The sequence below is a fragment of the Photorhabdus akhurstii genome, assembly GCF_018448925.1.
GTDB classification, from domain to species: Bacteria; Pseudomonadota; Gammaproteobacteria; order Enterobacterales; family Enterobacteriaceae; genus Photorhabdus; species Photorhabdus akhurstii.
In genome coordinates this window covers 1-57,671 of the sequence record NZ_RCWE01000013.1, presented here as the reverse complement: position 1 = coordinate 57,671, position 57,671 = coordinate 1, and the positions used below count along the sequence as shown (strand labels likewise).

General features: G+C 41.9%; 50 protein-coding genes and 2 rRNA genes (1 of these 52 running past the window's edge). 16 read left to right on the top strand and 36 right to left on the bottom strand.

The annotated features are described in order from the left end of the window. The 7 genes from EAE93_RS14855 to crtB all read left to right on the top strand — a co-directional run. Positions 1-146 carry the final stretch of a hypothetical protein gene (locus tag EAE93_RS14855; protein ID WP_036811608.1) on the top strand. Its footprint begins 184 nt before the window's first position, so 146 of the gene's 330 nt are visible here — the last part of the coding sequence; the start codon falls outside the window, past its left edge; it ends in the stop codon at positions 144-146. A 351-nt stretch (positions 147-497) separates the two neighbouring features. Beyond that, entirely contained in the window at positions 498-2,039 is a 1,542-nt protein-coding gene (locus tag EAE93_RS14850) for a carotenoid oxygenase family protein (protein WP_214039992.1), read from the top strand. A 93-nt stretch (positions 2,040-2,132) separates the two neighbouring features. Beyond that, positions 2,133-3,035 carry a polyprenyl synthetase family protein gene (locus tag EAE93_RS14845; protein ID WP_040153855.1) on the top strand — a complete coding sequence of 301 codons (903 nt, stop codon included), beginning with the start codon at positions 2,133-2,135 and terminating at the stop codon, positions 3,033-3,035. A gap of 22 nt (positions 3,036-3,057) precedes the next feature. Beyond that, positions 3,058-4,089: a type 2 isopentenyl-diphosphate Delta-isomerase gene (gene fni, locus EAE93_RS14840; RefSeq protein WP_214039991.1), complete on the top strand. Its 1,032-nt coding sequence runs from the start codon at positions 3,058-3,060 to the stop codon at positions 4,087-4,089. Between the two features lie 113 nt (positions 4,090-4,202). Continuing rightward, positions 4,203-5,378 (top strand): lycopene beta-cyclase CrtY, encoded by a 1,176-nt coding sequence (crtY, locus tag EAE93_RS14835; protein WP_214039990.1) that lies wholly within the window; start codon positions 4,203-4,205, stop codon positions 5,376-5,378. Further along, positions 5,371-6,852, top strand: coding sequence for a phytoene desaturase (locus EAE93_RS14830; RefSeq protein ID WP_214039989.1), 1,482 nt, complete (start codon positions 5,371-5,373; stop codon positions 6,850-6,852). Before crtY ends, EAE93_RS14830 begins: the two co-directional genes overlap by 8 nt. Beyond that, the gene (gene crtB, locus EAE93_RS14825; RefSeq protein ID WP_110085916.1) at positions 6,849-7,775 is read left to right on the top strand and encodes a 15-cis-phytoene synthase CrtB; all 927 of its coding nucleotides are present in this window, start codon (positions 6,849-6,851) and stop codon (positions 7,773-7,775) included. The genes EAE93_RS14830 and crtB overlap by 4 nt, the downstream gene beginning before the upstream one ends. A gap of 240 nt (positions 7,776-8,015) precedes the next feature. On the opposite strand, the gene EAE93_RS14820 is transcribed toward crtB, so the two are convergent. Further along, positions 8,016-8,549, bottom strand: coding sequence for a single-stranded DNA-binding protein (locus EAE93_RS14820; RefSeq protein ID WP_036811562.1), 534 nt, complete (start codon positions 8,547-8,549; stop codon positions 8,016-8,018). Positions 8,550-8,785: 236 nt separating this feature from the next. Between EAE93_RS14820 and uvrA the strand changes: the two genes are divergently transcribed. Continuing rightward, positions 8,786-11,620: an excinuclease ABC subunit UvrA gene (gene uvrA / locus EAE93_RS14815; protein WP_214039988.1), complete on the top strand. Its 2,835-nt coding sequence runs from the start codon at positions 8,786-8,788 to the stop codon at positions 11,618-11,620. Positions 11,621-11,659: 39 nt separating this feature from the next. On the opposite strand, the gene EAE93_RS14810 is transcribed toward uvrA, so the two are convergent. Then, complete coding sequence (locus tag EAE93_RS14810; RefSeq protein ID WP_214039987.1) at positions 11,660-12,622, bottom strand: pseudouridine-5'-phosphate glycosidase; 963 nt, start codon at positions 12,620-12,622, stop codon at positions 11,660-11,662. A gap of 2 nt (positions 12,623-12,624) precedes the next feature. Next, positions 12,625-13,710 (bottom strand): PfkB family carbohydrate kinase, encoded by a 1,086-nt coding sequence (locus tag EAE93_RS14805; RefSeq protein WP_214039986.1) that lies wholly within the window; start codon positions 13,708-13,710, stop codon positions 12,625-12,627. Positions 13,711-14,369: 659 nt separating this feature from the next. Between EAE93_RS14805 and EAE93_RS25590 the strand changes: the two genes are divergently transcribed. Further along, positions 14,370-14,495: a hypothetical protein gene (locus EAE93_RS25590; protein ID WP_391528462.1), complete on the top strand. Its 126-nt coding sequence runs from the start codon at positions 14,370-14,372 to the stop codon at positions 14,493-14,495. Between the two features lie 68 nt (positions 14,496-14,563). Here the strand turns inward: EAE93_RS25590 and EAE93_RS14795 are convergent, their stop codons facing one another. From EAE93_RS14795 to dnaB, 4 genes are all read right to left on the bottom strand, one after another. Continuing rightward, entirely contained in the window at positions 14,564-14,821 is a 258-nt protein-coding gene (locus EAE93_RS14795; protein ID WP_214039985.1) for a cloacin immunity family protein, read from the bottom strand. Positions 14,822-15,010: 189 nt separating this feature from the next. After that, complete coding sequence (locus EAE93_RS14790) at positions 15,011-16,207, bottom strand: amino acid aminotransferase (RefSeq protein WP_214039984.1); 1,197 nt, start codon at positions 16,205-16,207, stop codon at positions 15,011-15,013. 53 nt (positions 16,208-16,260) lie between these two features. Continuing rightward, positions 16,261-17,340, bottom strand: a complete 1,080-nt coding sequence (gene alr / locus EAE93_RS14785) for an alanine racemase (protein ID WP_214039983.1) — start codon at positions 17,338-17,340, stop codon at positions 16,261-16,263. Positions 17,341-17,379: 39 nt separating this feature from the next. After that, on the bottom strand, positions 17,380-18,789 hold the full coding sequence (gene dnaB, locus EAE93_RS14780; protein WP_036778097.1) for a replicative DNA helicase: 1,410 nt from the start codon (positions 18,787-18,789) through the stop codon (positions 17,380-17,382). Positions 18,790-18,961: 172 nt separating this feature from the next. Between dnaB and EAE93_RS14775 the strand changes: the two genes are divergently transcribed. Beyond that, entirely contained in the window at positions 18,962-19,945 is a 984-nt protein-coding gene (locus tag EAE93_RS14775) for a quinone oxidoreductase (RefSeq protein ID WP_214039982.1), read from the top strand. A 150-nt stretch (positions 19,946-20,095) separates the two neighbouring features. On the opposite strand, the gene EAE93_RS14770 is transcribed toward EAE93_RS14775, so the two are convergent. The 5 genes from EAE93_RS14770 to EAE93_RS25315 all read right to left on the bottom strand — a co-directional run bounded on the left by EAE93_RS14770 (position 20,096) and on the right by EAE93_RS25315 (position 22,896). Then, positions 20,096-20,473: an ASCH domain-containing protein gene (locus tag EAE93_RS14770; protein WP_036811552.1), complete on the bottom strand. Its 378-nt coding sequence runs from the start codon at positions 20,471-20,473 to the stop codon at positions 20,096-20,098. Next, entirely contained in the window at positions 20,451-20,840 is a 390-nt protein-coding gene (locus EAE93_RS14765) for a hypothetical protein (protein WP_214039981.1), read from the bottom strand. The genes EAE93_RS14770 and EAE93_RS14765 overlap by 23 nt, the downstream gene beginning before the upstream one ends. A 319-nt stretch (positions 20,841-21,159) precedes the next feature. Then, on the bottom strand, positions 21,160-22,197 hold the full coding sequence (gene dusA, locus EAE93_RS14760) for a tRNA dihydrouridine(20/20a) synthase DusA (RefSeq protein WP_214039980.1): 1,038 nt from the start codon (positions 22,195-22,197) through the stop codon (positions 21,160-21,162). Between the two features lie 286 nt (positions 22,198-22,483). Beyond that, entirely contained in the window at positions 22,484-22,768 is a 285-nt protein-coding gene (locus tag EAE93_RS14755) for a helix-turn-helix domain-containing protein (RefSeq protein WP_065389959.1), read from the bottom strand. Next, positions 22,765-22,896 carry a type II toxin-antitoxin system RelE/ParE family toxin gene (locus EAE93_RS25315; RefSeq protein ID WP_265340063.1) on the bottom strand — a complete coding sequence of 44 codons (132 nt, stop codon included), beginning with the start codon at positions 22,894-22,896 and terminating at the stop codon, positions 22,765-22,767. The genes EAE93_RS14755 and EAE93_RS25315 overlap by 4 nt, the downstream gene beginning before the upstream one ends. A gap of 89 nt (positions 22,897-22,985) precedes the next feature. Here EAE93_RS25315 and EAE93_RS14745 point away from each other — a divergent pair, with 89 nt between their 5' ends. Beyond that, positions 22,986-23,303 carry a helix-turn-helix domain-containing protein gene (locus tag EAE93_RS14745; RefSeq protein ID WP_036811547.1) on the top strand — a complete coding sequence of 106 codons (318 nt, stop codon included), beginning with the start codon at positions 22,986-22,988 and terminating at the stop codon, positions 23,301-23,303. Between the two features lie 147 nt (positions 23,304-23,450). Here the strand turns inward: EAE93_RS14745 and nadS are convergent, their stop codons facing one another. The 4 genes from nadS to EAE93_RS14725 all read right to left on the bottom strand — a co-directional run bounded on the left by nadS (position 23,451) and on the right by EAE93_RS14725 (position 25,905). Continuing rightward, complete coding sequence (nadS, locus tag EAE93_RS14740; protein ID WP_214039979.1) at positions 23,451-23,747, bottom strand: NadS family protein; 297 nt, start codon at positions 23,745-23,747, stop codon at positions 23,451-23,453. A 148-nt stretch (positions 23,748-23,895) separates the two neighbouring features. Further along, positions 23,896-24,474: a VOC family protein gene (locus EAE93_RS14735; protein WP_214039978.1), complete on the bottom strand. Its 579-nt coding sequence runs from the start codon at positions 24,472-24,474 to the stop codon at positions 23,896-23,898. 166 nt (positions 24,475-24,640) lie between these two features. Next, entirely contained in the window at positions 24,641-25,066 is a 426-nt protein-coding gene (locus tag EAE93_RS14730; RefSeq protein ID WP_214039977.1) for a tail fiber assembly protein, read from the bottom strand. Positions 25,067-25,068: 2 nt separating this feature from the next. Then, positions 25,069-25,905 (bottom strand): gp53-like domain-containing protein, encoded by an 837-nt coding sequence (locus tag EAE93_RS14725; RefSeq protein ID WP_214039976.1) that lies wholly within the window; start codon positions 25,903-25,905, stop codon positions 25,069-25,071. A 498-nt stretch (positions 25,906-26,403) separates the two neighbouring features. On the opposite strand from EAE93_RS14725, the gene EAE93_RS14720 reads away from it, so the two are divergent. Then, on the top strand, positions 26,404-27,594 hold the full coding sequence (locus tag EAE93_RS14720) for a lactate oxidase (protein WP_228998671.1): 1,191 nt from the start codon (positions 26,404-26,406) through the stop codon (positions 27,592-27,594). Positions 27,595-27,796: 202 nt separating this feature from the next. Here EAE93_RS14720 and EAE93_RS14715 read toward each other — a convergent pair whose 3' ends face one another. Next, positions 27,797-28,939 carry a DUF1266 domain-containing protein gene (locus tag EAE93_RS14715; RefSeq protein WP_036811537.1) on the bottom strand — a complete coding sequence of 381 codons (1,143 nt, stop codon included), beginning with the start codon at positions 28,937-28,939 and terminating at the stop codon, positions 27,797-27,799. 219 nt (positions 28,940-29,158) lie between these two features. Between EAE93_RS14715 and zur the strand changes: the two genes are divergently transcribed. Then, complete coding sequence (zur, locus tag EAE93_RS14710) at positions 29,159-29,671, top strand: zinc uptake transcriptional repressor Zur (RefSeq protein ID WP_214039975.1); 513 nt, start codon at positions 29,159-29,161, stop codon at positions 29,669-29,671. 155 nt (positions 29,672-29,826) lie between these two features. On the opposite strand, the gene lexA is transcribed toward zur, so the two are convergent. Both lexA and EAE93_RS14700 read right to left on the bottom strand, forming a co-directional pair. Continuing rightward, positions 29,827-30,432: a transcriptional repressor LexA gene (gene lexA / locus EAE93_RS14705; protein WP_036778115.1), complete on the bottom strand. Its 606-nt coding sequence runs from the start codon at positions 30,430-30,432 to the stop codon at positions 29,827-29,829. A 119-nt stretch (positions 30,433-30,551) separates the two neighbouring features. Further along, the gene (locus EAE93_RS14700; RefSeq protein WP_036778117.1) at positions 30,552-30,923 is read right to left on the bottom strand and encodes a diacylglycerol kinase; all 372 of its coding nucleotides are present in this window, start codon (positions 30,921-30,923) and stop codon (positions 30,552-30,554) included. Between the two features lie 129 nt (positions 30,924-31,052). Between EAE93_RS14700 and plsB the strand changes: the two genes are divergently transcribed. Continuing rightward, positions 31,053-33,509 (top strand): glycerol-3-phosphate 1-O-acyltransferase PlsB, encoded by a 2,457-nt coding sequence (gene plsB / locus EAE93_RS14695; protein WP_036778119.1) that lies wholly within the window; start codon positions 31,053-31,055, stop codon positions 33,507-33,509. 49 nt (positions 33,510-33,558) lie between these two features. Here plsB and ubiA read toward each other — a convergent pair whose 3' ends face one another. The 3 genes from ubiA to pgi all read right to left on the bottom strand — a co-directional run bounded on the left by ubiA (position 33,559) and on the right by pgi (position 36,788). Further along, positions 33,559-34,413, bottom strand: coding sequence for a 4-hydroxybenzoate octaprenyltransferase (ubiA, locus tag EAE93_RS14690; RefSeq protein WP_181148293.1), 855 nt, complete (start codon positions 34,411-34,413; stop codon positions 33,559-33,561). Between the two features lie 27 nt (positions 34,414-34,440). Further along, positions 34,441-34,953, bottom strand: a complete 513-nt coding sequence (gene ubiC / locus EAE93_RS14685) for a chorismate lyase (RefSeq protein WP_036778121.1) — start codon at positions 34,951-34,953, stop codon at positions 34,441-34,443. A gap of 188 nt (positions 34,954-35,141) precedes the next feature. Further along, complete coding sequence (pgi, locus tag EAE93_RS14680) at positions 35,142-36,788, bottom strand: glucose-6-phosphate isomerase (protein ID WP_110085922.1); 1,647 nt, start codon at positions 36,786-36,788, stop codon at positions 35,142-35,144. 298 nt (positions 36,789-37,086) lie between these two features. Here pgi and lysC point away from each other — a divergent pair, with 298 nt between their 5' ends. Continuing rightward, positions 37,087-38,466 (top strand): lysine-sensitive aspartokinase 3, encoded by a 1,380-nt coding sequence (gene lysC / locus EAE93_RS14675; RefSeq protein WP_214039974.1) that lies wholly within the window; start codon positions 37,087-37,089, stop codon positions 38,464-38,466. Between the two features lie 318 nt (positions 38,467-38,784). Here the strand turns inward: lysC and EAE93_RS14670 are convergent, their stop codons facing one another. The 7 genes from EAE93_RS14670 to EAE93_RS14640 all read right to left on the bottom strand — a co-directional run bounded on the left by EAE93_RS14670 (position 38,785) and on the right by EAE93_RS14640 (position 47,892). Then, positions 38,785-39,822, bottom strand: coding sequence for a DUF2156 domain-containing protein (locus EAE93_RS14670; protein ID WP_036811518.1), 1,038 nt, complete (start codon positions 39,820-39,822; stop codon positions 38,785-38,787). Next, on the bottom strand, positions 39,806-42,373 hold the full coding sequence (locus EAE93_RS14665) for an aminotransferase class III-fold pyridoxal phosphate-dependent enzyme (RefSeq protein WP_214039973.1): 2,568 nt from the start codon (positions 42,371-42,373) through the stop codon (positions 39,806-39,808). The genes EAE93_RS14670 and EAE93_RS14665 overlap by 17 nt, the downstream gene beginning before the upstream one ends. Positions 42,374-42,462: 89 nt before the next feature. Beyond that, positions 42,463-43,509 (bottom strand): acyl-CoA dehydrogenase, encoded by a 1,047-nt coding sequence (locus tag EAE93_RS14660; protein WP_214039972.1) that lies wholly within the window; start codon positions 43,507-43,509, stop codon positions 42,463-42,465. 50 nt (positions 43,510-43,559) lie between these two features. Continuing rightward, on the bottom strand, positions 43,560-44,456 hold the full coding sequence (locus tag EAE93_RS14655) for a hypothetical protein (protein WP_214039971.1): 897 nt from the start codon (positions 44,454-44,456) through the stop codon (positions 43,560-43,562). A gap of 46 nt (positions 44,457-44,502) precedes the next feature. Further along, positions 44,503-44,886: a membrane protein gene (locus EAE93_RS14650; protein WP_036778138.1), complete on the bottom strand. Its 384-nt coding sequence runs from the start codon at positions 44,884-44,886 to the stop codon at positions 44,503-44,505. Further along, positions 44,879-45,715, bottom strand: coding sequence for an alpha/beta fold hydrolase (locus EAE93_RS14645; protein ID WP_036778140.1), 837 nt, complete (start codon positions 45,713-45,715; stop codon positions 44,879-44,881). Before EAE93_RS14645 ends, EAE93_RS14650 begins: the two co-directional genes overlap by 8 nt. A gap of 677 nt (positions 45,716-46,392) precedes the next feature. Next, positions 46,393-47,892 carry a M28 family metallopeptidase gene (locus tag EAE93_RS14640; protein ID WP_214039970.1) on the bottom strand — a complete coding sequence of 500 codons (1,500 nt, stop codon included), beginning with the start codon at positions 47,890-47,892 and terminating at the stop codon, positions 46,393-46,395. A gap of 620 nt (positions 47,893-48,512) precedes the next feature. On the opposite strand from EAE93_RS14640, the gene iclR reads away from it, so the two are divergent. Continuing rightward, on the top strand, positions 48,513-49,343 hold the full coding sequence (gene iclR, locus EAE93_RS14635) for a glyoxylate bypass operon transcriptional repressor IclR (RefSeq protein WP_036811496.1): 831 nt from the start codon (positions 48,513-48,515) through the stop codon (positions 49,341-49,343). Between the two features lie 265 nt (positions 49,344-49,608). Here iclR and EAE93_RS14630 read toward each other — a convergent pair whose 3' ends face one another. The 7 genes from EAE93_RS14630 to EAE93_RS14600 all read right to left on the bottom strand — a co-directional run. Then, positions 49,609-50,178, bottom strand: coding sequence for a hypothetical protein (locus tag EAE93_RS14630; RefSeq protein WP_036778146.1), 570 nt, complete (start codon positions 50,176-50,178; stop codon positions 49,609-49,611). A 419-nt stretch (positions 50,179-50,597) separates the two neighbouring features. Further along, positions 50,598-52,355: a bifunctional isocitrate dehydrogenase kinase/phosphatase gene (gene aceK / locus EAE93_RS14625; RefSeq protein WP_214039969.1), complete on the bottom strand. Its 1,758-nt coding sequence runs from the start codon at positions 52,353-52,355 to the stop codon at positions 50,598-50,600. A 99-nt stretch (positions 52,356-52,454) separates the two neighbouring features. Further along, entirely contained in the window at positions 52,455-53,762 is a 1,308-nt protein-coding gene (gene aceA, locus EAE93_RS14620) for an isocitrate lyase (RefSeq protein WP_214039968.1), read from the bottom strand. An 88-nt stretch (positions 53,763-53,850) separates the two neighbouring features. Next, the gene (aceB, locus tag EAE93_RS14615; RefSeq protein WP_040154064.1) at positions 53,851-55,449 is read right to left on the bottom strand and encodes a malate synthase A; all 1,599 of its coding nucleotides are present in this window, start codon (positions 55,447-55,449) and stop codon (positions 53,851-53,853) included. Between the two features lie 298 nt (positions 55,450-55,747). Next, positions 55,748-56,677 carry a homoserine O-acetyltransferase MetA gene (gene metA, locus EAE93_RS14610; RefSeq protein WP_036811487.1) on the bottom strand — a complete coding sequence of 310 codons (930 nt, stop codon included), beginning with the start codon at positions 56,675-56,677 and terminating at the stop codon, positions 55,748-55,750. Positions 56,678-57,306: 629 nt separating this feature from the next. Further along, positions 57,307-57,422 (bottom strand): 5S ribosomal RNA (rrf, locus tag EAE93_RS14605). Positions 57,423-57,565: 143 nt separating this feature from the next. Beyond that, positions 57,566-57,671, bottom strand: a 23S ribosomal RNA gene (locus EAE93_RS14600); the annotation flags it as partial.

Below are 57,671 nucleotides of genomic sequence, written 5' to 3'. Positions count from 1 at the left end.
TTTTTATGCATGTATTCGTGGTATGGGGAAATGATAATGAAGCCCGTAAAGCTTTTTTATACAAAAAAGGAAGCCAAGCACTTGCCAGTTACAATATCAGTGGTACGACATTAAGCAATGATCTTGGTTTGATCGATGTCTCGTAATACATATATACCCTGCATTTTTAAACTGCCCCCTTATGTACGGATTGGTGTCCAACATTTGGGGGACAGTTCATGCTTATACTCTCTCACGCTCCGAGCCTGAGAACACGTTTATCTGGCATTGCTCCTAATGTTTCAGTCACCCTTCTACATGTACACCATCACACCAAAGGTGTGTTAGTTAGTAACAGAACTCTTTTTTGTGATTTCAGTTATAAAAATTCATTTGAAAAAAAATAGTACTGTTCATCTTCAGAGCAGTACTGTTACTTTAGTATCGTTGTATCTTTTTATAGAGCTCCAGTATTAAATCATTACCTATTATTCGGTTGTAAATATAGAGGTGAAGGCTTGAGCGATTTTGTATTCTCGAAAAACCATATGAATCCCTTTCAATCTCAGTTGGAGGAACTTGATTCAAAATTAGTTCCTATTGAGGGAAAGGTTCCTTCAGAGTTAAAAGGTACTTTCTTTAGAATTGGTCCCGGTCGCCTGCATAGAGGAGACGAATATTATAATCATCCATTTGATGGGGATGGGATGATATTTAAAGTAACGTTCAGTGATAATGGGATATTCTATAGAAACAGACATGTGTTAACAAAGGAATACTTAGAAGAGGAAGAAGCTCAAAGGTTACTTTATCGCTCCGTTGGAACCGTCCCCAGAAAACTAAAACTCAGGATGAGATTTTTTATTATTAAAAATCCGGCAAATACAAATATTGTGTATCATTCTCATAAACTTCTGGCGTTATGGGAAGGAGGGATGCCACATTTAATTAATCCGGTAACTCTTGAGACAATTTCAAAATATGACTTTTCTGGAAAGTTAAAAGCACGATTTTCTTTCCTTCCCAAACTTAACCTTCGTGAAGTACCATTTACAGCACATCCTAAAAAAATACCAAACGATGATAATTTATATGGATTTGGTGTGACATATGGTATTGGATCTAAGTTGACGCTATACAAAATAAACAGTGCCGGCGACATGACGGTTATACGCAACATTCCGCTTAAGAAAAGGTATTTAATTCATGATTTCATAGTGACAAAAAATTACTTTTTATTTTTTTTAGGTGGGCCGCATATAAATCTTAAGTTGAGGAATGTAATTGGCAATGAAAGCATCCTTGCATCCATGAATTCACGTGAAAGTGAAGATGGCCGGGTTCTTTTAGTTTCAAGAGAATGCCATGATGCGAAATTCTATGATGCAGTTCCTGGATTTATTTTTCATTTCGCAAATGGTTATGAAGATGCCGATGGGAATGTGATTTTCGACACTTCATTTTGGAAGTCATTCCCAGTATTTACACAGAATATATTTAAAAATAATAGTTCAGAACTTTGTCGTTTTACTTTATGCACTGCATCCGGGAATGTTGATAAAGAAATTTTATTCAAGGGGAATACTGATTTCCCAGCCATAAACCCGACAGTCTGTGGTAGACAGCACAGATATGCCTGGTTCGTTTGTTGGGGGGATTCTGAAAGTGAAGGGAGATCAATAATTAAATTTGATTGTTTTGATAAGAGTGTATTAAGCCACAGTTTTGATAATGATTTGCCGGAAGAACCTGTTTTTGTAGCCAAACCGGGTTCTGTTAAAGAAGATGATGGTTGGCTTATTTTTAAGGTTTATGTCGAAAAATTGCACTGCACAGATGTCGTAGTTTTAAATGCTGATGATCTCTCAATGGCGTGCAGATTACGTTTGCCGCACCATATTCCTATGGGAATGCATCACTGCTGGATAAATGAAGTTATGCTATACCCTATGGATTTCAAGATGCATCGCGACGGCAAGGGAGTGAATCCCCGGGAGCATAGCAAACTATGTGACCGGGGTGAGCGAGTGCAGCCAACAAAGAAGCAACTTGAAAGATGACGGGTATATAAGCCTGAAACCTATTGTAATATAAGCTTATCATTGTTTTTCAAATGGCTTAGTGAAATTATTTACGTGATTCGGGAAATATTTATGAACGTCAGTACTGCACGAGCTATGAATTACGAAGAGACATTACTGGAGCTACAAAGTGCACTACAACAGCATCTAGAACTGGTACTGCCTTTAGGAGCGCCAGATGATAAAGTCTGCGCAGCCATGCGAGAAAGTACGCTGGTGTCTGGAAAACGTATCCGCCCCCTCTTATTGCTGCTCATAGTCCTGGATCTTGGAGAAAACCCCTGGAAGACTGACTTTCTACAGTTAGCATCTGCAATTGAAATAGTGCATGCAGCCTCATTAATTTTAGACGATCTTCCCTGCATGGATAATGCTGAGTATCGGCGCGGACGCCCGGCTATTCACCGGCAGTATGGTGAAAGTGTAGCGATCCTAGCGGCTGTAGCCTTGCTAAGCCGAGCTTTTGGCCTCATTGTAGAAACAAACCTTTCTGAATACGATAAATCCGCTGCTGTCGCCATACTTTCCCATGCAGTTGGTTTAAACGGTCTTGTCCAAGGGCAGTTTCGCGATCTGAACAATACATTATGTGCTGGTAATTATCATGCCATTGCTACCACCAACAATTTAAAAACGGGTTTGCTTTTCGACACAACATTTCAATTAGCGGCAATTGCTGTGAATGCACCTGATATAACTCGCCAGGCATTACGTCATATATCACAACATCTGGGGCAGGCGTTTCAATTACTGGATGACTTGAGTGATGACCTGAATAATACAGGGAAAGATATGTATCAGGATAAGGAAAAGTTAACAATGGTTACGCTGCTCGGAAAATCTAAAGTGTATAAACACTTACGCAGGCACATCAGATACATTGATAAATATTTGGCGATAGTGTATCGCAGAAATTTAGCTTCACAATATTTTATACGACACTGGTTTGATAAAAGTATTGCGATGTTTAATTAATTTCAACCTTGGCCCGAAAAAAATGAAAAAGATCGATCACACTCAGCGTAAGAATGAGCATCTGGATATTATATTCCGTCCTCCTCAAACTAAGTCCCAAGTAGGTACGGGGTTTGCTGAGTGGCGATTTCAGCATTGTGCTCTGCCAGAATTGGATCTAGACAGTATAGATCTTAAGTGTTCCCTCTTTGGAAAAATTTTGCAGGCACCACTGCTCATAAGCTCTATGACCGGAGGGGTTCATCGTGCTCATGCGATTAATCATCATCTTGCAGAAGCAGCTCAAGTACTGGGAATTTCAATGGGAGTCGGGTCGCAACGTGTTGCTCTTGAAAATGAAGCAAACGATGGGCTTAGTCGCTCACTACGTCAGATAGCTCCTGATATTCTCCTTTTCGCTAATCTCGGGGCAGCCCAAATTCGTGGCGAGCGCGGATTTAATTATGCTCTGCGAGCAGTACAGATGATTGAAGCCGATGCTCTAATTATCCATCTGAATCCGCTACAGGAGGCGCTGCAACAGGAAGGAGACCGTAACTGGCGCCATATTCTATATGCTATTGAACAACTCGTAACAAAACTTGGGGTTCCTATAATTGTTAAAGAAGTAGGTTCAGGTTTATCGCTTCCTGTCGCACGCCAATTGGCAGAAACTGGAGTCAGTATGCTGGATGTAGCCGGGGCTGGGGGAACCAGTTGGGCAGCGATTGAAGCAGAACGAGCATCCACACCATATCACCGCGCATTAGCTATGGCATTTGCTGACTGGGGAATTCCGACCGCGACAGCACTGCGTGAAATACGCGAGGCACTCCCAAATATGCCGTTGATCGCCTCTGGCGGTATCAGAAATGGTGTTGATGCCGCCAAAGCTTATTGCATGGGGGCACAATTGGTCGGCCAAGCCGCTGCCGTCATACATAGCGCCGCCCTCTCCACAGATGCAGTTATAGAACATTTCCAATTAATTATTGAGCAGATAAAAATCGCCTGCTTTTGCACAGGGAGCGCCGATATTGCCGCGCTGCGTACAGCTGTTTTGCTACCAACATGAGTTTTTCCGCTATGACTGAATATCTTTGATCTCTTTCAACAAACACGAATTTCCGTGATGTATATGACTCTTGGTGAGGTTAATAACTTTGTGATTGTCGGAGGATCAACAAAATGATGTACGACTGGGATCTGATTTTGGTGGGAGGAGGATTGGCCAACGGGCTGATCGCAATGCGTTTCCAACAGTGTAAACCACATCTGCGAGTGTTGCTTATTGAAAGTACAGAAGCAATAGGAGGCAATCACACGTGGTCATTTCATCAACATGATCTTACTGAGGCGGAACATGGGTGGATAGCACCGCTGATCACCTATCGCTGGTCAGGTTACGACGTCATTTTTCCAGCATTTCAACGCACATTGCCACATTCATATTTCAGTATCACATCCCAACACTTTGCAAACATACTCCATGCGTATTTGGGCGAGCGTATACAGACTCGTGTATTGGTACAGGAGCTAACTCCACAGAAAGTCTACTTACAGGACGGCACATCTCTAAGTGCCGGCGCAGTCATTGATGGGAGAGGCTGGCGACCAGGACCATTTATGGAAAGTGGCGCCCAGGCATTTTTTGGTCAGGAATGGGAACTGGAAGAGGCGCACTCTTTAACCCACCCGATTTTAATGGATACCAGTGTGGGGCAGGATACAGGTTATCGATTTATCTATGTCCTGCCGTTCTCCTCAACTCGTCTGCTGATAGAGGACACTCATTACGTTGATCGGGGGCCACCTGATAAAACCTTGTCGCAAGCAACTATCGCAGAGTACGCGAAGAAGCATGGCTGGAAACTGGGTAAACTCATTCGAGAAGAGAGCGGTTGTCTTCCAATTACACTTACGGGAGATTTTACCTCTTTCTGGGCACAACTAGCAGGACAGCCCACCTGTGGGTTGCGTGCAGCTCTGTTTCACCCCACAACAGGCTACTCTCTGCCACACGCCATTCGGTTGGCAGATCGTATTGTCGCTCTGCCGGAGCTTACCGATACCTCCTTATTCATTACCCTCAAGGATTACGCACGACAGCAGTGGCAACATCAGCGCTTTTTCCGTCTTCTAAATCGCATGCTCTTCCTGGCAGGGGATCCACAACAACGTTGGCAAGTAATGCAACGTTTCTATCAACTTTCCCCAGATCTGATTGCGCGTTTCTATGCGGAGCAACTTAATTCCGTCGATAAGGCCCGGATTCTCATAGGTAAACCACCAGTGCCGATAAAGGGCGCCTTAAAGGCAATGTTTAAACAACACAAGAAGCTTCAGGATTTTTATCATGATTAAAGCGCTGGTAATTGGTGCTGGTTTTGGTGGGCTGGCACTAGCAATAAGGCTCCAGTCTGCGGGAATTCCGACATGTATTTTGGAGCAACGGGATAAACCAGGTGGACGCGCTTATGTTTATAAGGAACAGGGGTTCACCTTTGATGCCGGCCCCACCGTAATCACCGCTCCCAATGTCATTGAAGAATTGTTTACACAGGCTGGTAAACGTATGGCTGATTACGTCGATTTACTTCCCGTACGCCCTTTTTATCGGCTCTGTTGGGAGTCGGGTAAGATGTTTGATTACGACAATGATCAGCAACATCTGGAAGCACAAATCCATACGTTTAACCCAAGAGATGTTAACGGGTATCGACGCTTTCTGGACTATTCCCGGGAGACCTTTCATGAAGGCTACCTGAAACTTGGAACGGCGCCCTTCCTCTCTTTTCGCGACATGTTGAGCGCGGCTCCACAGTTGATACGTCTACACGCATGGCGTAGTGTTTATAGTCAGGTGGCACGCTTTATCAAAGATGAGAGCCTGCTCCAGGCATTTTCATTTCACTCGCTACTGATAGGAGGCAACCCCTTTGCTGCATCTTCTATCTATACTTTGATCCACGCGCTGGAACGAGAATGGGGAGTCTGGTTTCCGCGTGGAGGAACCAGCGCCCTGGTTGAGGCAATGGTGAAATTGTTTACTGACATTGGTGGAGAAATTAAGCTTAATGCAAAGGTAAAACGCTTCACCACCCATGACAATCGGGTCACAGGTGTACAATTAATTGATGGACGAAATATAACATGTGACGTTGTGGCCTCAAATGCCGATGTTATTCATACCTATAAGCACCTGTTGGGTCAGCATCCGGTCGGAATAGCCCGCGCCCGAACACTGGTGCGTAAACGAATGAGCAACTCACTGTTCGTGCTTTATTTCGGTCTGAACCATCACCATGCGCAATTAGCCCATCATACAGTTTGCTTTGGTCCACGCTATAAGGAACTCATCGAAGATATTTTTTATCATGACCGACTGGCGGAGGATTTTTCACTCTATCTCCATGCCCCCTCTGTTACTGACCCATCCCTTGCTCCCCGAGGATGCGCAAGTTACTATGTTCTGGCCCCTGTACCACACCTGGGAACAGCTAATTTAAACTGGGATATAGAGGGGCCACGCTTACGCGACCGCATTTTCGCGTATCTGGAAAAGTACTATATGCCCGGTCTGCTCAAGCAGTTAGTCGTTCATCGTATTTTTACCCCATTTGATTTTCGTGACCAACTAAATGCCCATCTAGGTTCGGCCTTCTCCTTTGAACCGTTGCTGACACAAAGCGCTTGGTTCCGACCACACAATCGGGACAGCCGCATTGATAATCTGTACCTCGTCGGCGCAGGCACGCATCCTGGAGCCGGTATTCCCGGCGTGATTGGATCAGCAAAAGCCACAGCCACATTGATGTTAGAGGATATCGCTAGATGAATCCCGCTCTACTTAAACACATTACTCAGATAATGGAGCAAGGCTCAAAAAGTTTTGCCAGTGTCACCCGACTTTTCGATACAGCAACACGACACAGCACAATGATGCTGTACGCCTGGTGCCGTTATTGTGATGATATAATAGACGGGCAAGAGCTGGGGAAACAAATAAGCAGTGTTGATAAGCATAGCGCCCGCGAGAAACTTCAAATGCTGCAATACCTGACGAGGCAGGCTTATGACGGTTTGCCGATGACCGAACCTGCTTTTGCAGCCTTTCAGATAGTAGCTCTGAGTAATGAAATCCCTCAGCAACAAGCCTTCGAACATCTGGAAGGATTCGCAATGGATGTACTCTGTGAGCCTTACAGGACGTTGGATGATACTCTGAGATATTGCTACCATGTCGCGGGAGTGGTTGGGCTGATGATGGCAAGGGTTATGGGGATTCGCGAGACGAGTGTACTGGATCGGGCCTGCGATCTAGGAATTGCTTTTCAGTTAACTAACATTGCTCGGGACATTATTGAGGATGCGAAAGCCGGGCGTTGCTATCTTCCGCTAGAATGGCTTTACCAAGAAGGGCTAATGCCAGACACACTTATTTATACCGAAAACCGTCCTGCGCTAGCTCGGGTGGCATCCCGGTTGATTGTAGAAGCGGAGTCTTATTATACCTCCGCTCTGACAGGGCTTGTCGGTTTACCTTTGCGTTCAGCTTGGGTCATCGCTTCTGCTCATGGTATCTATCGTGAAATCGGCATTAAGGTGCAACAAGCAGGAGTACGGGCCTGGGAATGCAGACAAAGAACTAACCGTGGAGAGAAGGTTACCTTATTAATGGCTGGCGCAATGCAGGCGCTTATGTCTCGGGTGGCAATAACAACGCCTCGCGATCCCAAATTGTGGCAGCGACCTCATTAAAAATTAACTCCACTTATGGTAGAAGAATCTGTTTATGTAAAACAAGAGTGGCTGGCGCAAAGTAGGTTATTTCCCCGCAACCAGCCTTTTCCTGACATGCTGCACTCCCCTCCCTCTTTCGAAGTGCAAACCCATTACTGAGTAAGAATTTTAGTCAGGCTCTCAATAGGCACTCCAACAGCCTATGATTATCACAGAAAAACATAATAACCATTTGTTTTATAAATAAAAATATCGAACTCAGAACGGAATGTCATCATCAAAATCCATTGGCGGCTCACTGCTTTGTGGAGCGGAGGATTGAGCTGGGCGTGAAGGAGCGCCGCCACCGCTGAACTGCTGAGATTGTTGCTGTGGTTGTGGCTGCTGTGGCTGTCCCCAACCGCCGCCTTGCGGTTGGCTATCCTGGAAATTACCACCACCAGCACGGCCGCCCAACATTTGCATGGTTCCGCCCATGTTTACCACTACTTCTGTGGTGTAACGCTCTTGACCGTTCTGATCCTGCCATTTGCGGGTTTGCAGAGAACCTTCAATATAAACCTGTGAACCTTTACGCAGGTATTCACCCGCCACTTCCGCCAGTTTGCCAAATAAAACAACCCGGTGCCATTCAGTCTTCTCTTTCATCTCGCCGGTCTGTTTATCGCGCCAGCTTTCAGAAGTCGCCAGAGTAATGTTAGTCACTGCACCGCCGTTTGGCATATAGCGGACTTCCGGGTCTTGCCCCAGGTTACCGATTAAAATAACTTTGTTTATGCCTCTGCTGGCCATTGGGAATACTCCTGATGAAATGAATTTCTACAATTATTAAGCAACACAGTTTAACATGCGATACTAAAAATGAAACGCAGCCGCTTTAGAACGAACTTTGCGAAGCTCACCGTAATTTAATTCCGTACTTATTACATTATTTCACTTAAACACTGTATATCTAATCAGTCAACTCTGTGTAATAATAACTCACTTATTATTATTTATGCACGTATGAATAACCCGGGAAATGGTTCATGGATAACATCGAAGTTCGGGGCGCACGTACCCACAATCTCAAAAATATCAATCTGATAATCCCCCGAGACAAACTGATAGTTATCACCGGTTTGTCCGGTTCAGGTAAGTCTTCTCTAGCATTTGATACGCTTTATGCTGAGGGTCAGCGTCGTTATGTGGAATCGCTTTCAGCTTATGCGCGCCAGTTTCTGTCACTGATGGAGAAACCTGATGTTGACCATATTGAAGGGTTATCCCCGGCCATTTCCATTGAGCAGAAATCTACTTCCCATAACCCACGTTCAACTGTGGGGACAATTACCGAAATTCATGATTATCTGCGTTTGCTGTTTGCCCGTGTAGGTGAACCACGTTGCCCAGATCACGATATTCCATTGGCAGCACAGACTGTTAGTCAGATGGTAGATAATGTGCTAACACTGCCAGAAGGTCATCGTTTGATGTTGCTGGCGCCGATCGTTAAAGAACGTAAAGGCGAACACACTAAGTTACTGGATAATCTGGCAGCACAAGGTTATATCCGCGCCCGTATTGATGGTGAAGTCTGTGATCTATCCGATCCGCCAAAGCTAGAATTACAGAAAAAACATACTATTGAAGTGGTCATTGATCGCTTTAAAGTTCGTGCCGATCTGGCACAACGCCTGGCTGAATCTTTTGAAACAGCGCTGGAGCTTTCAGGCGGCACTGCTATTGTCGCCAATATCGATGATAATACAGCCGAGGAGCTGATTTTCTCTGCTAACTTTGCGTGTCCTGCATGTGGCTATAGCATGAGTGAGCTGGAACCTCGCCTATTCTCTTTTAACAACCCAGCCGGGGCTTGCCCGACTTGTGATGGTTTAGGTATTCAGCAATTTTTTGATCCCGATAGAGTCATTCAGAATGGTGATATCTCCCTGGCTGGTGGTGCAATTCGTGGCTGGGATCGCCGTAATTTTTACTATTTCCAGATGCTACGTTCATTGGCAGAACATTATAAATTCGACATCGAAGCACCCTTCAATTCCCTCAGCGCCAATATTCAGAAAGTGGTGTTGTATGGTTCCGGTAAACAATCCATCGAATTTAAATACACCAATGACCGTGGCGATACCACAGTGCGTAACCATCCGTTCGAAGGTGTACTGCATAATATGGAGCGCCGTTATAAAGAGACGGAATCTACTGCCGTTCGGGAGGAGCTGGCGAAATATATTAGTAACCGCTCGTGTATTTCCTGCCACGGAACCCGCCTACGTAAAGAAGCCCGCTACGTATTTATTGAGAATACCACTCTCCCGGAGATCTCAGATTTCAGTATCGGCCATGCGATGGATTTTTTTCAAAACATTAAACTCAGTGGTCAACGTGCGCAAATTGCTGAAAAAGTACTGAAAGAGATCCGCGACCGTCTGAAATTCTTGGTTAATGTTGGTCTGAATTATCTGACTCTCTCTCGTTCTGCCGAAACTCTGTCCGGTGGCGAAGCTCAACGTATCCGCCTTGCCAGTCAGATTGGCGCCGGTTTAGTGGGAGTGATGTATGTACTTGATGAACCTTCTATCGGGTTACATCAGCGGGATAATGAACGCTTGCTGGAAACGCTAATCCACTTACGCAATCTGGGAAATACCGTGATTGTGGTTGAACACGATGAGGATGCCATCCGGGCTGCCGACCATATCATTGATATCGGTCCCGGTGCCGGCGTGCACGGTGGTGAAATCGTCGCGGAGGGCACAGTTAAAGATATTATGGTGAGCAAAGATTCACTAACAGGTCAATTCCTGAGTGGAAAGCGTGAAATTGCCATCCCAGAAAAGCGTATCCCGGCTGATCCGAAAAAGGTGCTGAAACTGCTCGGAGCGAAAGGTAATAACCTGAAAAATGTGACGTTCAATCTGCCAGTTGGGTTATTTACTTGTATTACCGGGGTTTCTGGTTCCGGTAAATCAACGCTAATTAATGATACTCTGTTCCCCATCGCCCAACGCCAGTTAAATGGCGCGACCAATATCACTCCTGCCCCTTATATCGATATTCAAGGGCTAGAGCATTTCGATAAAGTGATTGATATTGACCAGAGTCCGATTGGCCGAACTCCCCGCTCTAACCCGGCAACTTATACCGGCGTATTCACACCAGTCCGTGAATTGTTCGCTGGCGTACCTGAATCACGCGCCCGTGGTTACACACCTGGACGATTCAGTTTTAACGTTAAAGGTGGGCGCTGTGAAGCTTGCCAAGGTGATGGCGTTATTAAGGTAGAAATGCACTTCTTGCCTGATATTTATGTCCCTTGTGATCAGTGCAAAGGTAAGCGTTATAACCGTGAAACACTGGAAGTAAAATATAAGGGCAAGAATATCAATGAAGTATTGAATATGACGATCGAAGAAGCTCGTGAATTCTTTGATGCAGTTCCTGCCCTAGCCCGTAAACTGCAAACCCTCATGGACGTTGGCCTTTCTTACATCCGTCTGGGTCAATCAGCAACAACGCTATCAGGTGGTGAAGCGCAGCGAGTAAAGCTGGCGCGTGAGCTATCCAAGCGCGGAACCGGGCAGACGTTATATATTCTTGATGAGCCAACAACAGGTTTGCATTTTGCTGATATTCAGCAACTATTAGCGGTTCTGCATCAGTTACGCGATCAAGGGAATACCATTGTGGTTATTGAACATAACCTTGATGTAATTAAAACCGCTGACTGGATCGTGGATCTTGGCCCGGAAGGAGGTAGCGGCGGCGGCGAGATTCTGATTTCGGGTACACCAGAAGAGGTCGCCAAATGTGAGAAATCACATACTGCACGTTTCCTGAAACCTATATTGAAGAAAGAAGCATAATCGGCAAACAGGGGCGATTTAAGCCCCTTTTTCCTGTGTTCAGTTTCCTGTTCTCTGTTTTCTGTAACAACTGTTTTCCCAGTAACAACAGGCAATTTTCGCTGCCAGTTCAGCGTTATTAAGTACCAACTGAATATTGGCAGACAAGCTATCACCCCCAGTTAACTCAGCCACTCTGGATAACAAAAACGGCGTACACGCCTTTCCATTTACTTTCTGTTCTATGGATTCGTGCACCGCCTGTTCGATAGCAGCATTGATCTCCGCTTCCGGCATAGCGTATGGCTCAGGGATAGGATTGGCAATCACCAAACCTCCCTGTAATCCAGTATCCCATTTTACTGCCATCGCCTGAGCTATCTGTTCTGGGGAGTCCAGACGAATATTGACGGGAAATGGGCTAGTACGACAGAAAAACGCCGGTAAAGAGTGAGTCTGATAGCCAATTAATGGTACGCCATGAGTTTCAAGATATTCTGTTGTCAGGCCAAGATCCAGAATAGATTTAGCGCCAGCACAGACTACTGCGACACTGGTTTTCGCTAATTCCTGTAAATCCGCCGAAATATCAAAAGTCTGTTCCGCTCCCCGGTGCACACCGCCAATACCGCCGGTAGCGAAGATTCTAATCCCGGCCATTGCCGCAATAATCATGGTAGAAGCTACCGTCGTCGCGCCATTTTTTCCAGCCGCGATAACAAAGGGTAAATCACGACGACTGACTTTAGTTATCTTGTCACCTTCTCTACCCAAAAATTCGATCTCTTCATGAGAGAGTCCTGCTTTCATCATCCCATTGATAACAGCAATTGTTGCAGGAATAGCGCCATTTTCCCTGATTTTCCGCTCAACTTGCAACGCAGTCTTTACATTTTGCGGGTAAGGCATTCCATGAGCAATAATGGTAGATTCCAACGCCACAACCGGCCGGTTATGCTCTAAAGCCTCTGTAACTTCCGGGGAAATATCCAAATATTTATTGCTAATAGCATGATTTTTCATGATTATAATTCCAGCAGTTTTTGGACACTGCCATTTGACAGATTTGGATTATTGGTAAATTCGCAAGAGAGCGTGAGCGCAGAGCACCCTTGAGCAAAGCGAACACTTTCTGCCAGCGTCATATTTTCTAGCCAACAGTTCACCAGCCCAGCCATCATGGCATCTCCGGCCCCTGTTACATTGACAATCTTGATACTGATGGGAAGTGACCAGCCTGCCACACCATCGCTTTCGCTAAAGTAGACACCCTCTACGCCCATGCTGAGTACTAACCGCTGCACACCTTGATCGTGAAACCACCGCGCTACTGCCGGAACATCGGTAGGTTGGGTGATTTTCATTCCACTCAGTGCTTCCGCTTCCAGACAATTAGGTTTTAAGGTGTGAATATAGGAAAGCCAGTTTTTAATCTTAGGCGCTTTAAATGCGGATACTGTATCCACAAATATCGGCACCGTTCCGGCGTTAGTCAACAACCAAACCAAAGCTTCTTCAGATAAATTGCAATCAATAACCAGTACACCGGCATGCCGAATAAGATCATAATGATTCGTTAGCAACGATGGCGTCAATTTTTCCAAAATATGCATATCATTGATGGCAACCAACATCTCACCGCCGTCATCTAATAAGGAGACATATGTCGAAGTATTTTCACCATAAAGTTTATAGCAGTAGTCGACATTAACCCCTGCGCATCTAGCCTGATCTAGTAAAGTGCTACCATAGAAATCATCGCCAACAACAGAAATAAGATGGCACTCTTTACCTAATAATGCGATATTTTGGGCAATATTTCTTCCTACACCACCCGGGGTACATTTTATTTTTCCTGGGTTAGAATCTTGATAAATGAGTTTATCCGATGCATAACCGCAAACATCCATATTAATAGAACCAACCGTTACTACATAATTATGATCAGATAAAATATAACCTTTCCCTTTTATATATCCCTTATTCATTAAATTCATAATATGGCCAGCAACACCAGAGCGACTTATACCTAAAATATCGGCAATTTCCTGCTGTGGGATCAACGGATCTCGTCTCAGAAGTTGTAATATTTGTTTTTCCCGATTCGTCATTTTTGGACACTTGTTTGTTCTTAAACACGCGTTTGTTTTATGTGTTAAAGGAAAAATAGTAAAGTGGGATTTTTTACTTTACAACGAAGTTGGGAGAACGATCGTAAGAGTATATGACTGGATTATCAGCCCTATTTTATGTGATAACCATCAAATTAAATCCTGCTAAACAATCCTTTTTGCTGCATATTAATAATCAACCGGTATTTTGTGCCAGAAATAAATTCAACAAAACAAAGCATTAAGTAAATCCTTGTCGAAAGCTAACAAATGTTTGGATATACCTTGAAATGGTGAAAATTACTTTTCACCATCTGAAACATGTTTCATAAAAAATTGATCTGTTTCACATTAAAAAATATACTTCATAACCGGAAATATCCACGAAAAAATTATATACGCTGCAATTAGAATAATTCTCACATTAGATTCCATCATATAAAGAACAAATATAAATATTTATAACGCTATTATTCTTATAAACAAAAATGCTTATAAACCTCTTGCTCATATAAATAAAAATGTTTATTTTCAAATTAAACAAACAGGAGGAGGCAGTGAAGCAAAGCGAGTTTCGCCGGTAGCTTAAAGCTCAAGGAACAGAATTTAAAGATGGGACTAACCACTTGAAAGTTTTCTTGAACGGTAAGCAAACCACGATGCCAAGGCACCCTAGTAAAGAAATTCCAGAACCGCTGAGGAAATTAGGTCACAGCACTAAAATTGACACCATCGCGAATGCGTTAAATGCCTTGGGCAAACATCTGGAACTTGTTGCCATTTAAACATCACCATCAAATAGTATTAAACCTTGCCACAACAAGGTTTAAGTAACTAAATTTAAATTACAACTTCATGACCATTTATTTCGATAGTCGAATGATATTTGATACCAATATTTATCTGTTTCAATTTTATTTTTAAAATATGATTCAAGTGTTGGCACCCATTCTTTTTTTACATCGAATGCACCATTATTAATATTATCTTCAATAGGAAGCCCTAATTTTTCTATTACTGAACCATCATCTCCCAAATCTCTAGAATATTCCTCACCAATAAACTCTTCCGTTTTTTTATCAAACCACGCAATATTTAACTTTAATCCCATAACTTACCTCATAAAAATTTTTAATGCTACGTTCTGATCAGCCGTTGCTAATTACGCGCCACATTAAATTAATATTAGGAAGGGAAAATAAGCGCACCATAAATAGCGCGCTTCAAGGATGTATTTACTGCTATTTTACAAATTTATCGATCATTATCATCGATAGCAGATTATTTACATCAGAATTTATTACTTATTTACCGCCGCAAATGTCTCAGCAACACGTGCAACATTACGGTGATTAACACCCGGTATACAGACTCGGCCATTACCGACCAGATAAACAGCAAATTCTTTGCGTAAGCGATCCACCTGCCGCTGGCTAAAACCGGTATAGCTGAACATCCCGCGCTGTTTCAGAAAATAATCAAAATTTTTCTCTGGTAGTGCGGTTTTCAAAGCATCCACCAGCACCGTACGCATTTCCAAAATACGCAAGCGCATATGTTCAACTTCTGTCAACCATTGTGCCTTCAAAGCAGGATCAGTCAGTACTTTCGCCACAACCTGCGCACCAAAATTCGGTGGGCTAGAGTAGACGCGACGCACACCCGCTTTCAACTGCCCTAATACCCGCTCTTTGGTCTGTTCATCATCGCAAATGACAGACAAACCACCCACGCGCTCACCATACATAGAAAATATCTTGGAGAAAGAGTTACTCACCAGACAAGGCAAACCAGCGTTCGCCATTGCACGAATGGCATAAGCATCTTTTTCCATACCCCCCGCAAGTCCCTGATAAGCAATATCAAGGAATGGCAGTAATTCTCTCTCTTTAACAATCTGAACAACTTGATCCCATTGATCATTGGTCAGATCCGATCCAGTTGGGTTATGGCAACAAGGGTGCATCACAATAATGCTTTTTGCCGGCAATTTCCTGAATGTTTCCAGCATTTCATCGAATTTTACCCCTTTAGTCTGTATATCAAAATAAGGGTAATAGTTCACCTTAATACCAGCCCCCGCAAAAATAGCCGCGTGGTTTTCCCAAGTTGGATCACTGCACCACACTTCTGAATCAGGGAAATAGCGACGCAAAAAGTCAGCTCCAATTTTAAGAGCGCCAGAACCGCCTAATGATTGAATCGTTGCCACTATCCGTTGTTTCAACACCGGATGATCTTTACCAAATAACAGTTCCTGAACCGCAAGACGATAGGATTCCAATCCCTCCATCGGCAGATAAAGAGAAGCAGTCTGTGACAACGCTCTAAGTTGTTCTTCCGCGGTAGCCACCGCCTGCAATTGCGGAGTCACACCCTGCTCATCGTAATACAGCCCGATACTCAGATTAACTTTTTCCGCACGAGGATCTTTTTGAAATTCTTCAGCCAGCGAAAGAATAGGATCACCAGCATAAGCATCAACATTCTGGAACATCAGGCTCTACTCCTTATCAGTCAGTTATTTAATAAACAATATAATCTACAACATCATTCGTCCAGGTATTCCATCACCACTCTGGAAGTAAGCTTAGTCACCAGCTCATAAGTAATGATACCAGTGCATTCAGCAATCCGTTCCACCGGTAGTACATCTCCCCAGAGCACCACTTCATCACCCACTTTATCTGTCGCATCAGGCCCCAAATCAACCGAGATCATATCCATCGAAACTCGGCCAGCAATCGGCACTTCACGGCCATTAATATATATTGGCGTTCCCGAAGGCGCACTGCGCGGATAACCATCACCATAACCGATAGCCACAACCCCAAGACAAGTATCACGTTCACTGACCCAGGTCCCACCATAGCCAACCGACTCTCCAGCTTTATGCTTACGAATAGCAATTAAGCTCGACTTTAAGGTCATCGCGGGGATCAAATTAAAATCCACGGCCGTTTTATCAGACAATGGCGATACACCATACATAATCAGCCCAGGGCGCACCCAATCTTGATGGACTTCCGGCCACAACAGGATACCTCCTGACGCGTCAATAGATTTTTCTCCCGGTTTGTCCGCACAGAAAGCCTGAAAACAAGCTATCTGCCGGCTAGTTGTATCTACCGTTGGCTCATCAGCCCTGCCGAAATGGCTGACAATATTGACGGGCTGCTGTACATTTTTACAACGACTTAGCCGTTGATAAAATTCTTCGGCATCTTCCGGCCGTACACCTAAGCGATGCATCCCGCTATCTAGTTTCATCCATACTTTTACCGGATGGGATAACTTAGCCTGCTCCAGTGCTTCCAACTGTTCAATGCTGTGAACCACAGTTTCAATATAGTTAGCAACCAGTACTGGCAGGTCAGACGCATCAAAGCATCCTTCCAGTAACAGAATCGGTTTGACGATACCACCATGACGCAACGTCAATGCTTCACCAATTCGCGCTACACCGAAACAATCGGCGTCGTCCAGCGTATGTGCTGTCTCCAGTAAACCGTGGCCATAAGCGTTTGCTTTCACAACTGCAATCAGATTGCTTTTAGGAGCAAGCTCCCTTACCCGTTGCAAGTTATGTCGCAGAGCGCGGCGGTCAATAATTGCGGTTGCCGCTTTCATTCTATTCCTTAAATTTATTAATTCTTTGGTGGTTAATACTTATTCGTCGTCATAACTTGGTCCGGCATAGTTATCAAACCGCGACCATTGACCATTAAACGTTAGGCGAACTGTACCGATTGGGCCGTTACGCTGCTTACCAAGAATGATTTCAGCCACACCTTTCATGTCGCTATTCTCATGGTAAACCTCGTCACGATAGATAAACATAATGAGGTCGGCATCCTGCTCAATAGAGCCGGATTCACGTAAATCAGAGTTAACCGGGCGCTTATCTGCCCGCTGTTCAAGGCTACGGTTGAGCTGAGAAAGTGCAACCACCGGCACTTGAAGCTCTTTAGCCAAGGCTTTTAGTGAACGGGAAATCTCCGCAATTTCCAAAGTACGATTATCGGATAAGGCCGGAACCCGCATTAATTGCAGGTAGTCGATCATGATCAGACTTAATCCACCATTTTCGCGGAAGACGCGCCGAGCCCGGGAACGAACTTCGGTAGGCGTCAGGCCAGACGAATCATCAATATACATATTGCGTTTTTCCAGCAATATGCCCATCGTACTGGAGATCCGCGCCCAATCTTCATCATCAAGCTGACCGGTACGGATACGGGTTTGATCCACCCGTGAAAGGGACGCCAGCATACGCATCATGATCTGGTTGCCGGGCATCTCAAGACTAAAGATCAAAACAGGCTTATCCTGCATCATGGCTGCGTTTTCACACAGGTTCATGGCAAAAGTGGTTTTACCCATAGAAGGACGCGCAGCCACAATGATCAAGTCTGATTTTTGTAAGCCTGCGGTTTTCTTATCCAAATCCTGATAACCGGTTGAAACACCGGTTACACCATCATGAGGGCGTTGATAGAGCTGCTCGATACGCTCGACGGTTTCTTCAAGGATCTGTTCTATTCCTTTCGGCCCTTCATCTTTACTGGCACGATTTTCAGCGATCTGGAACACCCGTGATTCGGCCAGATCCAATAATTCTTCGCTACTCCTGCCTTGAGGATCATAACCCGCATCTGCAATTTCATTTGCAACAGTGATCATCTCGCGGACAACAGCACGTTCGCGGACAATATCCGCATAAGCATTAATGTTCGCTGCACTTGGCGTATTTTTAGATAATTCAGCCAGATAAGCAAAACCCCCTACATTATTTAGCTCCCCGCTCTGTTCAAGGGATTCCGATAATGTAATCAGGTCGATAGGATTGCCCATCTCCAGCAACCGCTGCATTTCAGCAAAAATGCGCCGATGTGGACGGCTGAAAAAATCATTGCTAGTAACACGTTCGGAAACATTATCCCAACGTTCGTTATCTAGCATTAAGCCACCTAACACAGACTGCTCTGCTTCCAAAGAGTGCGGCGGAAGTTTCAGCCCTTCCATTTGGCGATCTTTTGGTTCAGCCATTTTGTTGTGAGTTGATTTTTTTCCCGCCATGAATCCTGCAATAATCCACTGATAAATTTACAACAGCACAGAGTATACGCTATGAAGTGCCTTGAGTAATTACATATAGTTTGTAATTATTTCTGGCACATTAAAGCCTGTTTACAATGAATTCAACTACTACGTGCACACACATTCCCCCTTATATTGATGAGGTTGAGTCATGGCAAAACATATCGAATTTTCCTCTATTGGCAGCCCCGAGGTCCTGCAATATTGTGAATTCACCCCCAAAGCTCCTGCTGACGATGAAGTACAAGTAGAAAATAGAGCGATTGGAATCAATTATATCGACACTTATATTCGTAGCGGGCTATACCCGCCGGCACAATTACCAAGCGGCCTGGGCACTGAGGCCGCAGGCGTAGTGACCAAAGTGGGTTCTGCTGTGACTACCATAAAAGTGGGTGACCGTGTAGTTTACGCGCAATCAACTTTAGGCGCTTACAGTGAGGTGCATAATGTCGCGGAAAACAGAGTCGCTGTTCTGCCGGATACCATCTCCTTCGAACAAGCTGCGGCTTCTTTTCTAAAAGGGCTGACAGTCTACTATCTTCTACACCGTACCTACAAAATCCAGTCAGGCGAACCCTTTTTGTTTCATGCCGCCGCTGGTGGCGTTGGGCTAATTGCCTGCCAATGGGCAAAAGCTTTGGATGCAAAACTGATTGGAACAGTCGGCTCTGAAGAAAAAGTACAACGCGCTAAAAATGCAGGGGCATGGCAGGTTATTAACTATAACCGTGAAAATATTGTCGAACGAATTTATGAAATCACCAACGGTGAAAAAGTCGGTGTAGTTTATGATTCTGTTGGTAAATCGACCTGGCTGAACTCGCTGGATTGTCTGAAACGCCACGGATTAATGGTTAGCTTTGGCAATGCATCCGGGCCAGTTACCGGTGTCGATTTGGGGATTTTAAATCAAAAAGGCTCACTGTTTGTTACCCGCCCTTCTATCGCCGGCTATATTTCAACGCGCGAAGAGTTGGATGAGGCGAGCAAAGAATTATTTGATCTGATTGCCAGCGGAAAAATTAATGTGGACGTACCAGAAAATCAGAAGTTCCCGCTAAGTGAAGCGACAAAGGCACATCAGATTCTGGAAAGTCGGGCAACGCAAGGATCAAGTTTACTGATCCCTTAACAGTAAGATGAACGGGTTATTAACTAAGCCTGCAAGTCTAATACCTCATTATGCCGCTATTGCCTGCACGAATAACCTTAGACCGGAGGGCAATGCTGGCTGAATATATGAAAGATAAAACAATACCCCTCTTGGTAGGGGTATCACACCTCAGGCAGATAAATAACGATAAGATTGAGGCGGTGTTATCCCTTGACCAAACACATTTAAAGGCAGAGGTTTATCGTATTTTTTAACATTACCAATACTGATTGCGACAGCCTTCTCCCTTCCTTCAAAATAACTATCAAAAAAATCCTTTGTTGTACCTGCAAATTGATGAGTCATTTCCCATACAACGGAAGGAGCGTCAGAAATAATATCTTCAATTTCAAACTCGCCAACAACCATACCTATCGGCATAGTTGCATATATAACAACGGATTGAACCTGATTATTTTTAAAGGCAACTTTCCTAAATTCAAATTTCTTTGAACCATCAAGTATTCTATCAACATACTCTGGTTTAATTGATAATAAAACTTTCATTGGCTTCGCTCAGTTTGATAATATTATTAAATTGATCATCAGTCAATCTCATGATTCCCCAATAATCACTTTTATTTAAACCGACTTCGTTAATGAGTCTATCACGAATAATCCTTTTAGGTAAAGCCACATTATAAGTAAATCTTACTATGTATGGATACTGCCGTCTTCTATATATTTCAGTTAATTCATTTACATTAAAGACACTAAATTTACTACAATAATCAATATAGCTTTCTAGCGTTGGGAACTCATTAATAACCCTGACTTCTTCAACAACGCAAAGTGAACTAATCACAGATCTATATCGTGCTGGCCCTTGTTTATCGGCCGTTCTATATATAACAATAATATCCCCTCTCTTCATATGAAGGACATCTTTCATTGCACATATATATATTTTATGGATACTATTGTTGCTATATACTTACTATCAGCAAGAGTCACGTAAACTGGGATATTATTACCCGGAACAGTTTTCCAGATTTCAATATGACAAAATTAATTTATTCGAACAGCATCACAATATTTCGCAAAGATATATGGATATCTATTTTTGTCCGATAATGAAAAACTAACTCGAAAAAACAGATTAAAGCACAGTAAAAAATCACGCAATATCCATAAATATTTTAGTGCTCAATTCTCATATATGACTGTGCCTTTAACAGTAAAATGAGCGGATATTACATCCGCTCAGTCACCATAGCTAACGCCTGTTCCACGACAGAAACATCCGCGCCCGGTTTATGTGCATTTTCACTAAGATGACGACGCCATTGACGTGCCCCCGGAATCCCCTGGAAAATACCTAAAATATGGCGGGTAATATGCCCCAGATATGTTCCTTTTGATAGTTCTTGCTCTATATAAGGATAAAGTGCTTTAACCACCGCAACGGTATCAACTACCGGCATTGAAACATCAAACAATTCATGATCAACCTGTGTCAAAATAGACGGGTTCTGATAAGCCTCTCGCCCAACCATAATTCCATCTACATATTGTAAATGCTGTTTCGCTTCTTCCAGCGATTTAATACCGCCATTGATAGCAATCGTTAATTGAGGAAAATCCTTTTTCAATTGATAAACTCGTGGGTAATCCAGCGGGGGAATCTCACGGTTCTCCTTTGGGCTTAAACCAGAAAGCCAAGCTTTACGGGCATGAATGGTAAATATATTGCAACCACTGCGTTGCACAACAACATCAATAAAATCACATAGGAATTGGTAACTGTCCTGTTCATCAATACCGATACGGGTTTTAACTGTCACCGGCACATTAACCACATCCTGCATGGCTTTGACGCAATCAGCGACCAGTTTAGCATCCCCCATTAGGCACGCACCAAAACGGCCATTTTGCACCCGATCAGAAGGACAACCGACGTTTAGGTTAATTTCATCATAGCCACGTTCCTGTGCAATCTTCGCACAATGCGCCAACGCCTGCGGATCACTGCCACCCAGTTGTAGTGCTATCGGATGTTCTTCTTCGCTGTATGCCAGATAATCGCCTTTACCATGAATAATCGCCCCGGTTGTCACCATTTCTGTATATAACAGCGTTTGCTGACTTAATAAACGATGGAAATAACGGCAATGGCGATCTGTCCAGTCCAACATAGGAGCTACGGAGAAACGGTTAGGACTATATTTGACTGTTTCTCTATCTTTCTCGCTGAATTTAAACGTTTTTTGAATTTCTTTACTTTGGTGCATTGCTATACTTTTTTAGATTATTTTGGCATTCTCAGTACCCCATAAATAAGGGAATATACTGCGGAGAATGATATTAAATTACGGCCTACTATAGCATAGTGAAACGTCCCCGTACTGATGACACTATTAGGTATCGTTGACAATTGACGTTAAGAAGTATCACAGGTGATTTAATGTAGAGCCGTACAATTTGCTATCAGGAATATTTTGGGGAAACGCAGAGTACGTTGACTTTAGCGTAATTATTTCAGCTAAAGGGATAAACGGGACCAAAGTCCCATTCCTTTTACTGATATTGAACGTTGAAGTTAATAACCGCGCCACACGCTGCCGCATAACGTTCCAAGGTCTTCATACTTGCGCCAAGAGGATTTTTTTCAAGCCGATTGATACCTGATGGTTTGATACCGATTTTATCTGCCAGCTCAGTCTTTGACATGCCAGAACGTTCACGCATCTCAAACAATATCTGTATCAGTTCCAATTCTTTGTCGGCCTCCTTATACGCAGCGATAGACTCCGCGTCATTCAACATCAACTCCTTCAATTCGTTCAGTGATATTGGTTTCATTTGAACTCCTTAAGCCTCGTATGGTCTGTCTTGATGGCTGCTGCCGGGGTTTTGTCGGTCTTCTTCACGAATGCATGTAGCAGATAGATATTCTGACCTCTTGCAAACGCATACAGTGACCGGACAATGTCTTTATCTCCTACCCTTTCGAAGGAAAAGATGGATAAAATTCGTGAGCGATTGAAAATCGCAGAAGACCATGCCAGAGGAACATAATATGAACCACAATATCGAAGTCAGTAGCGGTAACATTTATGCCGATCTCGGTACGGCAGATGCCGAAGAAATGCAAGTCAAAGCACAACTTGCTACCACCATCGGCAACATCATTAAAAGCCGCCGCCTAACACAGGAAAAAGCCGCACAATTGTTAGGCATGACTCAACCCCGCTTATCTAACATGCTACGTGGGCAGCTCCGGGGGATCAGCGAGGCAAAAATGCTAGATTGCCTGAATCGACTAGGGCGGGACGTTCAGATTGTGATCGGGAAACCACGCCGAACACCCGGTAGCCTTAAAGTCGTTTTTTCTTAATACAACTTTCACAATAGCCCAATCTTCTGGGCTATTTTTATCTGTCGTGCATATACTCAAGCTCAGTTCTTGTCAACAGATCTGACTGGTACCGAACCTTTTACTACAGCCCTTTTTCGTACAGTTCCTAATCCTGCTGTCGCTCAATTAAATCATTTTAAGCTGGTTGATAATAAAAGGATTCGCCTGAAGCAACAACAACAGTTTTCTTGATGCGCCAGTAGGATAACGGCGTTGGATTTCCCAACTTTTCACCAAGTCATAACTTACCCCGACCGCCACAGCAAAATCTTGCTGCTTCAAGCCGGTAGCTTCGCGTATTGCTTTAACATCAATCTCGGTGAAAGTATGAACATGTTCTGGTTTCGGTGTCAGCTCACCCTTCTCAATTTTCACCATTTCTTCTGCACTAGCCAGCAGATCGGCAAATATTTCATCTTTCATGCGATTTCTCCGCCCTTTGGCGCGGGAGTTACTCCCATAAATAATGCAACTAATTCAGCCTGTCCGAAGATACCTCACTACACTTGTAACGACACTATCTACCGTTTCAGGCAGCAGATCGACAAATAAAATAATTATTAAGCACTACTTAATCAGTGCCAATATCATCATGGCCTTCTTCAAATTCCCATTGAATATTATATTTGTCGATAAAATAAAAATATCTTATCTTGCCCATAATCTCACAAGTTTTTTGTTTTAAAACAGAGTTTTTTTCATCCTCCTCGTTAAAGAACATAAATTCATCACTGGTAATTTCATCTATTTTGTATGGCTTATATAATGGTGATGAATTTATCAATCTGACATCAGGAAAGTTTTTTATATATTCAAATACACTATCTATATTTTGTATTCTAAGGCAAATATGCCCAATACCACCAATATCATTAGCTTCCTTTATTTCAACCCTTTTTTCTCCCGTCGGATGATGATATTCCATTAACTCAATAAAAACCCTAGCTCCAGGAATTTCCAAAAATGCCATTGATACATCAATCTGTTCAGGGTTATCAATAAAACCCGCTGACTTTGCAAAACCCTTATTTTTAAAATGAGGAAAGAATTGTCTTGGTATTGCCCCAAATAGATTTTTATAAAAGTCTATTGCTGCCATCATGTCATCTACAACGATATTAATATGACCCAATCCTTTAAAGTCTATCATTATTTTCTCCATTAGTTTATATAGAATATAATCTCATATAAAATAAAGAATAATAAAATTAGCCTATAGAAGATAATCAACAATTAAGATTTAAATTGGAAGCCAGATATACCCCCAAAAAATCAAACAGGTCAATTTTGGGGGTGGATTGAAAAATTTCGTCTATTTATTCTTCAGGTTTTTCCGGCCAATCAATATCCATTGCCTGTGAAACATCTATCCGATTAAGTATTACTCTGTATTCTTTCCATGCCAATAAAGCTATTTTCTCTTCCTCAGTCGCAATACCTAAATCAACAGCGTCTTGCAGTGGCGCAATTTGATTGGTTGCCTCAGCAATAAGTTGTTGTTTTTGGAGTTCAGCATGTTGCCGTAATTCATCTTTCGTTGGCGGGGGAATATCTGCCCACTCCGGCAAACCGTTTTTATTTGCTACACGGTGTTTCCCTTCTGGAGCATGATTAGCAGCATATTCCTGATAAATATCATGACTGACTTCTATAATATCATCAGGCAATGAACCAGCAGCAATATAATTTTGTTCCAATTCTACCGGGTAGAAAGCATTCGTTTTTGCACTGTAATAATACATAGTTAATATCCTATCGCTATCCAAAAGAATGGGCTATCCCATTTGGCATTTACCCAAGAATTTAATAAATCGAAAGATGAATTATCAATTACATTTACATAGCCAACAGATGCCCCCATAAAACCCATTTTACTTTGAATAGAATTAATATTGACGGCATAATGCGTATTGGAAAAACTAATTGGTAATTGAATACGTTCTATACGGCCAGCATCAATGACCTTAGTACGCCCCCATTGGTAAATAACGCCTGTATCTCCACATTTCCACCAACCATTAACCGCTTTACTGGCTGTATTCCTATTACCTTTGGCATTAACTTGGTTATCTACTTCTTCTTTTGTGTACACCCCAATATCCACAGCATCCAGATCAATATTCTCAGATAATTCCTTACCATTCACTTGCCGAATGTTGGGCACTCTGCTATTAATATTTTCACTAAGCGAATTTACTATTTCCTGAGCAAGCTTTTGCGTAACAGCTAATATGTCACTATCACCGAGTACATCTGTAAGTTGAATAACACCTTTTTGTGTTAATGAAGCACTTGGAATTTCTATTAAAGCTTTTTTCTCTAAAGCTGTATTTAATTGGGTAGTGAGCTTACCTATATCACCGTCATCCAAAACATCATCACCACATTGTGTAGCGATAAAATTAGCCACCACCGATGATATGGTTGACGATTGACGCAAGACCTTATTTAATAAATCAATGGAAATAACATTGGGAAGAATTCCCATATTCAATTCCTGACTCTCTTCATATTCTTCCTGAGAAACAATATTCGCATCTGGACTAATAGAAAAGGCTTTAAAGTCATTCTTATTACTCATGAGTTCTCCTTAAGGAAAAAACTTATGTTTTCATTAAATAAGACTTTGAGATAATGAAAATTAAAATATCCACCTGTTCATCGCATATAATTTTAGAATGCATTTCAATAATAGCCTTTTTCTGATAATGAATGATGAAATATTTTTATAACCTAGTGAAATTAACCATTTTATTATAATTAATAAAGATAACAATTAAATATTTTAAGCCAAATTTATATCCAAGCAGCCCATTTACATTCAGCATCCACGCACCCTCTGTTTGAACTATTCTCCAAAAACTCAGGTAAGCAAATGAAATAAGCCATTTTACTTTAATCTGAGTTTTGTGATGTTGCTCTCACAACAAAGAATCGCTAGTTCCAATAAGCTTTGTCAGCTTATAAAAACATTCTTCAGGATTTATTAGCTTGAATTATCCAGAATAGGTCTATTCTTAATATGTGGACAAATTCTATTGTCAATACTTATTAAACCTACTAAGTAAGGGAAAATTATATGCCATCAAGAAGAGACGTCATAGTTGGAGGATTAAGTCTTGCTGCTGCCGGTACGCTATCCGCTGTATCCTCAGCCAATGCCGCAACTGCTAACATAAAACTGACAGGAGCCTACAAAACAAATAGTTCAGAAAAATCCCTTGATATTATTAATCTTTATGATCTGGAAGAAGAAGCGCGTAAATTGATTCCTGCGCCCCAATTTGGCTATATCAGCGGCGGTTCAGGTGATGAATGGACTCTACGTGAAAACACCAGAGCCTTCGACGATTTCCAAATTATTCCCCGCTATCTCGCCGGAGTAAAAGAGCCTGACACCACAACCGAGTTGCTCGGTAGTAAAGTGGATATGCCTATTTTCATTCCCCCAATGGCAGCACATGGGCTAACTCATACTACTGCTGAATTGGGCACAGCAAGAGGCGCCGCCAATGCCGGCACACTATTTACCGCACAAACTCTAGCCAATTCACCTCTTGAAGAGATAGCAAAAGTGAGTAATGGCCCTAAATGGTTCCAAATTTATTTTACCAAAGATATGGGCATTAACCGCGAAATGATACGCCGAGCCAAAGCGATGGGAGCAACCGCAATCGTCTTTACGGTCGATTTAGAGTGGAGTGGTAATAGAGAAACCGATAAACGTAATAAATTTGTTTTCCCACATTCATTACCATTTCCGAATATTCCAGGCGTTCCCGCAGGAGCAACCTTAGCAGAGATTACAGCGCTCTTTAAACGGGATCTTGATTTTAATGACCTGGAGTTCCTTGCCAAAGAATCAAGTCTGCCAATCATCGTAAAAGGTATTCAATCTGCCGAAAATGCTAAAGAATGTGTTGACCACGGCGCCGCAGCAATTCAAGTTTCTAATCACGGTGGCCGGCAGTTGGATACTGTCCCGGCAGCAATCGCTTCATTACCGCACATTATTGAAGCTGTCGGATCTAAAATCCCAGTCTATTTAGATGGCGGCATCCGCCGTGGTACCCATGTGTTTAAGGCTCTCGCATTAGGCGCCAAAGCTGTCGCTATCGGTAGGCCCATTTTATATGCGCTGGCATTAGGTGGAGCACCAGGAGTCACTTCCGTTTTAAACCTACTTAAAGATGAGCTAAAACTCTGCATGAAGTTGGCAGGATGTGCGGCCATTAAAGATATAGAGAGAAAATTTATTAATTTGATTTAACCCATTAACTAATAAAGCAAATATTGGCCCCGTTTCATTTGAAACAGGTGATTTCAGGAAACGGGGTAAATTATGTTGCCTTTAGAAATAATGGATACCATAACGAAAAAATCCGTTCTCTCACTTATTACACCATATTTCCTATATTAATTATTTATTTCCCTTTGAAATGTTCTTCAAAGGGAAACATTTCATGTAAATATTAATGGAGTACACGAGACGCTGACAGCTCAGTAATATCAAATTCATAACTTTGTTGCTCTTCCATGTTACTGCGTAAAACATCTTCTACTAATGCAGAAAAACCTGTCATCATCTGCTTTTCCATCATGACGCCTTTTGGTTCAGGCCACGGCAAACTAGCAATTGGCCAGTCACAATGTGACTTATAATAATTAAATTGTTCCAGCCGCTCTTTAGACCGATCAAAATCATTACTCCAGTAAGCATTGCCCAGCCGAAAATTTGTATAAAATTCATCAAAACTACCGAAGATTTCATAAACATAATCAGCGGTTTTCAGCATATTTTTCCATGCCATTTCTTCACTGATATAACCGGCGCAAAAACAGTTACGACTTAAAACAATCGCAAGCCACAAATCAAACCCCCACACTAATGCAGGAGGGCGTCGATTAATAGGTTTGGCACATTTATGAATATAGTCAGGTGTTACTTCAACTAATTTGGCCAGCACTTTAAACATTTTCCCATCACTAAGAGCGGCATCAATCGCAAAATGTTTTGAATGCACCCCTTCCCACAAACCCGTTAGCATTTTCATATACCCTTCTTCATCAATAATTCCCCAGTCGCTATATAATTGGGATTGATGCTCTTGGGTCAGAGATAATGGAAGCAGACAGTAACGATAGTTATCATGGGCAACCCGTGACTGTAGGGGATAATGCTCTAGAGTTTCACTCCAAAAACCTAGCCAATAGTCACTAACAATATTTAACCGTAATGCCTGGCGCTTCTCTTCTGGTAAAAGAGATAAACCTGCTTGTTGATAATAACGCCGTTGTTCCCATTCAGGCCGCTTAACAATGCGATAAATAATAACAGAGAGCAACATTACACCTAATAATGCTACACCTCCTACTTGTGCCAGAAGTAAATAATCGGCATCAGGGACAGATACATTACCTATTATAAATAAAACAATTGCTACAGATAATACAATACCCATACATACTGCAATTACAAATAAAATATTAATCAATGCATATAATGCTCTTAGAAAAGGTAACTTTCTTTTTTCACAGATAATATGCTTCATTACCTGATAGCCTTTAACTGGGAACTGTCTATAATGAGGCTGATTTTGTAAAAGCTCTTTCATCACAAATGCTTCCTTTCCGAAAATTATCTGTCATATACGATAATTCTTGTCTGTATTATCATAAACTTCAAGAAAACATTATTTTTGCTATTGAGTACCAATTTAGCCAAATTAACTCCATCAGGGGACAATCACAATGAACTTTACTGGATAATATTTTCTATTGAAGAAACATGATAACATCACAATATTATCATCGTACTGGTTGTAAGAGGCGCAATGAAATTGATTAATCAAAAAAAGTTACTGGAACAGGCCGAAGTTATTTGCCAGGCTCGTGGAGTCCGCTTTACTCCGCAGCGGCTTGAGGTTTTGCGTCTCATTTCAGAACAGCCAGGGGCAATCAGCGCTTATGATTTACTGGATTTGCTACGGGAAGCAGAGCCGCAGGCCAAACCGCCTACCGTATACCGAGCACTGGAATTTCTGCTGGAACAGGGGTTTATTCATAAAATAGAATCCACCAACAGTTATGTCCTATGTCACCATATCGAACAACCAAGTCACACTTCAGCGATGTTTATTTGTGACCATTGTGGTTCTGTTACGGAACGAGATGGTGGAACCGTCGAATCCGCCATCCAACAACTAGCAAAAACAGCCGGGTTCAGTTTACGCCATACCATTATCGAAGCACATGGCTTATGCTCATCCTGTGAAGAGATCGAATCCTGCACTAAACGAGATGAATGCCAGCATGACCACCGCATTGAAGTAAAAAGAAACAGATAGTAAGTAAATACTTACTTTTGGTACAGAGCCAGACTGAAATAGACAACCGCAGAATCACGTTTAAGATAATCACAACGATAAATTCAACAACATGATTCTGCCGGAATATTGCAATTCTTTAACAATCTCAAAAACAACAATTTGATATTTTATTATCAAGACCAGTTGCCGCTACGAATCACCCCAACCGCCAATCCTTCAATTGTCAGGCTCTGCTCACGCAAATCCACCACAATTGGCTTAAATTCAGGGTTTTCTGCCAGCAATTCAACTCTGTTTCCAGTCTGTTTAAAACGTTTTACCGTCACTTCATCTTCAATGCGAGCAACAATAATCTGCCCATTACGAACATCTTGTGTTTTATGCACGGCCAACAGATCACCATCCATAATCCCAACATCTTTCATAGACATGCCGCTGACCCGCAACAGGAAATCTGCACTTGGCTTAAACAGTGCCGGATCAACCTGATAATGACTTTCAATATGCTCCTGTGCCAACAGTGGTTCACCTGCGGCGACACGGCCAATTAACGGTAAACCAGATTCTTCAACCAGCAAACGGATACCTCTAGATGCCCCAGCGACAATCTCTATCACCCCTTTACGAGCCAATGCTTTCAAATGCTCTTCAGCCGCGTTAGGTGAACGAAAACCAAGACGTGCTGCAATTTCAGCACGCGTTGGCGGCATCCCCGTTTGCGAAATATGGTCACGCACCAAGTCATAAACTTGCTGCTGCCTTGCGGTAAGTGCTTTCATTTCGTCCCCTGTTTGTTTATACAGTCAATATGTGAGTATATACAGCTAAATAACGATTGGGAACCTACCAGGGTAGAAAATTAGCCAATTATAATATAATACCTAACTATTAAACTAAATCAGGCCATAAAATAGCGCCAAAGGATGGTCCCCCAGACAATTAACGACAGAATCATTGTTAGAAAGACAGCCGCCGATCCCATATCTTTCGCGCGACCGGACAGTTCATGGAACTCACTGCCAATACGATCAACCACGGCTTCAATAGCACTATTCAGAGTTTCCATAATCAACACCAGCATCACTGAACCAATCAGTAAAATGCGTTCAATTGCGCCGATATCCAGATAAAATGCAACCATCATAGCCAATATCGCTAAAACTATTTCCTGACGGAAAGCCGCCTCATTTTTCCATGTTGCCCGAATGCCCTTCACCGAATATACGATCGCTTTAATGATACGGGTCAAGCCCTTGGATTGATTAGCCATAAATTATTCACACCAAATGTAAGGTTATTTGACACTTTCCCCTTTTATTATTGTCTTAACACAACAGATCTCAACATCTGTTTCTGGTATGCTGGCAACGTGTTGCTAACAAGAGGCTTCAAGATATTTATGTCAAGTTGGCGTAAAATATATTATAAATTATTGAATTTACCACTAAAAATACTGGTAAAGAGCAAACTTATCCCCACAGATCCTATTACCGAATTGCGGCTTGATACGACACGCCCGATTCTGTACGTGCTGCCGTATCATTCCAAAGCAGACTTACTGGCATTACGTCAGCAATGTCTTGAACAGGATCTGCCGGACCCATTAAATTCACTGGAGATTGGTGACACTGAACTTCCTAGCTATGTATTTATCGATAATGGCCCACGTGTATTCCGCTATTGTGCGCCAAAGCAGGAATCCGTGAAAATTTTCCATGATTACCTAGATCTTCATCGCAATAATCCAAATCTGGATATCCAACTGCTGCCAGTTTCTGTCATGTTCGGCCGTTCCCCGGGACGCGAAGGGCAGAGCGCTCCACATTTGCGGCTACTCAATGGTATCCAAAAATTCTTTGCCATTCTCTGGCTAGGCCGAGATAGTTTTGTGCGCTTTTCAAACACAGTATCTCTACGCTATATGGCAACTGAGCATGGCACTGACAAGACGATTGCCCATAAGCTGGCTCGCGTGGCGCGAATGCACTATTCACGTCAACGCCTGGCGGCCGTTGGGCCACGCCTGCCGGTTCGTCAAGAGTTGTTTAACAAGTTACTGGCATCGAAAGCAATAGAAAAGGCGGTCTCCGATGAGGCCCGCAGCAAGAAAATCTCACACGAGAAAGCCCGACAAAATGCCATTAATATGATGGAAGAGATTGCGGCGGATTTCTCTTATGAAACGGTACGGCTGTCAGGCCGCGTACTGGGTTGGACCTGGAATCGCCTGTATCAAGGGATCAATGTTCACAATGCTGAACGCATTCGCCGTCTGGCACAGGATGGCCACGAACTGGTTTATGCGCCCTGCCACCGTAGCCATATGGATTATCTGCTGCTCTCCTATGTACTCTATCATCAAGGCTTGGTGCCGCCCCATATCGCCGCTGGCATCAACCTGAATTTTTGGCCGGCAGGGCCAATATTCCGCCGCCTTGGCGCATTTTTCATCCGCCGCACGTTTAAGGGTAATAAACTCTACGCCACGATATTCCGGGAATATCTAGGTGAGTTATTTGCCCGAGGTTATTCTGTTGAATACTTTATGGAAGGCGGTCGCTCCAGGACTGGTCGTTTACTCGATCCCAAAACGGGTACGCTGTCCATGACGTTACAGGCGCTGTTGAGAGGCGAATCACGCCCAATTACCATTATTCCGATCTATATCGGCTACGAACATGTGATGGAAGTTTCCACCTATGCCAAAGAGCTGCGTGGCGCAACCAAAGAGAAAGAGGGCTTTTTCCAGATGATACGCGGTTTGCGCAAACTTCGTAATCTGGGGCAAGGCTACGTCAACTTTGGCGAACCCATCCCGTTGATCCAATACCTTAACAACCATGTTCCTAGCTGGCGCGATTCTATTGATCCAATAGAATTCCATCGTCCCGAATGGTTCAATCCGACAGTCAGTCAACTGTCTGAAAAGATTATGGTAAGCATTAACAACACTGCGGCGGCTAACGCGATCAACTTATGTTCAACTGCCCTGCTTTCGTCACGTCAGCGAGCGCTAACTCGTGAGCAACTGCTTGAGCAACTGGATTGTTATATACAGCTCATGAGCAATGCGCCCTACGCTGCCGATGTCACTGTACCAAAGAAAACCGCAGAGGAGTTGTTAGAACACGCTCTGCAAATGGATAAGTTCGAGGTAGACAAAGACAGTATGGGCGACATTATCATTCTGCCGCGTGATCGGGCAGTTTTGATGACCTACTACCGCAACAATATTCAACATCTCTTAGTACTGCCATCGCTGATTGCCTGCATCGTGATTCATCATCGCCGCATCAGCCGCGAAGCGTTGTTAAACCAGGTCGCGATCATTTATCCACTCCTTAAAGCCGAACTGTTTATGCGTTATAGCAAAGCAGAGTTGCCAGAAGTGGTTAATACGCTGATCAACGAACTGACCCGCCAGTGCCTTATCTGCAACAAGGAGCATGGCATGCTGGTGCTTAATCCAGCACGTATCCGCCCCCTGCAATTACTGGCAGCCGGTGTCCGTGAAACACTGCAACGTTATGCCATCACCCTCTCTTTACTGAACGCCAACCCAATAATCAGCCGGGGAGCGCTGGAAAAAGAGAGTCGAATGTTAGCGCAACGTCTGTCGGTATTGCATGGCATCAACGCACCTGAATTCTTTGATAAGGCGGTATTTACTACGTCAGTAAATACACTACGTGAAGAAGGTTATATCAGTGACAGTGGCAATGCGATTACAGCAAATACCCACGATCTGTATCAGGTATTGGGTGAACTGATGTCACCTGAGATTCGTCTTACGATCGAGAGTGTCAGTTTGCCACCAGAGCATAACGATACCGAAGAGAGTGCCAAGGAAGGATAATCTTCTTAAATACTGGTGATAATGGTTATTCACATTATCACCAGATATTTCAGACATAGCTGAAAAAAATGCCAAGGAATAGCACCAGACCTACATAGTTATTATTGAGGAATGCCTGGAAACACAGTGTTCTTTCCCGGCCGACGATCAGTTTCTGCTGATAAATAAATAGCGTACCCGCAAGCAACAGTGACCAATAGTAGATACCGCCCAGATTCATCATATAACCCACCAGCGCTAGCACCAGTAACATAGCGAGTTGCAATAACCCTATAATCAATTTATCGAAACGACCAAACAGGATAGCTGTGGACTTAACGCCAATTTTTAAATCATCGTTTCGATCGACCATCGCATATTGTGTATCATAAATAACCGACCAGAAGATATTAACCAGGAATAATAACCAACACTCTAATGGTAAAGACTCACTAACCGCAGCAAATCCCATAGGAATAGCCCAACCGTAAGCTGCCCCTAGCACAAACTGAGGAAGATGACTAAACCGTTTAACAAAGGGGTAAAACCAAGCCAGAGCCAACCCAACAACTGACAACCCGATCGCCATTTTATTCAAGGTCAGCACCAGCCCAAAAGAGATCAGCGCCAGCACGACAAACAGGATCTTACTCTCTTTCTCGCTGATGGACCCACTCGGCAGGGGACGTGCTTTTGTGCGTTCAACATAACCATCAAACTTTCTGTCAGCAAAATCATTGATTACACATCCCGCTGCACGCATCAGAAACACACCGGCAGTAAAGACCAATAATATGTGCATATCCGGAATCCCTTTCCCGGCCATCCACAAGGCCCAGAAAGTCGGCCACAACAACAATAATGCACCTATAGGCTTATCAATACGCATTAAACGGCAATAGGCCAGCCATTTACTTTGCGCCATACTTCCCGCCACTTCGGTTTCCCCCTTTTAAATTTTACCTTTATATACAGGTGATTCAGGTAAAAAGACTTCGGTTAATAATAATGGCTTGCCTGATAACCTTAGCAATGATCGTCTTGCCCAACGGTTTACCTGCTGCCCCACATGAATATAGTCCCGCGTCAATTTATTACCACTAAAAAGATACCGTCCCAGTGGGACTGTTCCTAAATCAACCAAACTTTCATCAGGGCCGGTTAATGTTGCTTCTGGGATTAACGTCCGCCCCAATAGCCAGGGGATATTATCGCCACACAGCACGATCTCACGCAGCCAATATCTTTGACTCGTTGGCAAACACTCACTTTCATCAGAAAGTTGTTCGGCGGTAATAAAACATTCTCTGAATGGTATGATACACACACGATTACAATATTGCTCAAAACGGCGAGTCATTGAGCCCAATTCCATCAACCAATCTAAAATCTCATCAGACAAAATGGGCGAGTCCACCGAAAGCCACTGAATAGGCTCCGTTGTTAATATTGAGTCAGTTAACATACGATTTTCCATTAGGACAAATTTCTTTTATCCGACAGTACAATTGATGACCGTAGAGAATACCACGTTGTAGGTATACAGAATAAAAAGTTATAACGGATTCTATAAATATTGTTGAGTAAAAATAAGCGAATTATGATGAACATAATTCGCTTATATCGATTAAATTCCTGACTCAGAATAAGTGACTAACGCCATGCTTTAAAACGATTAATCAACCCATTTGTCGAACTATCGTGGCTGATAACCTCTTCACTATCCTCAAGCTCCGGCAAAATACGGTTAGCCAATTGCTTACCCAATTCAACCCCCCACTGGTCAAAAGTAAAGATGTTGAGAATCGCCCCTTGTACAAATATCTTATGTTCATACATGGCAATCAACGCCCCCAAACTAAATGGGGTAATTTCACGTAACAGAATAGAATTAGTCGGGCGATTTCCTTCAAACACTTTAAATGGCGCAACATGTTCAACTTCAACCGCACTTTTACCGCTAGCAACAAATTCAACATCCACCTGCTCACGAGATTTACCAAAGGCTAATGCTTCCGTCTGAGCAAAGAAGTTAGATAACAATTTGCTGTGATGGTCGCTCAATGGGTTATGGCTGATGGCTGGCGCAATAAAATCGCAGGGGATCAGTTTAGTTCCCTGATGAATAAGCTGATAGAACGCGTGCTGACCATTTGTTCCAGGCTCTCCCCAGATGATTGGGCCGGTTTGGTAATCCACCGGATGACCATTACGATCGATATATTTACCATTGGATTCCATATTGCCTTGCTGGAAATAAGCCGCAAAACGATGCATATATTGATCGTATGGCAGAATCGCTTCAGTTTCCGAGCCAAAGAAATTGTTGTACCAAATACCAATTAACGCCAGCAATACAGGAATATTCCGCTCAAATGGGGTATTGGCAAAGTGCTGATCCATTGCATGCGCCCCACTAAGCAATTGTTCAAAATTTTCAAACCCGACAGAAAGTGCAATAGACAAACCAATCGCTGACCACAATGAATAACGGCCGCCAACCCAATCCCAAAACTCAAACATATTTTTGGTATCAATACCAAATCGCTTAACTTCCTGCTCATTTGTAGAAAGCGCCGCAAAATGCTTTGCAATATGCCCTTCATCACCCGCACTTTTTAGGAACCAGTCACGGGCAGAGTGAGCATTGGTCATCGTTTCCTGAGTAGTGAACGTCTTGGAAGCAATGAGAAACAATGTCGTTTCCGGGTCAAGCGCTTGCAAAGTCTCCGCTATATGGGTTCCATCAACATTAGAAACAAAATGCATATTCAAGTGATTCTTATAAGGTTTCAGCGCTTCCGTCACCATATAAGGGCCAAGATCTGAACCACCGATACCGATATTCACCACATCAGTAATCACCTTACCGGTATAACCTTTCCACTCGCCATTAATCACACGCTCACTGAAATCTTTCATTTTTGCCAACACTGCGTTGACCTGCTGCGTAACATCATCCCCATCAACCACAATCGGGGTGTTGCTGCGATTACGTAGTGCAATATGCAGTACAGCGCGATCTTCAGTACGATTAATTTTCTCACCAGAAAACATACTGCGAATAGCCTCGGCAACATCCGTCTCTTTAGCAAGCGCCTGTAACTTTTCTAATGTCTCCGTTGTGATACGATTTTTTGAAAAATCCACCAGGATCTGGTCATCGAATGTCGCTGAGAACTTAGCAAAACGATTTGGGTCCTGTTCAAACAATTCACGTATGTGAATATCCTTTATCTGCGCAAAATGTTGTTCTAACGCTTTCCAAGCTGAGGTTTGACTAGGATTGATATTTTTCATAGCTATGCTCTCTATCAACTGACTGTAATTAATTGGGAGTAAAGAAAGATTGTAACCTGTAATTCTATGATTCGAGCCTCTTTTCCTTTAATCACTGATATTGGTCAAAACGATTAGGTTTTTCTAGTTCTATTTAGTGAGGTGTATAAAAAATAATTACCTCTCTCTACTATCCTCAATTTATTTTATGATTCTTATCGCGTCATGAAAGATATTGATGTCACTCTTCACCCCGTTGACTCAAACCCGTTAACCCGATATTTCTAAAAGACTATCCAGTTAACAGAAGGTTATCGCAATGAGTGCTGTTTCATCCCAATGCCCTGAAATTGGCGGGCATATAGTCGCAAAATTTGGTGGTACCAGCGTGGCAAATTTCGATGCCATGAATAACAGTGCAGATATCGTACTGGCAAATAAAGCAGTACGTGTGGTTGTGCTGTCTGCTTCCGCCGGTATAACCAACTTATTAGTTGCATTAGCGGCAGGCTGCGATGCAGATAAGCGGGTTGACTATTTGAAACAGATCCACGCCATTCAATACGCAATTATTGATCGCTTGCATGAATCCGATACTATTCGTCAAGAGATTAATCGTCTACTGGAAAGTATTAAAACCCTTGCTAAGGCCGCATCTCTGGCAACCTCTGCGGCTCTGACAGATGAATTAGTCAGCCACGGTGAACTGATGTCCACACGATTATTTACCGAATTGCTTCGCCAGCGTGGTAAAGATGTCGAATGGTTTGATATACGCAAGGTAATGTATACCAATGATTATTTTGGCCGTGCAGAACCAAACCATGAACAACTTCAATCGTTGGCAACAGAACATCTCTTACCACAACTGAAAAATACCCTGGTTGTCACCCAAGGCTTTATTGGTCGTGAAGAGAGCGGTCGTACCACTACACTGGGACGCGGTGGCAGCGATTATACTGCGGCGCTCTTGGGAGAAGCCCTTGGCCTGAAACGCGTTGATATCTGGACAGATGTTCCGGGCATTTACACCACTGATCCACGAGTTGTTCCAACCGCCCAACGAATTGATCAGATTGCCTTTGATGAAGCGGCGGAGATGGCAACATTTGGTGCCAAAATTCTACATCCGGCAACGCTGTTTCCTGCTATTCGCTGTGGTATTCCAGTATTTGTCGGCTCTAGTAAAAACCCACAGGCCGGCGGTACGCTGGTCTGTGATACCACAGAAGCCCCACCACAGTTCCGCGCTATTACCCTGCGCCAGAAACAGACGTTACTGACATTACACAGCCTGAAAATGCTACACGCACAGGGATTTTTGGCCGAAATATTTACTATTCTGTCACGTCATAATATCTCGGTGGATTTGATCACCACCTCGGAAGTCAATGTGGCATTAACACTCGACACCACTGGCTCCACCAGCACGAATGGCAGCCTGCTGACCAATGCGCTTATGACGGAGCTTTCGACACTGTGTCGGGTTGAAGTGGAAGAAGATCTAGCGCTGGTGGCAATTATTGGTAATCAGCTTTCCCAAACCAACGGATTAGGAAAAAAGGTTTTTAGTGTGCTGGAAAGATTCAATCTCCGCATGATCAGTCATGGCGCCAGTAACCATAACCTGTGCTTGCTTGTTCAAGGCAAAGATGCAGAACAAATTGTTCAAACCCTTCATCAGCGTTTGTTTGAATAAGTATAGTTTTTCAGGTACTTAATATCCCATTCAGTCTTCTGGCTGAGTGGGATATTATAATAAATCCATCATTTTACTCCCTGATAATTTATTATGTGGGAATACCAGTACTGACTTCCATGTTAAAAGAGCAATTAATATCCTCTTAAGTAAATAAAAAGAAAAATAAGTTAACAATAACCTATGAAGGAAGAAATTATTTCAAATATACACGCTCAGTAAAATAGATTTACCATAGAAAACATATCAATATGACAGGTGATCAGCGCAGTATTTTTACCCCCGACTGATCACCTGTTACCTAACATTAAGAAAAGGTTAAATACTATTAGTCGTTCGCAATGTTGACCATAATGCTTTCATAGCTTTTCCTCTGGGGAAAGCAATATATTCCGGTTCAATTAACGACGGCCGCCAGCTCATTTTATATTGACGTTGCGAAGCCGCAGGATAAACAATGCCGCCTTTTGATGACAACCATTTGGCAATTTTATAAAAGATCGCCGAGTCATTAATGTATCCCTCCTCGCCGAACTCCACCAAAGGGGTGAAGCCCAAATGTAGGTAGGAAACTACCCCCTCTTTCAGGAAGTCATTAATCGCAGTTTCATTAATAAATTGCATCGTGCCGTCGGGTATACCCGGTTTTTTTCGAGATAGGTTATGAAACCATCCCGATGTCTCCCCCCAAGTGTAGCTATAAACAATATATGCCTGAATTTGTTCTCCCTGTGTTGCAATATAGACTCTGTGCTCGCCTGAATTCACTTCTACAGTGTTGAAATCAATCACCAATTTTTTCAGGACCTTCGCATGTTTTTCTTTCAACCAAAGCTGATTAATATGTTCTAGTTGTGGTTTAAATCGATAATATTCCTCTTGCGAGCAGATCTCTCGAACGGAAATCCCCGCTCTTCTGGATTTACTGATTTTATTTCTAAGCTGCTGAAACCGTTTGCCTTGCATATTATATCCATCAAGACTCAATGAATAACTCGCGCCAAGCTGGTTCACAGAAAAGCCATTATTTTTCAACAATACAAAATCGCTCTCATCACCGTGCAGAAAAACCGGGAAAGCCCGCTTTTCTCTGGTGAAGTTGAGAAAAGAGTGCAAAAGTGCAGCTCGTTCTTCACCAGGGGCCAAAATACCACCTACACACATATGCAAATTTTTGTCCTGAAAGAAACCAATAGCCCCCTTTTGATTAGTAAACCAATACGTTTCACTATTGAACAACAGGCTACTCAACGGGTGCTTTGCATAGCAAAGCATTTTTCTGAGATGACTGTTGCCAAGAACATCCTGAGCGTTCCCGGTGGCAATAATCTGAGGAGCATCAAGCAACATGCTCATAACGCTCACCTTGGTTATTTCGGGAATACTGAACAGGAATGAACCCATGCTTCCTGGCGATATCCCGAATCGCCAATGCATCATTATAATCAATAGATTTACCGATGCTTTGATGAACACTCACCCCTTCAAGCGCCACAGCGATAGTTTCTGATAAGCAGGCAAGATTTACCCCCGCAGGTACATCGATCACGTTGCAATCGCTATAGGTCACTTTCTCAGGCTGATAGACCAATCCCCCCTCGTAAATTTGATGATTGCCATCCCGAATGAAATCGAAAGGTCTGGCCGCATCAAAAACGATAGCGGAATCTTTTAAGTAATGCGTATTCAAGAAAGGCTTACCTTCACTCGTTGCCGAAACGATAAAATCCGCCTGACTCAAGGAGCGCTCATAACTCTCTATCGCTTCCAAACCAAAGGTATCAACGACTTCAAGAACTTGCTGATGTAATACTTGTGCATCTGTCACCCCCGGATTTTGTTTAAACAACCATTTTCTCATCTTATCCATGACCGAATCTGGCTGGATAACATCATGTGTTCTTAACACTGCGGAAAGAAGCGCTTTGGTCAGTTCAGAGAGCAAGATGCGCGCTTTATTAGGTCGGCTAACCAAAATAATCCGACCAAAGTTATGGGCTAAACCCGTGACTGAAAGCCTGCCTACGGAGCCTCTGGCTCCTACTACCGCCAAGGTTTGCCGGGATGCATTTTCCGTCAACATTGAGCGTATCCCCTCAATCACCGCCACCGCTGTCAAAGAGTTGCCATTAGTCAATATCCTGCCCTGCCGATTATTCACCAAACTATGACCACCGTTAGTAATAACCGAGGTGTAAGCCCCTAAACCGACAATTTCAGCGCCATTTCTCTCCGCCACATCAAGATATTCCTTCATCAATACCGCCCGTTCTTTCGCCGATAATGCCATCATATCTTCGGGACTGATAGGTGAGAAAAGGAGCATGCCATTCGCATATGCCGCTGAACTTTCGACACCAAACTCAATAGCGACATCCGGATTAAAATCAATTGAAGAAACCTGTGTGATCCAATTACCGAGCTGTTTCTGCTGCTCCTGCGTGTAATTCTCTTTTATTGACAGGCAATAAGAGTGAGCAAGCTCATTGACCGAAGTGGTATGAATCAAGAAAGCGAATTTTTTACCCTCAATTAATCCAGGGATAGGCGCTTTAATCTGGGCCAAGTTGTTATTTTTTGAAATTGGATAACTCACCGAAGATGGCGGGAGATTCGTAACAGGTATGTCTATCAAGTGTGAAAAAAGAATGTCATACCGTCCATTCTCAACCAGTTGACATACCTCATCAAAAGCCGTGAAAAACGTCTTGATATCCTCTTTGGAAACGTTAAGCGGTGGTTCAAAACGTACAGAACAAGGGCGAGACATTAACGGCATGGTGAAAAGACCATAATGTTTCAATAAGAAACTACAAATGATATAAGCCAGACCACCGCTTCTTTGACTGAAATTGATAAAGATATTGGAAGCCGCTTTGCTGTCCTGTATTTCAAGACCACGCATCAACCCAGCCCCTTGCCAGTAAAAATGCTCCGGGTATTTAGCAGACAATTGTTCAAGACATTCATCAACATAGCGGCTGACTTCTTGAATATGGGTTAACGCCTTACCATCATCTTTAGTCAAATGCTCAATAACAGCAATCCCCATCGTCGCTGCCAGAACGTTATTGGCAAAAGTAGAGCTATGTTTCCTGTCAAACTCGGATAAATAAAGCTCATGTGAATACAACATCGCGCCAATCGGCGAGATACCTGCTCCTAACGCCTTGGAAAACAGGATCACATCCGGTTTCAAAGCATAGAGCGTGGCTGCACAGAATGACCCAAGCCTACCGATACCCGTCTGAACTTCATCAAATACTGACAATGTGCCATTCCCTTTACACAGTGCCAAAATCTTGGACAAGGTATCTGGTGGAATCACTTTCATTCCGCCTTCTCCTTGCACCGGTTCAATGATAAATGCGGCAAACTCCCGGCTCTCCAGCTTTCTTTTTATTTCATCTAAATCTTCACTATCAACCTGCTCATATAATTTATCATCGTAAATGAAATCGGCTTTAAACCGATGTGATCCTGTAGCGGATAATGCCGAATAGGTTTTACCATGAAAGCTGCGATGCAAACTTAAAATACGCTTTCTGCCAGTAAACAAACGGGTAAATTTAATCGCAGCTTCTACTGTTTCAGCGCCGCTGTTAGTAAAAGTACAGTGGGTATATTTTTCTTTATCTATTTGCTCTGCAAGCATTTCAGCTAATAGCCGTACCTTTTTGTGAATATTGGGCTGAAAGAAGATAGGCTCTTTATTTTCAGTGAATCTATTAATTTCAGCGATAGCAAAATCAGGATTATGCCCAAATGGCAGTGCGCCATATTGAGCCAAAAAATCCTTAACAACCCGGCCATCCGATAATGTAAGCCGATTATCTTCGGCAAACTTAATATCCAGTTCAAGGCCCACAGAGTTTAATAAATTCTCACGATATTGATTAACAAACATAGTTCTCTCTCTTTTCTTAGGTGTACAAAGTCATGCTGTAAACAGCATGGAAAAATCCTTGAGTTATAAATAGGTGATTCTAAAAGTAATTAAGCTTGTTGTATGATCTGGTTAATCATTTGGAATTCTCCTATCGGATGAAATTTGAATAACTGTACTGCCAAATAGAAATTCATAATTTCTGGTGTTGTCATTACCTTAACCCCACCGCAACATCGGAATATGAAACCGGCAGTTTCCTCAAGGATCTTTTCCAAGGTATAACGTAACGCGAGAATCTTATGGACGGCATGTTCATCCTGGCTAGCATAAAAGGCAATAATCAACATCTGACCGAGAATAACATTAATCTTATAATCAGCTTGAGTCAGGGTATATTTAATTGGCTGCTGTTCTACTACCTTCTCAGGAATAAACCGAGTAAGTCCATCAAGAATTCCAGAATAAGTATTAGCGGCAAAATAATTAAATAGTGATAAACCGCAGGAAAGCACCATCTGTTGTTCAATCCCCTTATAATGGGAAAGTCGTTTAGGTGATACTTCGGCATCTAAGAATTTGATTTCTTGATTATCACTTTCAGTCAAAATTCCCAATTTCCAAAAAGGAATAACCTTAGAGTTCTGCGCCGATTTAGAAATCAGCACAACTCTCATCTCATCGTCATTATCGGTATCGCAGACTGATAACACATAATAGTCAGCAATCGAAGATAGAGAACAAGGTTTTTTCGAACCATTAACAAACAGCTTTCCCTCTTTTGAATGCATTTTAAGTGATGGTGTAAAAATATTCATTCCAGGTAGTCCTTCTGCAAAAGCAGAAGCAACCAACGCTTTTGATGCCATAACTTCATTCAATAATACGTTGCTGTCTTCGAATATGTCAGGAAACTTACTGCAAGCCAGTACAATATGATTATGCATTGTTAAGGCAATCCCAACAGCGGGAAGCCACGCAGAAGCTTCACGGATAGTATTACCCACTTGATGAAGCCCATCCATACTGGATTGAGCCATCAAACGCAGGCATTGTGAGGCGGCCTCAGAACCCAATAACAATCTTTTCAATCTATCTGGTGTCAAATGTTGGTATTTCCCGCTATTCTTCCTGAGTTCTTCAACAATATTTGTCATTTTTAATTCTCCTTTGCCTATTCAAACAACCTGCTGAATAAGGCCAATATCTACGCTAAGCCCATGTATTTAAGGCGCGACTGCTGCATCTGTTCAACCAAAGAATGAGATAGCTCAAGGCGGGATTCCACCGTAGAATCGGACAACAACATCCCAGGCGCTAATTCATAACCTTCAATAAAGCGCAAATGGTTCAGCATACCCCGTTGATAGAACATTTCACGCTCCACAAACAAGTCATCAACAGATACCTGGTTCCATAACGCCAATCCTTCTTCTATACACTCAAGAGCCGATGGCTTTAGAGAATTATCATTTTCAAGCGCCATCTTGACGATATTTGCACACACCGTCAGATGTCTTAATTCATCAGCATTCGCTCTGGCCTGTGTCTCAGCCGCCGTAATATCAAAGGGACGCCACTTGATTTCGCTGAGTTCCGAAGTTGGCGCAAGTACGCCTTCCAAAACGACAGTAATAATCAACACACCTGCAATATAATCATTTTTCAATACCACCCATTTGTCGAAATAGGTTCTTAATGTCTCCAACATATTGGTCATTTTTCCTCGTAAGAGGCTTTCCATCTTTCCAGCCACATTGTCGATGTTCGCAAAGCCTATTCTGACCAGATGTTCTCTGAATAATTTAGCATGTCTGCCTTCATCAAATATCTGAGTCAGCATATAATCGAAGTTGATATTGTCAGGTGCCTTATCTGCAAGTAACAATAACGCTTTCGTTGCTTCATATTCCGAAATCGATTTAAAAGAAAGCTCCCGGATCAGAGACTCCCGTAAATCACCCGGCAAATAGGTTAATTTAGGATCATTGGCATAATGGCTTCTTTTTCTTTGTTCAACACTTATTTGTTCAGTGAACCACTCATCCAAACCCCAATCTTTTGCCTGCATTTCTATTTCCGATGCCTGTTTAATCAAACTCATAAATAAATGCCCCTCCAAGTAAGTTATCTCTTTACAATGATTTATTTCAATGAACAGTGGGTTGTTTAAATATATTAATAGATAACTTAGGAAAATTTCCCAGTACACCACGATCCAGACAGATATGGACAAATAGTGCAATAACGCTGTAATTGTCCTTAAAGAACCAGATCCAAAGCAAACTAATCACACTGAGTGTGAATAAATTGTGGCAGATATTATAAATGGTATAAAAAGCTGAAGGAGGAGTTTCTTTTTTATTCAGCAAACTCCAGATCCGCCCTGGGTAATAACCAATAATATCAATCAGAAAAAACAACAAAATAAATTGCCACCAATTTATATAACTTTCAAGCTGCCAGGTCAGAAATAAACTGATAAAAAACAATCCTAGAAATTCCCAACGCAGAATTTTCAATGTATTAATCATCTCTATTCTCCATTATTTCTCTTTTCATGATTGCAATAAGATCTCCTGGCTGTTTAATCCAGGCGCTGTGAGGATTACCTTTGAAAGATAAAGTTATTTCCCTAACTTCTGCGTTAGGTATAAGACTTGCTAGTACTTGAGTAGACTTTAACGGAGCCCAATTATCTCCTTTAAAACAGATATAAACAGCCTTGGATAAATTTTTATTCTCCTTACCCTTATAAGCACGGACATGATCATAATTTCCCGTACAAGCGGTTCTGGCCCAATCCCGCATTAATCCCTTAGCTTCTCTTATGCCAAAACCAATCTTTTTCCCGGGGAGATAACCATATAACGCAGTCAGAATGTTAAAAATAATGGCTGCTGTTATTATCTGTACCCTCCCCATTCCCTGCCAATTCTTATACCATACATTCCCGGTTGCCACACAAAACAGAGAAAATGGTCTGTCAGTCGAGCAGGCAAAGAGCGTCGCAATATGCCCCCCAAGACTGTGACCAAAGACAATAGGAATTTTATTGCTATTTAATTCAATAGCCTTGTCTAACATTGCCGGTAGATAATCTCGCAACAGATCGGAATAATCATAGTCATTTTCTCGACTTGGTTTAGGTTGACTGTCTCCATAGCCTGGCATATCAGCAGTGACAACCTGAAAACCCTCTTTTACCAGTTGTTGTATTAAAGTTTCATATTTCCTGATTTCCACACCAATAGCAGGTAACAATATAATAACTCTGCCATCACTATCTTCCCGATAAACTTTATAATTACAGAGAAAATTACCAGCCACTTTAAAGTAATTACCGTTAATATTATTTTTCATATCTATATGCTCTCAACAACTACATCACACTCCAGTGACTGACATTGGCGATAGATCCGCCAAAAAAATTTATATTTTAAATGCGATCGGTGTCAAATAGTTGTCCATCTCGCCAAGCTACTAGTGATTTTCTAATTTGTTATTCACCAATACAAAATCCCCTTATACTTTCTTAGTAATAGGCTATAGATAAATCAAGGAACATATATTATTTTATAAATTATTTGCTGGAAAAATTATTTTACACGTCAAAAAAATTTAGTTTCAAATGTGAATCATACCATTTAAATATTAATAAATAAGTTATTAATCAATAATAAAATATCAATTTTAAATGTATTGAATCTATATGAAACAATATTGATAGAAAGCTATAACCACATAAAATCACAAACAGTTAATAGTAAGAAGAGATAATCTTAGTTTAAAGAATACATAAGAACAATGAAATTTATTGATGAATCAATTCAAAAATATATTCGAAAAATTATTTCCTAACATTAATTTAATAAGTTAATTTATATTATTTTTATCTATATTTTACATGATGATATAATTAATGTTCATTAATTATATCATTACCACTATTTAATTAACGAAATTAACCAGCCATTCTATTCTTTTACTCAATGACTGGTTTTATATTAGTTTTAATTATAACGAATAATTTTATAGATTTAAGTTATTCGTTTCCAAAGACTGACTATACCAGCGCCTAAAATAAGTATTGGCAGCAGGGCGAGAATACCGCCCACTATAGGAGCCTGCAATCCGATAGAAACAAGGTATATAATCGGAACATAGAGAATAGATGTAATATAGGTACAGATAATTAATAAAATCAATGCAACGCTAAATTTATTGAATTCCCGCAACATCAAGTCCGTTAATAAAAACAATAAAACAGGTAATGTGACAAGATAAGATGCGGTAGGTACAATTAATCCGACGATAAGGCTAAGTAATCCAGCAACTATCCTTAACATGCTCCGAATATTTGATACCGTTTGGGGTGAAGATAAAAACCATATATTTCTTATCGCTAATGAGATAGAGAGTAAAAATGTTAAAATACCTGTGACGAAAGCGGTAAATACAGACATAATAATCAGCCCAATATAAGGTACAGGAAAGTAAACTGCATCTACACTCTCTTTAAATAAGTTAATCCCATCTTTTACCGCGAAATGCACTCCCAAATCCCGAATCGTTCGCTGATATCGCCACAAAGTTCCGAGATTAAGATTTTCAACAGTATCGCTCATACGGTGGTAATGCTCATAACCCAAGATGGTAGCAAAATTCATCCCAGTAAACCCTCTATCCAGAAAGACGCTAAAATCTGTGTTATTCTGCAACATTTGGTACACAATAGGGCTAAATGAAAAAGCTACCGGCTTATAAGCATTCCGATTCCATTCTGAAACAAGCGCAAGATTTTTTGCCGATGTCTCAAATAACAGTGGCACGCCATTATTCCCTCGAGCATCAAAATTAAAAACAACATCTATCGGTTGAGTAGCAATTTCATTAATATTCTTAACAAAGTGATGCGCGCCAAGTAATCCCAACTCTTCAGCATCAGAGAATAAGAATATAACGTTGTTTTTTATATCTTCTCTTTCAGCAAGATCCCGCATTAACTGGAGTACCGAAGCGACGGCCATACCATTATCGCTGGCTCCTGGCGCAGTTCTAACACTATCATAATGCGAAACGAATAATAAGGTTCCTTTTGGCGAAGGAACCTCCAACTTTGCGATAAGATTCGTTCCAGTTAATTCCGATTGATCCTCCACTTGTTTCGCAAAATTGCCTGTATTTATCCTGGCAAACTCTTTATCAAAAGCTCGGCGTTGTTGACTATTGAAGCCTGAATATATTCTCTTCTGCCGAGAGGCCAAATCATCCGCCGAGTAATGAAATGTCTGTTCAGTAACGTTATATCCCATATTATTCATTTCGTTAATCAGGTAAGCCCGAATTAACGCTTGCCGTGTTGAAGCCGCAGGATGAGGTTCCGCAGCAATAACACCAAGTGTTCTCATCACATTCTTAAACCCACTCTCTTTGAAATATTCAACAGGAACTTTATCAGGAAGTACCAGACCGATACCCTGAATAATCGCTACAATTAAAGTTGTTAGAAAACAGATAATCAAAAAAATGCGTTTCATTAAACTCTCCCATTCCGACAAAATAGTAACAAAATATTATCCTTGATATAATTAATAATATTTTCTCATGTTTTTATAATTCAAATGAAAATATAAAAAATTAATTAAAATAATTATGACTAATTTAAAACAATATAAAACATTATTTTTAACAATAACAGACGCTCTTTTATAATTATATAATCAAAAAATAGTTAGATAAAAACCATATTACCTATAAATTCCCCAAGGTATTATTCACACATTCCTCCTGCTTAAATACGGCTAATATCATTAGCTAATTCCTAAAAAGATCGCTTATTCCATTCTACAAAGATTACCTGAGTAACAAGAATTCCAGTTTATATATAGAAAGTATTCGCAAACTTTAGCAGTTTATATCGTGCCGAACCAACAATATCAGCTCGTTATATTTATAGATAGTAAACCATTACCATATTAATAATATTGTATATTTACAGTGAATTAACTATCATAACGATTCTAGGCAAAATTTTGAGATTTCTTCAAATCTCAATGATAGGTAGCATTTTCCACACATCGGATGAGTGTTTTTCAGGTTTATCGTCCATAATGAGAAATGAAAATGAATTCCATCTTATTATTCAGAGGGTATTTCGATGAGCACTGCCGTTACCAGTAAAAAAACAAAAAAAACTAAGATTACGGCGAATAATGCTGTTGCTAACGGGCAAGTACAGTCATTAAGTCGCGGTCTGACGCTTTTGGAATATATTTCCGAGTCACCCGGTGGTATCGCCTTGACTGATTTAGCCCAACAAGCCGGATTACCAAATTCCACCACTCATCGACTTTTGACCACTTTGCAACAGCACGGTTTTGTCCGTCAGATTGGCGATTTAGGGTTGTGGGTTATCGGTTCACACACTTTTATTGTTGGCAGCAGTTTCTTACAGAGCCGAAATTTATTGGCACTCATTCACCCGATTCTCCGCCGCTTGATGGAAGATTCCGGTGAAACCGTTAATTTAGCGATTCTTGATCACAGTGAATATGAAGCGGTTATTGTCGATCAGGTACAGTGTAATGCATTGATGAGAATGTCCGCCCCTATCGGAGGTAAATTGCCGATGCATGCTTCCGGAGCTGGCAAAGCATTTCTTTCAACATTGTCAGATAACCAACTGGTTCAATTACTACATAAAAAAGGGCTTCATTCTTACACGCAGCATACCAAAACAACCCCTTCGAGTTTAAAAGAAAATCTGGAACAAGCACGTAAACAAGGGTATTCGTTCGATGATGAAGAACATGCTTTAGGTCTGCGCTGTATTGCTGCCTGTATTTATGATGAGCATCACCAAGCCTTTGCGGCTATTTCCATTTCCGGCCCAGTCTCACGGATCACTGATGATCGAATCACTGAACTTGGTGCTTTGGTGATCCGGGCAGCAAAAGAGATCAGTAAAGAATATGGCGGGATTCGTTAATTCTTTTTCTTAAATTATCATATGATTCTCAGGGCATTAATTTTTTCGTGCCCTGTCTTTTCAGACCAATAAATTCAACTTAATTTATCATCCCTCTAAAAATATTATCGTAAACATAATAGAATAATAACAAAACTATTTAATCAGTTTAAAAATAATATCAACAAAAAATGAGAAAAAGAATCCGAAAATAATTATATTTCCGGATTCTTACATATATATAAGAATTAGTTAATGGAACACTAATCGATGAGTATCATCCTGATTAAATCGCTTTTGATAAATTCCAAGTACCTGTTCCATTGCCTCGGTTAGAAAGACGTGAAGTATATACATTATATACCGCGCCAGCAGCAGTAGCATTGAAACAAGTATCGAGAAATCCTCCACGTACGTTATTATAACCATTCAGAAAACGGATAACATCACCTTCACGAACTTTGCCATCATATCCGCTGGTTGTATCTGAAAAAATATACCATGTCAGAGTATCAACTGGACGTGCAGCTTTATCCGCCGTATAAACATTATAGAGTTCAGGTGACGGCGCATGACCATTAGTGCCGAGATATCCCCCATTATTCTGGTAAAGATTGAAAAGAAACACAGTATCACCACTGTAAACCTCTGTCCCTATGGCTTTTCCGCTCGTAGACAAAATTTGCCATGTTCCCGTACCTGTACCCGGAGCGCGGTTCGGCGAAGCAGCCGTGTATACGTTATATTTTGCGCCTTGCGCGGTTGCATGACCATTAGTGTCCAGATAACCACCATTCCCATTATTATAGTTGTTTTTAATATGAATTTTATCACCGTATAAAATTACACTAGCCATTATTATATCCTTAAATACTTTCGCGAAGTTATATGTATGTTATATGAGAATTTTCATGTATTTAATTTAGAGTCAAAAATATCAATTCTTTTTATAACCGCTAGCCGTGGCTAAAAATCCTTGATTCCCAAACTCTATAAAATTATAGAACTTCCACAAATAAGTGGATCTATTTTTATTTCTTAAAGAAATCATTAAATATATGTTTTTAATTCACATTCCAATTATGCCTTCATAATAAGAAATATATTTCATATTGAATCCCAAGTTTATTTTTATTAGGAATATTCATACCCCGCACAAGAACAAATAGGGATTAATTTATATTTAATTTAGAGAAATAATTTAATGAGGATAATAATTATTAGCTATTGGTGAAAATGGCGATCGCTAACAGCAATCGCCAATTTCCAATAAAATCAGGCTGAAACTTTAGCAATAGAGTAAGTTTCTATCTCAGTACGTTGACTAAACCGCTGTTTGCGGCGATACGCAAATACATCTTCCACATGACCATTTCTAATCCGTTCCTGTAACGCCCGCCAGTAGTCTGCTTTAAATAAATCACTATGCATCTCTTCAAAATAACGACGAATATGATTGTCAGTGCAAAGAAAATGTCGGAATTCCTCAGGAAAAACATCATTTGCCGCCACGCTGTACCACGGTTCACCAGCAAGTTCATCTTCTGGATAACGCGGTGGCGGTATATCCCGGAAATTAACCTCTGTCATATAACAGATTTCATCATAGTCATAGAACACCACTCGCCCATGTCGTGTCACACCAAAGTTTTTGAACAGCATATCGCCAGGGAAAATATTCGCCGCTGCAAGTTGTTTAATTGCATTACCGTACTCTTCGATAGCATCTTTCAGCTTCTGCTCTTCTACCTGTTCCATATAGATATTTAACGGTGTCATCCGCCGTTCCATATACAGATGTTTAATCAGGATTTTATCACCCAAATCTTCTAGCTTTTCCGGCACTTCTTTCTGTAACTCTTCCATCAGTTCAGGACTAATGCGGGCTTTATCGATAACGAAATTTTCAAATTCCTGCGTGTCGGCCATTCTCCCCACCCGATCATGCTCCTTGACCAAACGGTAACATTCCTGTACCCGCTCCTGCGTCACTTCTTTCTGCGGCGCAAATCTATCTTTAATCACCTTAAAGACGCGATCAAATGAAGGCGAAGTGAATACCAACATCACCATCCCTTTAACTCCGGGGGCAATCATAAATTTCTCTTTGGAGAAGGTAATAAACGCCAGATATTCGCGGTAATATTCGGTTTTACCATGCTTTTGGCAGCCGATTGCCATATAAAGTTCAGACGTTGATTTGGCGGGCAGAATTTCTCTCAACCACTCAACTAAAGCCGCAGGCAAAGGCGCATAAACCATAAAATAGGAACGGGCGAAACCAAATACAATGCTGGCATCAGCATAATCAGTCAGGCAGGTATCGATAAATATCCCGCCAGATTCATTATGATGGATCGGCAACAAGAAAGGGTAAACTTGACTTCCCATGCGGATCTTACCTACCAGCCAAGCCGCTTTGTTACGATAAAACAGTTCATTAGCTATCTGGAAAGTTGCCTGTAATAATTCTTCGACTGGAAATGTTTGTTGTAGATAGTCCGTAATATAATGAACATCTCTCGCTAAATTTTCCCAAGGCAAACGTAGCGGCAGATCATTAAGGATTGTCCGTAACATTGAGGCAAGATCGCCATTAGGGAAAAAATCACGCGACAACGGACGGGGAATGTCCCGGAATCTCCGGGCAGGCTGAGAAGTAAAAATAAATAATTTATCCGGTGTCAGATTACGGTGCTCAAACAGACGGCAATAAACAGAATTAAAAAAACTCTCGGCAATTTCAAACCGGGGATAATCCGGCAATAAACTGGTATAAACAACTTTTACTTTGCCAATGTACTCTTCATCATATCCGAAAGCGCCATGTATGCATTTAAGCTGCTCAACCACCAACCCAACATGATGATCATAAAGATTGATGCGCTTTTTCATCGCTTGCTGAACAGCGAGCCAGTCCGCCTGTTCAAAGCGTTGTTGTGCACCGGAAGTCACTTCCAGAAAGCGACCATATTGTGCATCGAATCCTTGTAAAATAGTCTGCGCTATCAAATGTGCCGAATCTATCCCCATCGCAACTCCTCAATATATTCAGCCTGCAATAGGCAGGCTGAATAGAATCAGAAATATACCCGTCATCTTTCAAGTTGAAATCCATAGGGTATAGAACAATCAGAACTGCTGCTCTTCTGTGGAACCTGTCAATGCGGTTACTGACGATGTTCCCCCTTGAATAATCGTTGTGACTTTATCGAAATAACCTGTGCCAACTTCCTGCTGATGAGAAGAGAAGGTATAACCACGGTTAATTGATCCAAACTCTCTTTCCTGTACTTTCTCCACATAATGTTTCATGCCTTCACCCTGCGCGTAAGCATGCGCCAAGTCGAACATGTTGAACCACATACTGTGGATACCCGCCAGAGTAATAAATTGGAATTTATATCCCATTGCTGACAGTTCATCCTGGAAACGTGCAATCGTCTTATCATCCAGATTCTTTTTCCAATTGAACGATGGAGAACAGTTGTAAGCTAGCAATTTACCGGGATATTTAGCATGAATCGCCTCAGCAAAACGACGGGCCATTTCAATATCAGGTGTTGATGTTTCACACCATATCAAGTCAGCATACGGCGCATAAGCCAAACCACGACTAATCGCTTGATCGATCCCCGCTCTGGTGCGGAAGAACCCTTCAAAAGTCCGCTCGCCAGTAATGAATTCACTGTCATAAGCGTCACTGTCAGAGGTTAACAAATCGGCTGCATCAGCGTCCGTACGAGCAATCAACAGGGTAGGCACGCCAGAAACATCCGCCGCCAAACGCGCAGCGACCAATTTTTGAATAGCCTCTTGTGTCGGAACCAGAACTTTACCGCCCATGTGACCACATTTTTTCACCGCAGCAAGTTGATCTTCAAAGTGAACAGCCGCAGCACCCGCTTCAATCATGGCTTTCATCAATTCAAAAGCATTCAGAACACCACCAAATCCTGCTTCCGCATCCGCCACAATTGGCAGAAAATAATCGATATATTCCTGATTATCAGCATCAATACCATTTGCCCACTGAATTTGATCTGCCCGACGGAAACTGTTGTTAATACGTTTTACCACCGCCGGGACTGAATCCACCGGATACAAGGACTGATCAGGATACATACTGGATGCCGTGTTAGCATCAGCCGCAACCTGCCACCCAGAAAGATAAATCGCCTCAATACCCGCTTTTGCCTGCTGTAATGCTTGCCCGCCAGTCAATGCCCCCAATGAGTTGACATAGCCTTTCTTAGCTTTGCCATGTAGCAGTTCCCACAGCTTTTTAGCGCCAAACTGTGCCAGTGTATGTTCTGGATTAACCGAACCACGCAATTTAACTACATCTTCCGCACTGTACGGGCGAATAATCCCATTCCAACGGTCACTTTTCCATTCTTGTTCCAGTTGAGCGATTTGTTGAGTTCTGGAGATTGTCATAACTTCTACTTCCTACCTTTAGTTAAATTAATCGGATAATGGTGTTTTGTTATTATTCGTTTCTTAAATTTTTCTAATGGGATTGGCTCTAATCAAGCAATTGATATCCCGGCAACGTCAGGAAATCTATCAACTCGTCCTGAGTGGTAATGCGTTCCATCAACTTGGCCGCATCGCTAAATCGCCCTTGGCTGAAACGTGTTTCTCCAACCTCTTGCTTAATAACCTCCATTTCCTCTGCCAACATTTGACTGAACAAACTTTTTGTCACTTTTTTACCGTTGGATAATGACTTTTCGTGGTGAATCCACTGCCAAATGGATGTCCGGGAAATTTCGGCTGTCGCAGCATCTTCCATCAAACCATAGATAGGCACGCATCCATTTCCTGAAATCCACGCTTCAATGTACTGAACCGCTACACGGATATTGGCCCGCATACCTTCTTCAGTACGATCGCCTGGGCAAGGTTCCAGCAATTGAACCGCGGTAATCGGTGCATCTTCTTCACGGAAGATATCTAACTGGTTTTGCCGCTCCGCCAAGACCTTATCGAAAACCTCCACCACCGTGTCGGCAAGACCTGGATGGGCAATCCATGTACCATCATGACCATTACGTGCTTCTAACTCTTTATCCGCCCGGACTTTATCTAGTACCCAATTGTTGCGTTCAATATCTTTACTCGGGATAAAAGCAGCCATCCCCCCCATCGCAAATGCTCCGCGCTTATGGCAGGTTTTGATCAACAGACGGGAATAAGCGTTGAGGAAAGGTTGATCCATCGTGACAGATTGACGATCAGGCAGAACCCGATCACTATGATTTTTCAGTGTTTTAATGTAGCTGAAAATGTAATCCCAACGGCCACAATTAAGGCCAACGATATGGTGCCGAAGATGATAAAGAATCTCATCCATCTGGAATACAGCAGGCAGAGTTTCAATCAATACCGTTGCTTTGATTGTGCCCCTCGGTAATTCAAAACGATCTTCGGCAAAACTGAATACATCACTCCACCACTGAGCTTCATGGTAGGACTGAATTTTTGGTAAATAGAAATAGGGGCCGCTTCCCTTTGCCAACAATTGTTTATGGTTGTGGTAAAAATAGAGCGCAAAATCAAACAATCCACCGGCGATTGGCTCATGCTGATAAAGAACATGTTTTTCCGGTAAATGAAGTCCTCTTACCCGTGCGATCAGAACAGCCGGGTCAGGTTGCAATTGATACTGCTTACCTTGCTCATTAACATAAGAAATTGTGCCATTAACCGCATCACGCAGGTTGATTTGCCCTTCAATCACCTTATCCCAAGCCGGTGCTAAGGAATCTTCGAAATCCGCCATGAAAACTTTTACGTTAGCATTCAAGGCGTTGATAACCATTTTCCGTTCTACTGGTCCAGTGATTTCTACTCTGCGATCACGGAGATCCGCCGGAATATTTTGAATTTCCCACTCACTCTCGCGAATGGAACTGGTTTCCGAAATAAAATCAGGCAATTCACCATCATCAATTTTCTTTTGCCAAATATCCCGATCGACTAACAATTTTTTCCGTGCATCAGTAAACCGAACAACCAGATCTTTCAGAAAATCTACCGCCTCAGGTATCAAAATCTCCTGCTCTGCCGCTCCAAATCGTTTAATAAACGATAATTCAGTCGCTAAAGTTTGCTGCGTCATTCATCTATCCTCATTTTAAAGCCACCTGAATAAGAGTAATAGATATTTAAAATAAATCAAAAACGATTTCCATTTTTTTAAAAATTTATTTTTATCCAATAAAAAACAATTAGTTATAAAGAAAATTACCTATTTTAAATTAGAGAAATTGATTCCATAAATCATAAGATCATTTGGTTAAGTTTTTGTTATATAAGATAAACTACAAAAAGTGCGATATTTTGATAGGTACTAATGACAGGAGATCAGAAAAAATCAGAAGGGTTAAATGGCTGAATTTCAGCCATTTATAAAGATATTAATCCAGTGTTGGATTCATGTAGGTAAGATCATATGGCGTGATCTGGTACACATAATAATTTAGCCAGTTGGAAAATAATAAATGCCCGTGACTACGCCATGATGCCAGTGGTTTTCTTTCTGGATTATTATCTGGAAAATAATTTATTGGGATCTTTGGCTCCAAACCTGCTGCTAAATCGCGTAAATATTCACTCGCCAGCGTTCCGGCATCATATTCAGGATGCCCAGTGACAAATACCATACGCTTATCTTTACTCGCCAGTAAATACACCCCCGCATCCTCAGAATTGCAAAGAATATCCAGATCAGTATGTTCACGAATAACCTGCTCAGGAAAATCTGCATAGCGAGAATGAGGCGCAAAAAAAGATTCATCAAAGCCGCGAGTCAATAATGCTAAAGGCTCCAAAGTAGAATGATAATAAACACCGGATAGTTTTACTTCTCTGGTAAGCTTCGGTAAGTCATACAAAATATTCAAAGCTGCTTGCACAGCCCAACAAATAAATAGAGTAGAAGTGACATGCTCCTTCGCCCAACGAATTATTCTCTCTATCTGCTCCCAATATGCCACATCTTCGAATTCAACTAATCCTAATGGCGCACCAGTAACAATTAAGCCATCAAAATTTTGATGTTTTATCCGTTCGAAATCACAATAAAAGTTATTCAAGTGCTCAGCGGGCGTATTCCTGCACTTCCGGTTATCTACTCTCAGTAGCTGGATATCTACCTGTAAAGGCGTGTTGGATAATAATCTTAGAAATTGATTTTCAGTCTCAATTTTCTTTGGCATCAGGTTAAGCAGCAATACCTTTAGTGGACGTATATTTTGAATATTCGCACGGGTAGATGTCATTACGAACACATTCTCATTTCGTAAAAAATTCACTGCGGGTAATTCATCCGGTATACAAATTGGCATGCTATGACCTCGATTTTTTATCCATTTACACGTTTAGACTTCCAGACAGCTAAATCTAACTAAGTATTAACAAAATGTCGAGGCTTTACAAGTAAGCTGAAATTATTTCATTTTTGGTCATATTTCGATATTCAATATATAAATAATTAATAGTTTTTAATATTATATAAATGAAATAATTACAATTTTATTTTTATAATAAAAAATATAAAACTGATATTATTTAAATATTTGGAATAAATCACCTAAAATTTAATGATACTATTATTAAATATCTAATAATTTAATATAAAATGACGCAATATATAAATAATTCAATTTCAAAACTATAAATATAAAAACAATATATTCTAATAAAGAAATAAAATTATTTTATAAATTGGCCATGTATTAAAGTAATTTCGGGATGCAAAGTATCGAGGACAACATAGCCACAGCAACCGCAGGAATGACTCACAAGGGAATCAATAAAAACGACCAGCCGCAGATGGTGAAAACGCTGGAGATAAGGGGATGATTAACAAAAGCAAATTTCGACAAGCATCGTAACGTTTATGGAGCCAAAGCAGCGGCTGTCTTACAAACGCAAAAACCCCCAGCTTACGCTGAGGGTTTCCACTGTATTTAAAGCCTGGCAGTGTCCTACTCTCACATGGGGAGACCCCACACTACCATCGGCGCTACGGCGTTTCACTGCTGAGTTCGGCATGGGGTCAGGTGGGACCACCGCGCTATCGCCGCCAGGCATATTCGGTTTCCTTCCGGCCGTTGCGTCTCTTCCGACACAACCACCCGAAGCAATCTGTTCAACAAGCTGAAATCTGTCTCTCTTCCGGCCGCTGTCTTCTGACAACCGCCCTCTGTACGCCAAAACCCCTTCGGCGTTGTAAGGTTAAGCCGCTCGGTTCATTAGTACTGGTCAGCTCAATGCATCGCTGCACTTACACACCCAGCCTATCCACGTCTTCGTCTTAAACGTTCCTTCCGTGACTCT

What these genes read in the sequence shown, in the direction of transcription:
- EAE93_RS14845 (WP_040153855.1), top strand. Translation starts at nt 2,133, where the DNA reads ATGAACGTCAGTACTGCACGAGCTATGAATTACGAAGAGACATTACTG.
- fni (WP_214039991.1), top strand. Translation starts at nt 3,058, where the DNA reads ATGAAAAAGATCGATCACACTCAGCGTAAGAATGAGCATCTGGATATT.
- crtY (WP_214039990.1), top strand. Translation starts at nt 4,203, where the DNA reads ATGATGTACGACTGGGATCTGATTTTGGTGGGAGGAGGATTGGCCAAC.
- EAE93_RS14830 (WP_214039989.1), top strand. Translation starts at nt 5,371, where the DNA reads ATGATTAAAGCGCTGGTAATTGGTGCTGGTTTTGGTGGGCTGGCACTA.
- crtB (WP_110085916.1), top strand. Translation starts at nt 6,849, where the DNA reads ATGAATCCCGCTCTACTTAAACACATTACTCAGATAATGGAGCAAGGC.
- EAE93_RS14820 (WP_036811562.1), bottom strand. Translation starts at nt 8,549, where the DNA reads ATGGCCAGCAGAGGCATAAACAAAGTTATTTTAATCGGTAACCTGGGG.
- uvrA (WP_214039988.1), top strand. Translation starts at nt 8,786, where the DNA reads ATGGATAACATCGAAGTTCGGGGCGCACGTACCCACAATCTCAAAAAT.
- EAE93_RS14810 (WP_214039987.1), bottom strand. Translation starts at nt 12,622, where the DNA reads ATGAAAAATCATGCTATTAGCAATAAATATTTGGATATTTCCCCGGAA.
- EAE93_RS14805 (WP_214039986.1), bottom strand. Translation starts at nt 13,710, where the DNA reads ATGACGAATCGGGAAAAACAAATATTACAACTTCTGAGACGAGATCCG.
- EAE93_RS25590 (WP_391528462.1), top strand. Translation starts at nt 14,370, where the DNA reads ATGCCAAGGCACCCTAGTAAAGAAATTCCAGAACCGCTGAGGAAATTA.
- EAE93_RS14795 (WP_214039985.1), bottom strand. Translation starts at nt 14,821, where the DNA reads ATGGGATTAAAGTTAAATATTGCGTGGTTTGATAAAAAAACGGAAGAG.
- EAE93_RS14790 (WP_214039984.1), bottom strand. Translation starts at nt 16,207, where the DNA reads ATGTTCCAGAATGTTGATGCTTATGCTGGTGATCCTATTCTTTCGCTG.
- alr (WP_214039983.1), bottom strand. Translation starts at nt 17,340, where the DNA reads ATGAAAGCGGCAACCGCAATTATTGACCGCCGCGCTCTGCGACATAAC.
- dnaB (WP_036778097.1), bottom strand. Translation starts at nt 18,789, where the DNA reads ATGGCGGGAAAAAAATCAACTCACAACAAAATGGCTGAACCAAAAGAT.
- EAE93_RS14775 (WP_214039982.1), top strand. Translation starts at nt 18,962, where the DNA reads ATGGCAAAACATATCGAATTTTCCTCTATTGGCAGCCCCGAGGTCCTG.
- EAE93_RS14770 (WP_036811552.1), bottom strand. Translation starts at nt 20,473, where the DNA reads ATGAAAGTTTTATTATCAATTAAACCAGAGTATGTTGATAGAATACTT.
- EAE93_RS14765 (WP_214039981.1), bottom strand. Translation starts at nt 20,840, where the DNA reads ATGAAGAGAGGGGATATTATTGTTATATATAGAACGGCCGATAAACAA.
- dusA (WP_214039980.1), bottom strand. Translation starts at nt 22,197, where the DNA reads ATGCACCAAAGTAAAGAAATTCAAAAAACGTTTAAATTCAGCGAGAAA.
- EAE93_RS14755 (WP_065389959.1), bottom strand. Translation starts at nt 22,768, where the DNA reads ATGAAACCAATATCACTGAACGAATTGAAGGAGTTGATGTTGAATGAC.
- EAE93_RS14745 (WP_036811547.1), top strand. Translation starts at nt 22,986, where the DNA reads ATGAACCACAATATCGAAGTCAGTAGCGGTAACATTTATGCCGATCTC.
- nadS (WP_214039979.1), bottom strand. Translation starts at nt 23,747, where the DNA reads ATGAAAGATGAAATATTTGCCGATCTGCTGGCTAGTGCAGAAGAAATG.
- EAE93_RS14735 (WP_214039978.1), bottom strand. Translation starts at nt 24,474, where the DNA reads ATGATAGACTTTAAAGGATTGGGTCATATTAATATCGTTGTAGATGAC.
- EAE93_RS14730 (WP_214039977.1), bottom strand. Translation starts at nt 25,066, where the DNA reads ATGTATTATTACAGTGCAAAAACGAATGCTTTCTACCCGGTAGAATTG.
- EAE93_RS14725 (WP_214039976.1), bottom strand. Translation starts at nt 25,905, where the DNA reads ATGAGTAATAAGAATGACTTTAAAGCCTTTTCTATTAGTCCAGATGCG.
- EAE93_RS14720 (WP_228998671.1), top strand. Translation starts at nt 26,404, where the DNA reads ATGCCATCAAGAAGAGACGTCATAGTTGGAGGATTAAGTCTTGCTGCT.
- EAE93_RS14715 (WP_036811537.1), bottom strand. Translation starts at nt 28,939, where the DNA reads ATGAAAGAGCTTTTACAAAATCAGCCTCATTATAGACAGTTCCCAGTT.
- zur (WP_214039975.1), top strand. Translation starts at nt 29,159, where the DNA reads ATGAAATTGATTAATCAAAAAAAGTTACTGGAACAGGCCGAAGTTATT.
- lexA (WP_036778115.1), bottom strand. Translation starts at nt 30,432, where the DNA reads ATGAAAGCACTTACCGCAAGGCAGCAGCAAGTTTATGACTTGGTGCGT.
- EAE93_RS14700 (WP_036778117.1), bottom strand. Translation starts at nt 30,923, where the DNA reads ATGGCTAATCAATCCAAGGGCTTGACCCGTATCATTAAAGCGATCGTA.
- plsB (WP_036778119.1), top strand. Translation starts at nt 31,053, where the DNA reads ATGTCAAGTTGGCGTAAAATATATTATAAATTATTGAATTTACCACTA.
- ubiA (WP_181148293.1), bottom strand. Translation starts at nt 34,413, where the DNA reads ATGGCGCAAAGTAAATGGCTGGCCTATTGCCGTTTAATGCGTATTGAT.
- ubiC (WP_036778121.1), bottom strand. Translation starts at nt 34,953, where the DNA reads ATGTTAACTGACTCAATATTAACAACGGAGCCTATTCAGTGGCTTTCG.
- pgi (WP_110085922.1), bottom strand. Translation starts at nt 36,788, where the DNA reads ATGAAAAATATCAATCCTAGTCAAACCTCAGCTTGGAAAGCGTTAGAA.
- lysC (WP_214039974.1), top strand. Translation starts at nt 37,087, where the DNA reads ATGAGTGCTGTTTCATCCCAATGCCCTGAAATTGGCGGGCATATAGTC.
- EAE93_RS14670 (WP_036811518.1), bottom strand. Translation starts at nt 39,822, where the DNA reads ATGAGCATGTTGCTTGATGCTCCTCAGATTATTGCCACCGGGAACGCT.
- EAE93_RS14665 (WP_214039973.1), bottom strand. Translation starts at nt 42,373, where the DNA reads ATGTTTGTTAATCAATATCGTGAGAATTTATTAAACTCTGTGGGCCTT.
- EAE93_RS14660 (WP_214039972.1), bottom strand. Translation starts at nt 43,509, where the DNA reads ATGACAAATATTGTTGAAGAACTCAGGAAGAATAGCGGGAAATACCAA.
- EAE93_RS14655 (WP_214039971.1), bottom strand. Translation starts at nt 44,456, where the DNA reads ATGAGTTTGATTAAACAGGCATCGGAAATAGAAATGCAGGCAAAAGAT.
- EAE93_RS14650 (WP_036778138.1), bottom strand. Translation starts at nt 44,886, where the DNA reads ATGATTAATACATTGAAAATTCTGCGTTGGGAATTTCTAGGATTGTTT.
- EAE93_RS14645 (WP_036778140.1), bottom strand. Translation starts at nt 45,715, where the DNA reads ATGAAAAATAATATTAACGGTAATTACTTTAAAGTGGCTGGTAATTTT.
- EAE93_RS14640 (WP_214039970.1), bottom strand. Translation starts at nt 47,892, where the DNA reads ATGAAACGCATTTTTTTGATTATCTGTTTTCTAACAACTTTAATTGTA.
- iclR (WP_036811496.1), top strand. Translation starts at nt 48,513, where the DNA reads ATGAGCACTGCCGTTACCAGTAAAAAAACAAAAAAAACTAAGATTACG.
- EAE93_RS14630 (WP_036778146.1), bottom strand. Translation starts at nt 50,178, where the DNA reads ATGGCTAGTGTAATTTTATACGGTGATAAAATTCATATTAAAAACAAC.
- aceK (WP_214039969.1), bottom strand. Translation starts at nt 52,355, where the DNA reads ATGGGGATAGATTCGGCACATTTGATAGCGCAGACTATTTTACAAGGA.
- aceA (WP_214039968.1), bottom strand. Translation starts at nt 53,762, where the DNA reads ATGACAATCTCCAGAACTCAACAAATCGCTCAACTGGAACAAGAATGG.
- aceB (WP_040154064.1), bottom strand. Translation starts at nt 55,449, where the DNA reads ATGACGCAGCAAACTTTAGCGACTGAATTATCGTTTATTAAACGATTT.
- metA (WP_036811487.1), bottom strand. Translation starts at nt 56,677, where the DNA reads ATGCCAATTTGTATACCGGATGAATTACCCGCAGTGAATTTTTTACGA.